The sequence below is a fragment of the Blastocatellia bacterium genome (assembly GCA_016713405.1).
Taxonomy (GTDB): domain Bacteria; phylum Acidobacteriota; class Blastocatellia; order Chloracidobacteriales; family JADJPF01; genus JADJPF01.
In genome coordinates this window covers 1-57,671 of record JADJPF010000023.1, presented here as the reverse complement: position 1 = coordinate 57,671, position 57,671 = coordinate 1, and the positions used below count along the sequence as shown (strand labels likewise).

At 35.5% G+C, this 57,671-nt stretch carries 53 protein-coding genes, 6 tRNA genes, 3 rRNA genes and 1 pseudogene (1 of these 63 running past the window's edge); 30 read left to right on the top strand and 33 right to left on the bottom strand.

Annotated elements, in window-relative coordinates; translation table 11 throughout:
• The 4 genes from IPK14_23920 to IPK14_23905 form a co-directional block, all read left to right on the top strand.
• A protein-coding gene (locus IPK14_23920) for a hypothetical protein (protein ID MBK7996303.1) crosses the window boundary here: on the top strand, positions 1 to 300 show its 3' portion. Its footprint begins 36 nt before the window's first position; the window shows 300 of its 336 coding nt (coding positions 37-336); its start codon lies beyond the left edge, outside the window; the stop codon is at positions 298 to 300.
• Between the two features lie 135 nt (positions 301 to 435).
• Positions 436 to 1,332, top strand: a complete 897-nt coding sequence (locus IPK14_23915; protein ID MBK7996302.1) for a CHAT domain-containing protein — start codon at positions 436 to 438, stop codon at positions 1,330 to 1,332.
• Positions 1,333 to 1,358: 26 nt separating this feature from the next.
• A complete protein-coding gene (locus tag IPK14_23910; GenBank protein ID MBK7996301.1) occupies positions 1,359 to 2,435 on the top strand; it encodes a hypothetical protein in 1,077 nt (358 codons plus the stop codon).
• Positions 2,436 to 2,512: 77 nt separating this feature from the next.
• Positions 2,513 to 2,791, top strand: a complete 279-nt coding sequence (locus IPK14_23905; GenBank protein MBK7996300.1) for a hypothetical protein — start codon at positions 2,513 to 2,515, stop codon at positions 2,789 to 2,791.
• Between the two features lie 51 nt (positions 2,792 to 2,842).
• Here IPK14_23905 and IPK14_23900 read toward each other — a convergent pair whose 3' ends face one another.
• Positions 2,843 to 3,046 carry a hypothetical protein gene (locus IPK14_23900; GenBank protein MBK7996299.1) on the bottom strand — a complete coding sequence of 68 codons (204 nt, stop codon included), beginning with the start codon at positions 3,044 to 3,046 and terminating at the stop codon, positions 2,843 to 2,845.
• 131 nt (positions 3,047 to 3,177) lie between these two features.
• On the opposite strand from IPK14_23900, the gene IPK14_23895 reads away from it, so the two are divergent.
• Positions 3,178 to 3,786 (top strand): hypothetical protein, encoded by a 609-nt coding sequence (locus tag IPK14_23895; protein ID MBK7996298.1) that lies wholly within the window; start codon positions 3,178 to 3,180, stop codon positions 3,784 to 3,786.
• A gap of 73 nt (positions 3,787 to 3,859) precedes the next feature.
• Here IPK14_23895 and IPK14_23890 read toward each other — a convergent pair whose 3' ends face one another.
• Positions 3,860 to 4,945, bottom strand: a complete 1,086-nt coding sequence (locus IPK14_23890) for a lipase (GenBank protein MBK7996297.1) — start codon at positions 4,943 to 4,945, stop codon at positions 3,860 to 3,862.
• A gap of 269 nt (positions 4,946 to 5,214) precedes the next feature.
• On the opposite strand from IPK14_23890, the gene IPK14_23885 reads away from it, so the two are divergent.
• From IPK14_23885 to IPK14_23875, 3 genes are all read left to right on the top strand, one after another.
• Positions 5,215 to 5,430 carry a hypothetical protein gene (locus IPK14_23885; GenBank protein ID MBK7996296.1) on the top strand — a complete coding sequence of 72 codons (216 nt, stop codon included), beginning with the start codon at positions 5,215 to 5,217 and terminating at the stop codon, positions 5,428 to 5,430.
• A 6-nt stretch (positions 5,431 to 5,436) separates the two neighbouring features.
• Positions 5,437 to 5,736 carry a type II toxin-antitoxin system RelE/ParE family toxin gene (locus IPK14_23880; GenBank protein MBK7996295.1) on the top strand — a complete coding sequence of 100 codons (300 nt, stop codon included), beginning with the start codon at positions 5,437 to 5,439 and terminating at the stop codon, positions 5,734 to 5,736.
• A 117-nt stretch (positions 5,737 to 5,853) separates the two neighbouring features.
• The gene (locus IPK14_23875; protein MBK7996294.1) at positions 5,854 to 6,030 is read left to right on the top strand and encodes a hypothetical protein; all 177 of its coding nucleotides are present in this window, start codon (positions 5,854 to 5,856) and stop codon (positions 6,028 to 6,030) included.
• A gap of 51 nt (positions 6,031 to 6,081) precedes the next feature.
• Here IPK14_23875 and IPK14_23870 read toward each other — a convergent pair whose 3' ends face one another.
• The 19 genes from IPK14_23870 to IPK14_23780 form a co-directional block, all read right to left on the bottom strand.
• A complete protein-coding gene (locus IPK14_23870; protein ID MBK7996293.1) occupies positions 6,082 to 7,359 on the bottom strand; it encodes an MFS transporter in 1,278 nt (425 codons plus the stop codon).
• Between the two features lie 11 nt (positions 7,360 to 7,370).
• Positions 7,371 to 8,633 (bottom strand): lipase, encoded by a 1,263-nt coding sequence (locus tag IPK14_23865; GenBank protein ID MBK7996292.1) that lies wholly within the window; start codon positions 8,631 to 8,633, stop codon positions 7,371 to 7,373.
• A 14-nt stretch (positions 8,634 to 8,647) separates the two neighbouring features.
• Complete coding sequence (locus IPK14_23860; GenBank protein ID MBK7996291.1) at positions 8,648 to 9,661, bottom strand: alpha/beta fold hydrolase; 1,014 nt, start codon at positions 9,659 to 9,661, stop codon at positions 8,648 to 8,650.
• 2 nt (positions 9,662 to 9,663) lie between these two features.
• The gene (locus tag IPK14_23855) at positions 9,664 to 10,617 is read right to left on the bottom strand and encodes an AMP-binding protein (GenBank protein MBK7996290.1); all 954 of its coding nucleotides are present in this window, start codon (positions 10,615 to 10,617) and stop codon (positions 9,664 to 9,666) included.
• Positions 10,548 to 11,444, bottom strand: coding sequence for an AMP-binding protein (locus IPK14_23850; protein ID MBK7996289.1), 897 nt, complete (start codon positions 11,442 to 11,444; stop codon positions 10,548 to 10,550). Before IPK14_23850 ends, IPK14_23855 begins: the two co-directional genes overlap by 70 nt.
• Positions 11,445 to 11,450: 6 nt before the next feature.
• Positions 11,451 to 11,837, bottom strand: coding sequence for a hypothetical protein (locus IPK14_23845; protein MBK7996288.1), 387 nt, complete (start codon positions 11,835 to 11,837; stop codon positions 11,451 to 11,453).
• A 14-nt stretch (positions 11,838 to 11,851) separates the two neighbouring features.
• Complete coding sequence (locus IPK14_23840; GenBank protein ID MBK7996287.1) at positions 11,852 to 12,247, bottom strand: MaoC family dehydratase; 396 nt, start codon at positions 12,245 to 12,247, stop codon at positions 11,852 to 11,854.
• A gap of 106 nt (positions 12,248 to 12,353) precedes the next feature.
• Complete coding sequence (locus IPK14_23835; GenBank protein ID MBK7996286.1) at positions 12,354 to 12,686, bottom strand: hypothetical protein; 333 nt, start codon at positions 12,684 to 12,686, stop codon at positions 12,354 to 12,356.
• Positions 12,687 to 12,741: 55 nt separating this feature from the next.
• Positions 12,742 to 13,737 carry a ketoacyl-ACP synthase III gene (locus tag IPK14_23830; protein ID MBK7996285.1) on the bottom strand — a complete coding sequence of 332 codons (996 nt, stop codon included), beginning with the start codon at positions 13,735 to 13,737 and terminating at the stop codon, positions 12,742 to 12,744.
• 1 nt (position 13,738) lies between these two features.
• Positions 13,739 to 14,548, bottom strand: coding sequence for an alpha/beta hydrolase (locus IPK14_23825; GenBank protein ID MBK7996284.1), 810 nt, complete (start codon positions 14,546 to 14,548; stop codon positions 13,739 to 13,741).
• 64 nt (positions 14,549 to 14,612) lie between these two features.
• Positions 14,613 to 17,927, bottom strand: a complete 3,315-nt coding sequence (locus IPK14_23820; GenBank protein ID MBK7996283.1) for a TonB-dependent receptor — start codon at positions 17,925 to 17,927, stop codon at positions 14,613 to 14,615.
• Between the two features lie 78 nt (positions 17,928 to 18,005).
• Positions 18,006 to 18,656 carry a TetR/AcrR family transcriptional regulator gene (locus IPK14_23815; protein ID MBK7996282.1) on the bottom strand — a complete coding sequence of 217 codons (651 nt, stop codon included), beginning with the start codon at positions 18,654 to 18,656 and terminating at the stop codon, positions 18,006 to 18,008.
• 67 nt (positions 18,657 to 18,723) lie between these two features.
• Complete coding sequence (locus IPK14_23810; GenBank protein ID MBK7996281.1) at positions 18,724 to 18,993, bottom strand: hypothetical protein; 270 nt, start codon at positions 18,991 to 18,993, stop codon at positions 18,724 to 18,726.
• 17 nt (positions 18,994 to 19,010) lie between these two features.
• A complete protein-coding gene (locus IPK14_23805) occupies positions 19,011 to 21,647 on the bottom strand; it encodes a patatin-like phospholipase family protein (protein ID MBK7996280.1) in 2,637 nt (878 codons plus the stop codon).
• 90 nt (positions 21,648 to 21,737) lie between these two features.
• The gene (locus IPK14_23800; protein MBK7996279.1) at positions 21,738 to 22,388 is read right to left on the bottom strand and encodes a TetR/AcrR family transcriptional regulator; all 651 of its coding nucleotides are present in this window, start codon (positions 22,386 to 22,388) and stop codon (positions 21,738 to 21,740) included.
• A 315-nt stretch (positions 22,389 to 22,703) separates the two neighbouring features.
• Positions 22,704 to 22,776 (bottom strand) — tRNA-Lys (locus IPK14_23795).
• Positions 22,777 to 22,787: 11 nt separating this feature from the next.
• Positions 22,788 to 22,861: transfer RNA gene (locus IPK14_23790), tRNA-Asn, on the bottom strand.
• A 32-nt stretch (positions 22,862 to 22,893) separates the two neighbouring features.
• A tRNA-Ser gene (locus tag IPK14_23785) sits at positions 22,894 to 22,976 on the bottom strand.
• Between the two features lie 8 nt (positions 22,977 to 22,984).
• A tRNA-Trp gene (locus IPK14_23780) sits at positions 22,985 to 23,056 on the bottom strand.
• A gap of 873 nt (positions 23,057 to 23,929) precedes the next feature.
• Between IPK14_23780 and IPK14_23775 the strand changes: the two genes are divergently transcribed.
• The 11 genes and pseudogenes from IPK14_23775 to IPK14_23725 all read left to right on the top strand — a co-directional run bounded on the left by IPK14_23775 (position 23,930) and on the right by IPK14_23725 (position 33,362).
• Complete coding sequence (locus tag IPK14_23775) at positions 23,930 to 24,400, top strand: PaaI family thioesterase (protein MBK7996278.1); 471 nt, start codon at positions 23,930 to 23,932, stop codon at positions 24,398 to 24,400.
• Positions 24,401 to 24,422: 22 nt separating this feature from the next.
• A complete protein-coding gene (locus IPK14_23770) occupies positions 24,423 to 24,632 on the top strand; it encodes a hypothetical protein (protein MBK7996277.1) in 210 nt (69 codons plus the stop codon).
• Between the two features lie 82 nt (positions 24,633 to 24,714).
• Positions 24,715 to 25,233: a hypothetical protein gene (locus tag IPK14_23765; GenBank protein MBK7996276.1), complete on the top strand. Its 519-nt coding sequence runs from the start codon at positions 24,715 to 24,717 to the stop codon at positions 25,231 to 25,233.
• Between the two features lie 57 nt (positions 25,234 to 25,290).
• Complete coding sequence (locus IPK14_23760; protein MBK7996275.1) at positions 25,291 to 26,544, top strand: DUF1800 domain-containing protein; 1,254 nt, start codon at positions 25,291 to 25,293, stop codon at positions 26,542 to 26,544.
• Positions 26,519 to 26,713: a hypothetical protein gene (locus IPK14_23755; protein MBK7996274.1), complete on the top strand. Its 195-nt coding sequence runs from the start codon at positions 26,519 to 26,521 to the stop codon at positions 26,711 to 26,713. Before IPK14_23760 ends, IPK14_23755 begins: the two co-directional genes overlap by 26 nt.
• Positions 26,714 to 26,734: 21 nt before the next feature.
• A complete protein-coding gene (locus tag IPK14_23750) occupies positions 26,735 to 27,880 on the top strand; it encodes a DUF1501 domain-containing protein (protein MBK7996273.1) in 1,146 nt (381 codons plus the stop codon).
• Between the two features lie 49 nt (positions 27,881 to 27,929).
• On the top strand, positions 27,930 to 28,514 hold the full coding sequence (locus IPK14_23745) for a sigma-70 family RNA polymerase sigma factor (GenBank protein MBK7996272.1): 585 nt from the start codon (positions 27,930 to 27,932) through the stop codon (positions 28,512 to 28,514).
• Positions 28,504 to 29,097: a zf-HC2 domain-containing protein gene (locus tag IPK14_23740; GenBank protein MBK7996271.1), complete on the top strand. Its 594-nt coding sequence runs from the start codon at positions 28,504 to 28,506 to the stop codon at positions 29,095 to 29,097. Before IPK14_23745 ends, IPK14_23740 begins: the two co-directional genes overlap by 11 nt.
• Complete coding sequence (locus IPK14_23735; protein MBK7996270.1) at positions 29,094 to 29,585, top strand: hypothetical protein; 492 nt, start codon at positions 29,094 to 29,096, stop codon at positions 29,583 to 29,585. Before IPK14_23740 ends, IPK14_23735 begins: the two co-directional genes overlap by 4 nt.
• A gap of 296 nt (positions 29,586 to 29,881) precedes the next feature.
• Positions 29,882 to 31,997, top strand: a pseudogene (locus IPK14_23730) (hypothetical protein).
• A 504-nt stretch (positions 31,998 to 32,501) separates the two neighbouring features.
• A complete protein-coding gene (locus IPK14_23725; protein MBK7996269.1) occupies positions 32,502 to 33,362 on the top strand; it encodes a BACON domain-containing protein in 861 nt (286 codons plus the stop codon).
• Between the two features lie 68 nt (positions 33,363 to 33,430).
• On the opposite strand, the gene IPK14_23720 is transcribed toward IPK14_23725, so the two are convergent.
• Positions 33,431 to 33,787 carry a nitrous oxide-stimulated promoter family protein gene (locus IPK14_23720; protein ID MBK7996268.1) on the bottom strand — a complete coding sequence of 119 codons (357 nt, stop codon included), beginning with the start codon at positions 33,785 to 33,787 and terminating at the stop codon, positions 33,431 to 33,433.
• A gap of 237 nt (positions 33,788 to 34,024) precedes the next feature.
• The gene (locus IPK14_23715) at positions 34,025 to 34,465 is read right to left on the bottom strand and encodes a hypothetical protein (protein ID MBK7996267.1); all 441 of its coding nucleotides are present in this window, start codon (positions 34,463 to 34,465) and stop codon (positions 34,025 to 34,027) included.
• A gap of 152 nt (positions 34,466 to 34,617) precedes the next feature.
• Between IPK14_23715 and IPK14_23710 the strand changes: the two genes are divergently transcribed.
• Complete coding sequence (locus tag IPK14_23710; protein MBK7996266.1) at positions 34,618 to 35,412, top strand: class I SAM-dependent methyltransferase; 795 nt, start codon at positions 34,618 to 34,620, stop codon at positions 35,410 to 35,412.
• A gap of 5 nt (positions 35,413 to 35,417) precedes the next feature.
• Here the strand turns inward: IPK14_23710 and IPK14_23705 are convergent, their stop codons facing one another.
• Positions 35,418 to 37,367, bottom strand: coding sequence for an NAD(+) synthase (locus IPK14_23705; protein MBK7996265.1), 1,950 nt, complete (start codon positions 37,365 to 37,367; stop codon positions 35,418 to 35,420).
• 335 nt (positions 37,368 to 37,702) lie between these two features.
• Here IPK14_23705 and IPK14_23700 point away from each other — a divergent pair, with 335 nt between their 5' ends.
• Positions 37,703 to 37,954: a DUF4345 family protein gene (locus IPK14_23700; protein MBK7996264.1), complete on the top strand. Its 252-nt coding sequence runs from the start codon at positions 37,703 to 37,705 to the stop codon at positions 37,952 to 37,954.
• A 324-nt stretch (positions 37,955 to 38,278) separates the two neighbouring features.
• On the opposite strand, the gene IPK14_23695 is transcribed toward IPK14_23700, so the two are convergent.
• The 4 genes from IPK14_23695 to IPK14_23680 all read right to left on the bottom strand — a co-directional run bounded on the left by IPK14_23695 (position 38,279) and on the right by IPK14_23680 (position 43,738).
• Entirely contained in the window at positions 38,279 to 38,536 is a 258-nt protein-coding gene (locus tag IPK14_23695) for a hypothetical protein (protein MBK7996263.1), read from the bottom strand.
• Between the two features lie 181 nt (positions 38,537 to 38,717).
• On the bottom strand, positions 38,718 to 40,700 hold the full coding sequence (locus IPK14_23690) for a hypothetical protein (GenBank protein ID MBK7996262.1): 1,983 nt from the start codon (positions 40,698 to 40,700) through the stop codon (positions 38,718 to 38,720).
• A 24-nt stretch (positions 40,701 to 40,724) separates the two neighbouring features.
• Positions 40,725 to 43,442 (bottom strand): IPT/TIG domain-containing protein, encoded by a 2,718-nt coding sequence (locus tag IPK14_23685; protein MBK7996261.1) that lies wholly within the window; start codon positions 43,440 to 43,442, stop codon positions 40,725 to 40,727.
• A gap of 14 nt (positions 43,443 to 43,456) precedes the next feature.
• Entirely contained in the window at positions 43,457 to 43,738 is a 282-nt protein-coding gene (locus IPK14_23680; GenBank protein ID MBK7996260.1) for a hypothetical protein, read from the bottom strand.
• Positions 43,739 to 44,106: 368 nt separating this feature from the next.
• Here IPK14_23680 and IPK14_23675 point away from each other — a divergent pair, with 368 nt between their 5' ends.
• From IPK14_23675 to IPK14_23635, 9 genes are all read left to right on the top strand, one after another.
• Positions 44,107 to 44,784, top strand: a complete 678-nt coding sequence (locus IPK14_23675) for an NfeD family protein (GenBank protein ID MBK7996259.1) — start codon at positions 44,107 to 44,109, stop codon at positions 44,782 to 44,784.
• 79 nt (positions 44,785 to 44,863) lie between these two features.
• Positions 44,864 to 46,213, top strand: coding sequence for a hypothetical protein (locus IPK14_23670; GenBank protein MBK7996258.1), 1,350 nt, complete (start codon positions 44,864 to 44,866; stop codon positions 46,211 to 46,213).
• Positions 46,214 to 46,292: 79 nt separating this feature from the next.
• On the top strand, positions 46,293 to 47,627 hold the full coding sequence (locus tag IPK14_23665) for a hypothetical protein (GenBank protein ID MBK7996257.1): 1,335 nt from the start codon (positions 46,293 to 46,295) through the stop codon (positions 47,625 to 47,627).
• A gap of 355 nt (positions 47,628 to 47,982) precedes the next feature.
• A complete protein-coding gene (locus tag IPK14_23660; protein MBK7996256.1) occupies positions 47,983 to 48,819 on the top strand; it encodes an acyl-ACP desaturase in 837 nt (278 codons plus the stop codon).
• Positions 48,820 to 48,834: 15 nt separating this feature from the next.
• Positions 48,835 to 49,077 (top strand): hypothetical protein, encoded by a 243-nt coding sequence (locus IPK14_23655; GenBank protein MBK7996255.1) that lies wholly within the window; start codon positions 48,835 to 48,837, stop codon positions 49,075 to 49,077.
• Positions 49,078 to 49,110: 33 nt separating this feature from the next.
• Positions 49,111 to 49,539 carry a hypothetical protein gene (locus tag IPK14_23650; GenBank protein MBK7996254.1) on the top strand — a complete coding sequence of 143 codons (429 nt, stop codon included), beginning with the start codon at positions 49,111 to 49,113 and terminating at the stop codon, positions 49,537 to 49,539.
• A 14-nt stretch (positions 49,540 to 49,553) separates the two neighbouring features.
• On the top strand, positions 49,554 to 50,444 hold the full coding sequence (locus IPK14_23645; GenBank protein ID MBK7996253.1) for a M20/M25/M40 family metallo-hydrolase: 891 nt from the start codon (positions 49,554 to 49,556) through the stop codon (positions 50,442 to 50,444).
• On the top strand, positions 50,437 to 50,661 hold the full coding sequence (locus IPK14_23640) for a hypothetical protein (protein MBK7996252.1): 225 nt from the start codon (positions 50,437 to 50,439) through the stop codon (positions 50,659 to 50,661). The genes IPK14_23645 and IPK14_23640 overlap by 8 nt, the downstream gene beginning before the upstream one ends.
• Positions 50,627 to 51,286 (top strand): uracil-DNA glycosylase, encoded by a 660-nt coding sequence (locus IPK14_23635; protein MBK7996251.1) that lies wholly within the window; start codon positions 50,627 to 50,629, stop codon positions 51,284 to 51,286. The genes IPK14_23640 and IPK14_23635 overlap by 35 nt, the downstream gene beginning before the upstream one ends.
• A gap of 101 nt (positions 51,287 to 51,387) precedes the next feature.
• Here the strand turns inward: IPK14_23635 and rrf are convergent.
• The 5 genes from rrf to IPK14_23610 all read right to left on the bottom strand — a co-directional run bounded on the left by rrf (position 51,388) and on the right by IPK14_23610 (position 56,848).
• Positions 51,388 to 51,504, bottom strand: a 5S ribosomal RNA gene (gene rrf, locus IPK14_23630).
• 291 nt (positions 51,505 to 51,795) lie between these two features.
• Positions 51,796 to 54,807: ribosomal RNA gene (locus IPK14_23625) — 23S ribosomal RNA — on the bottom strand.
• 245 nt (positions 54,808 to 55,052) lie between these two features.
• A tRNA-Thr gene (locus tag IPK14_23620) sits at positions 55,053 to 55,123 on the bottom strand.
• 4 nt (positions 55,124 to 55,127) lie between these two features.
• Positions 55,128 to 55,202, bottom strand: a tRNA-Ile gene (locus IPK14_23615).
• A gap of 123 nt (positions 55,203 to 55,325) precedes the next feature.
• Positions 55,326 to 56,848: ribosomal RNA gene (locus tag IPK14_23610) — 16S ribosomal RNA — on the bottom strand.
• The 16S, 23S and 5S rRNA genes sit together here with 2 tRNA genes alongside, the layout of an rRNA operon.
• Positions 56,849 to 57,671 lie beyond the last annotated feature (823 nt).

The following is a 57,671-nucleotide window of genomic DNA, read 5'->3' as shown; positions in this document are numbered from 1 at the left end:
GCAAGCATTCAAGAGTTTGAAATAGCTCGTAAAAATATTAAACAAGAAGTTTTTCGTACTAATTTTTTTGAAAAACCACAAGAAGTTTATGATGAAATGATTCAATTGCAGCTTAAGCTAAATCATCCTGATATTGCATTTAATTATTTAGAAAATAAACAAGCTCGTGTTTTATTAGATTTATTACATAACAAATCTAGGCAGATAGAGTTATTAAATGAGCCTCAACTTATTATAGATAGTATTGCAAAACCTTTTAACTTAGAAGAAATATTATCCTCATCCCTAGAAAATACCTAGTTATATTACTTTAATTAGTTATGCTTTTTATCAGGAGATCTTTATATTTGGTCTATTACAAAAGACAAAATAAATGTTATTAAATCGCCTTTAACAGAAGAAGAAATAAATTCTTTAATTGAAGAGTTTTATAAATTGATAGAACAAAACAAATCTAAAGAATTATTTAAACCTTTGTTAATAAAGCTTTATCAAGGAGTTTTGCAGCCTATTTTACCTTTTATTTCTCCACAACAAACTCTAGTTTTTATTCCTAGCAAATCTTTATATCAAATACCTTTTCCTGCGTTGTTTGATAATAAAAGCAATCAATATTTAATTGAAAAACAGAAAGTTATAGTCAGCCCTAGTGGAACAATTTTTATTAAATGTTCGGAGAGAAACCGACTTTTAGCTAAACAAAATCGCACTGACAATCTTTTGGCTGTAGGAAACCCTAGTTTCAATAAAAAATCATTTCCAAATCTTGCAAATTTACCTGCTTCAGAAATAGAGGCTAAACAAATTAGTCAATTTTATAAAAATTCTAGCTTGTTATTAGATAAAGAAGCTACTAAAGCTAAATTTTTATCCCTAGTAGAAAACTACAATATAATTCATTTTGCTGGTCATGCAATTATGGATGAGCAATCTCCATTATATTCACAACTAGTTTTTGCTGAAGATGAGGCTAAAAAACAAAATAGCAATTTATATGCTTATGAATTATATAAACAGAAATTTAACCAAACAAAATTAGTTGTTTTGGCAGCTTGTAAAACGGCTAATGGTCGTAATCTTAATAATGAAGGAATTGCTAACTTAGCACGACCATTTCTTGCCGCAGGCGTGCCAACAGTAGTTGCTAGTTTATGGAATGCTAATGATCGTGCCTCAGCCGAACTCTTTACCAGATTTCACCAAAACCTTATTAAAACAGGTGACAGCGTTGAAGCACTACAAAAAGCACAATTAGAGTTAATCAATCATTCTGATCCTAGCTTTCATTCTCCCCAATTTTGGGCAGCTTTTGTTTTGCTAGGAGGAAATTAAATCAAAAAATTACAAGGAGAAAAATCATGCCAAACTTAATTAAAAATATTAATGAAGAAAATCCTCCAAACGGTAAATTAAGAATCTTTTTTCGTGGCCTTTGTGTTTTCTACATAGACAAACCTAAGAATCAACAAAAAGAAACTACTAAACAAGCTACCAAACAAGCTAGTGTCCCAATAAAAGTCTTATTACCTGATGCCAGAATACCTGAAAATACTATTTCTTGTTATGAATATGATGTTAATGATCCTTTATTTCCTCATATTCCCTTACTTTCAATTCCAAAAGAACTGCTAAATCCATTACCTCAGCTAAAACCACATAAGTTTATCATTGAAGATGAATTTGTTTTCCCATTAACAAAACACATTATCGATGTAGGTCAAACAGATTCCCAATTAAAAAAAACTAAGGACTTTGAAAATTTTATTCCTAACTTGCGCGAATATGTCAAAGATGAAAAAGGGAACCCTATAAATATAAATCCTGATTTACTAGACCCAACTAAGATTAGAAATCATAATAAGCTAAGTGCTTTATTAGAAATAAAAACAGGTACAATTAGTATTCCTAGTTCACAAAACACTGATCCAAGACGTGCTGCTGATTTCATAAAAACTGTGTTTGATACAGATAACACTTCTGCTCCTGACGAAAAAGCTCAACTACTTGCTAATTGTGTTTGTTGGGATATAGATATTAAATACGCCTCAAAACCTAAATTATCAGAAAAACTATCAGAAAATAGCTTGATAAATTTAATTACTCCTCTAATTGAAAAAAATCGCTTTCAATCAAAAGTTACTTCAATAGCTGAAACATTAGCTAATAAATATTCAGCTAAACAGTCACTAGAAGAACCTGATAAATCTTTGTATAAACAACTAGATGAAAAATATCTCAAAGTAGATCCAACTGACTTTCAGCAGATTTTTCAACAAATTTTCAAACAAATAGCTAAAGAATTGCAAGATAAAAATGAGGTAAAATATCAAGATGAATATCAAGATATAGTTGAGTTAGTAGCCCAACACATAGCTGCAAAGTTAAATCCAGATCATAGATATTACCCTTTTACAATAAAATTAAAAAACCTTTAGATTTAAATGCAGAGTTAACCCTTGAGCTACAACTTAAAGTAAAAATTGATAAAGACACTAACACTATAGTTGGTGCAGTGCCAGGTAATATATTTATTACTAATATGCCATTAGAAGGAATTAGCATGCATCTCCCTTTCCAAAGAGAAAGAGATTTAGATTTTGCACTTACTTATTCTGTATTAGAACGTCCTGTATCAACACCATATTTGCTACCAAGAAGAATTCCTTCCCCTGATGAACTAAACAATCAGGAACAAACTATGCCCCCTTTAATGTGTGCTATTGTTCGTTATGAAAATGCTTTTGCTAACATAGAAGATCCTTCAAATGAGTTCGCAGATAAAGCCGACTAGCAAACACCCTACGTAAAATAACCCCTGATAATGGCGAATACAATGAGGTATTTATGAATCAAATTGATGATAAAGAAAAGTGTTGGTTAAGAACCAGTCAGAAAAACCAAAAACTGTATGTTTACTAGAAAGCGAAGTTTCCTTAACTAAAAAAGCTAGATCTGTAAGAACAAGTTTGCAGCATAATAGATTAAGAAATCGCTTAGATGTAGTCTTTTCATTACCTCCAAAAGATAAGTCTGAATCTAGTGACAAAGAGGTAATCGCAAAAAGAGATAAGATAAAAAAGCCAAAAGCCTCAAGATTCTAATTTTTCAAATTATGATCTAAGAAGTTGTTTTTCTATTTTATCTAGTGAGCGAGCCAAACCCTTTGCTTCAGGTATTTTGATTGCCAATAATGCTATTTTGACCGTTCATCATTTCCGTAAATCCAATTTATATAGAAGTAATTTTTGGAAAATTTGTAATGAAATTAATGCTAGTGCCAGAAAACTCTTTACTTGTAAACCTACTAACCTACCGTTAAGAATAAAGAATGAAGACTTAGAAATCCTTATTCTTGCCAAACCCATCATTAATATTGAACCTGCTATATTAGCTACTAAACAAGAAATAGATAGGGCAACTACAGGATTAATTGTTAGCTATGGTATTGATGAAAATGGGGTTAGTGGTGTTAAACGGGAACGTGTAGTAGATCTAGAACTTCCTGCTAACAATAGCAATTACATCCGTTATAACTGTAGTAGCAAAAGGCATTTGATAGTTAAAGCACCTCCACAACGTCAAGTAATTTCTAATCGCATAGAAACTGATGGAATCAACCCTAGAGATAGCGGATGCCCTCTTTACATAAATTGTAATGGAAAAATAAAACTTGCTGGTATTGCCACTAAATCATTAGAAAACGGTGAAGTAGGTTTATTTATTCGCGTTGATACATATGAGAAGGAAATCAAAAAAATTCTAGCAAGGTTTCCACCTGAAAATTGATAAAAATAAAAAGTGCAAGCAATTTATCTATAAACAAATTACTTGCACTTTTTGATTTTTCTTTTGGTTGTGCTTAGTTAGTTGCGTGGAATTTGACCATTCTAAGTTGATAGTAGCCTGTTAAATCTTTTACTCCAAAATGTCCATAAGGCACGGTGCTAAAGGTCTTTTGCCCGTTTTGACCAGGTATTTGACAGGTGTATTTTCCATAAACTACTGTCCCATAACCTACTACCTCATCAACGCTTGACCAAATGCTATAAATATATGAGCCTTCATAACGAGAGGTAGAATTTAGGTCAACTAAATAGCTGGAAACGCCATATGGCCCAACGAAGCCAATTAAATAACCTGGGTAAAGCCCTACTTCATCATCACAAGTAAGCGTTGTGCCTCCTGTCAAATAACAAGATGTTAGCCCTCGGTTTGCTCCAGCAATTCCAACAAAAGTGTCTACACTGCTGGTTAATGATGGGCCTAAATCATAATATCCGCCATTATAAGGATCATAGGCTGTACCGCCTTTTATGGCTTTGCGGGCTAAGGTGACACCTAAAGAATGTGCGACAATATCAACTTTTGCCGCGCCTGTGTATTGTTTGACGGCTTTAATAAAATTTCTAAGCTTAGTTAAATATTCTCTGGAATGGTATTGTTGAGAGGATGAAAAAACATTTGCTGGGCCGTATGTAGTCGCATAAAGCTCTGAAGTTTTGTAACCGTTGGATAGAAAATAATCTATTGAAGCATTCCAACCTGTTTGACCGGCTGTAGTGCCTACGGCTTTGTCAGAATTGCCATGAATAAAAATCACTGGTTGATTAACTACGCTATCCGTAGCACTTGACTTGCCGCCATAACTCCCGCCTGCTAAATCAAATCGACCAAAATCATAGCTTCCATAACCATTAGCAGCTAGCCAGTCTCTAAAATGAGGCGTAATTCCCGCCATACTTGCGGCCAAGTTGCCTTCGGCTTGCTGCTTGATGTTATAGGTTTGGCTAGGGGTTTGGGTTAAATCTTGTGTTGATTGTGATGGAAGGCTATTAGCACTTACATTTTTATTGATATGGTTTATAGCAGGATAAAAGGCTAAAAACAGAACTAAAACGGCTAAGGACAAGGAAATAAATCTAATAACATTTTTTGGTTGGCCCATTAAAATATCTCCTCTAATTATTTATAAATATTTAGTTTTTAATATGAGTTTTAGCGAAAGGAAGTAAAATGTACGTTCGTTCGTTATTATAACAGAAAGCAAATAAAAAAGAACGAACGTTTGTCTAAAAAGCGTAAAAAATTAAAATTTATTTGCGAAGGCATCCTGTTTTAGAAACTACTTGACTAGGTAAAGGAATATAATCCAAAGTAATAAAATCTAATTAGAGTAAAAGCAAAAAATTTTAGCCAAGAAATTTGGAGTAAAAAATGAGTGCAACAAATGTGTATAAAAAACAAGTTTTAGCAGAACTAGACGCATTGCCAGAAGAATATTTGCCTTACGTATTACAATTGATGAAAGCTTTTAAGGAAAGTGTAAGTCTAAAAAGCGCAAAAGCTAGTTTTGAACAAGGATGGAAAGAAGCAAAACAAGGAGAAACTTATCCAATAGAAGAATTATGGGAAGGAATTGATATAGAGTGATAAAATATGTCAAAGATATCAATCGAATACACTGGAGAATTTAAGCGTAATATAAGACAACTAGCTAAAAAATATCGTAGAATAAAAACAGATTTGCAAGAATTATTAGATGAACTTGTTAAAGGGCATAAACCAGGAGATCAAATAAAAGGAGTTAATGAGGAAGTATTTAAAGCAAGGGTAAGAAACACAGACAGCGCAAAAGGAAAAAGTGGTGGTTATCGTGTTATTTATCAGTATAAAAACGAGCAGATTATTTTAATTACAATTTATTCTAAATCAGAGCAACAGGTAGCTCCCCATTAAATCGGGGCCGTGATAAAAAGCATAAAATTGAGGATAATTTAAGGAAATTATTGGCTGTAAGTTATTGATTCTTCGTTGAAGCTTCATTATTAATTAACCAAAAATCTATGTTTTTTCTTGTTATTTCATCTGACCCCGATTAAGTGGAGAGCTACCGAGCAACAAGATATTGAATCTTCTGAAATTCAACAAATAATCTTAACTCATGATGCTCAAAGTCAAAGTGTAGAAAACGTAGTTACAGAAATTTCTATAGAATCAACAAACTCTACAGAATCAGGAGATAAATCTTAGTACATCGATTATCAATAAATACTGAATGTTTATCTAAAAAACGCTAAAAATTTAACTACTCTCTTTTTCCATTGCTCTACTGCCTAAATAAAGGAAAAAAGCACTCAAAACACAAGTTAGAGGACAGATTAAAAGTGAAAATTTAATTTGGTTAGGATTGGTGCTAACTCCCATTAAATCATTAAGTTTGCCAACAATTGGAGGGCCAAAGCCATAACCAATCATATTAACTGTAAAAAAGTAAACTCCTATTCCTAATCCTCTAAGTTGTGGCCCGGCAATATCATGAACGTCTGCGGCTGCGGGGCCAAGCCAAATTAATGCAGCAGCTAACAAAAATAAATTTGCGGTTACAAGCAAAATAACATTATTGCTATAAAGCAACATTAGCCAAAGTGGAATACAAGCAATTGCACCATAGCTAGTAAAAAGCATCCGTCCACCACGACCTTTTTTTCTAAACCAATCTGAAGCATAGCCACCTAAAATTGTACCTGGCATTCCACCTAAAATAGAAAGGATACCGGCTAGAAGCCCTATGGTTGCTATGCTTAAGCCGTGTACACGAGAGAAAAACGAAGGCCCCCAAATAGTTAAACTATTTGCAGCTAAAGCAAAAAGAGCATAACCAATATGATGAAATCTTAAAGCTTTAGACCTAAAAAGCCGTTTCCAATCCCCTGGTTGATAAAGAGTAATATTTTTTTCTGTTTGACCGCGTGAAGGTTCTTTTAAGAGAAAAACAAATAAAGCTACAAGAAGCCCTGGAAAACCTAACAAATAAAATGCCCAACGCCAACCCATTGAGCTACCTATCCAACCACCTAGAAAAAATGCTATCCCACCACCCAAAGGTATTCCAGAGGAATAAATAGCTTGAACAGTAGCACGCATCTTGACAGGAAAATAATCACTTAGCAGGGAAAGTGCTGCTGGGCCTAAAGTCGCTTCGCCTACCCCAACCATGACGCGGCAAAAAAAAATCCCCCAAAAGCTTTCTGCATAACCAGTTAAGCCAGAAAAGAGGCTCCAAATTGCTAGTCCAATTGCAATTAAATTTTTGCGAATTGTTCGGTCAGCTAGTCGGCCAAAAGGAATCCCTAAAAGTGTATAAAATATTACAAATGAAGTAGTTCCAAGCAGTGCTAATTGTAAATCTGATAGCAACAATTCTTTTTTAATTGGAGTAAATAAAATATAAATTAGCGAACGATCCAGAAAGTTTAAGGCATAAACTACTGTAAGCAAGCCTAGTACATACCAAGAATAATTATTTATATTTTCTGTTTTTTCAGCTTTTATATTTGCTTCTTTGACCAGGGTAGACATAAATTATTTTCCTATTTTTTTAACCATTCGCTAATTTGCGCTATAGATTTGCTATGCCAGGTAAGCAGTAAATGATTAGTTTCTATTGCCGCACTTCCTGACAAATTTGCTATAGCGGTTTTGTCCATCGCGCTATCAAGAAACACAAGTCCATCACTTGGGCCCGTGTGTTCATTATGAAAAAGCGGTATGTTGGCACTGCTACCAGCTAATAAATAAGTGTTGATAGATTTAGGGATTTCTTGAGATAAGACTTGTTTTACTAAAGATCCTTGCTCAATTGCTGAATCAATTCCTAGGCTTTCAGAAACAGAACCTTTTCCACCATAATAAGTTGTTTTCCAGTCAGTTTCATTTTCTGGCAATGAAAATTTTTGATCCCATTTTCTTAACATTTGCTTTTGACCGGGGAAAAAATTGCCTGCTTTAGTTGTATAAATTGATAGTTCGGGAAATGACTGCCATTTTTCCTGACAAAGTATTGATGTATGTACAGCCGGGCCATTTACCTTAAATCCACCACAGCTAGGAAAAACTAAGTTATTAAGCGTTGTGCCATGACGAAACGCATAATCTATCCCTGAGTTTGGACACCCAACTAAAATTAATTTGTTTATATCATTAGCATAATCTTTTCCCCATTTAGCTTTTATGCTGCTAGCATAAAGTCGGCTAGCAAATGCTCCTTTGCTCCAAGCAATTACATTAACTTGACTAGCGTTTGTTAAAACTTTAATTCTTGAAATTGCTTCTCCAATTTGTTGCGCCCAAAGCAAGTTATCGCCATGTTTATGAGGAAAATTAATTGCAAAAACTCTGTAACCTTCTGCAACTAAACTTTGCATTAAGCCAGTTTTTGCACAAATTGGAGAACCACAACCAAAGCCATATTCGCCAGGATTTGCCCAAGCACGATCAGCATTATCATTAGCACCATGTACTAATAATATTGGTGTTGATTTATTGTCTTTTTTATCCCATTCTGGCGCGTAATAAAGTAAAAAGCGGCTAGAATGTGGCTGTTTGCTAGCAAAAAACTCTGCTCGCTGTCCATCTTGATCACCTCTATTATCTAGCGGATAGTCTTCTGCTAAAAAATTTTCATTTTCTATTTTGTAACGCTCTACTTTTACCCAACCATGTAGAACTTTAGTAAAAGTGTCTTCTAAAACAACCCTGTTATTAGTTGCTTTTTTATCTTGACCATAGCTAATTAAATTTTCTGACATTGTGATTAAAAATAATAAAAAGATAATTAAAATTTTACGCTTCATAAAACCCCACAATATTATTTGCTATGAGAGAGCAACCAATCAACTGTTTTAGGCCAAACAATTTTTATTGCACTTAGCCCAATGGAAAGGCCGTGATGACCGCCTTTAACTTTTAATAATTCTTTATCTTTGCTGCCAACTAACTGCATTAAGATTTCCGAAGATTTAAGAGGGACAATTTCATCATGTTCAGCTAAGACATTTAGTAGAGGGCATTTAACATTTTTTAAGCTTATAATTTGATTTCCCAAAGGAAAGCGATTTTTTACAAGCAAATTTTGTTGATAAGCATATTTAATAAATTGTCGAAAAGTTTCACCAGCAATTGGTATTGTGTCTTTTATCCAATAATCAAAGGCAGCAAAAATTTTTATATATTCTTCATTTTCAATATTTTCTGCTAAATCAACATATTTAGTAATGTTTTTTAGCGGTTTAAGCATCATAAAAGTTGTATAAAGCACTTCTTTTGGAACATTTCCATAAACATTAATAAATTTATCAACATTAAAATTTTCTGGGCTACCCCATAAACTAAGCAGCGAATCATTATGAAAATCAACTGGAGTAGCCAGTAAAATCAGGCTTTGCACAAACTCTTGTTTAATAGCTGTATAGACTAAAGCCATTGTCCCGCCCATACAATAACCAATGATTGAAAGCTTTTTTGCTTGTGAGTGTTTTAAGACTTGTTTAACAATTTTGCTTAAAAAAAAGTTGATGTAATCCTCTAAACTTAAGCTAGAATCGCTGCTTTCAGGCACTCCCCAATCAATTAAATAAACATTAAATCCTTGATTAACTAAATATTCAACATAGCTTTTGCCTGGCATCAAATCCAGAATGTAATATTTATTTACCAGTGAATTGACTATTAGAATTGGCACATCAGACACAAGTTTATTTTTAGGCAAATAATGATAAACCTTAAAAGTATAATCAGAAAAAATTATTTCTGATGGAGTTTGTGCTACTTTAGGAGTTTGAAAAAGCTGCATCATCATTGCCGTTAACTTAAATAAATTCATGGTTAGCTATAAAGGCCTTCTAAAGCTTCTTTATAATTTTGTGCAACAACATTTCTTTTTACTTTTAGAGTTGGGGTAATTTCACCTGCTTCAATGCTTAAATCATGTTCTAAAATTACAAATTTTTTTATTGCTTCAGTTGATGAAACTTGGCTATTAACTTTGTTTACTAGATTTTGCACCAAAGAAATTATTTCTTGTTTTTTAGTTAAATCAGCAAAATCTAAATAATCAATTTTATTTCTTTGTGCATAATTTTCTGTTTCTAGTTGATTAAGTGTAATTAGTGCTGTTAAATAGCTTTTGCCATCGCCATAAGCCATTGCTTGACTAACAAGGGCGTGTTCCTTTAACAGATTTTCTAGCAATGCAGGAGCAACATTTTTTCCTGTTGAAGTAATAATTAGCTCTTTTTTACGACCAATAATTTTTAGAAATCCATCGCTTGTTAACTGGCCTAAATCGCCAGTTACTAGCCAGCCATCTTGAAACATTTCCGCAGTTTTGTCAGGCTCTTTATAATAACCGCTAAACATCATTTCGCTTTGCAACATAATTTCACCATCTGCGGCTATTTTTATTTTGCAACCTGGCATAGCTTGTCCAACTGTGCCAAAACGATGATTATCAGCACGATTAAAAGCAGCACAAAGATTTTCTGTTAACCCATAGGCTTGTAAAATTGGCAGCCCTAAAGCACTAAAAAATTCAGCAATTTCTTGTGGAAGTGGCGCACCACCAGAAGAAAGTATTCGGATTTCTCCACCAAAATAAGATTTAATTTTACTTTGTATTTCTGATGACAGAGTTTCATAGATTTCTAATAAATAAGTTGGTACAGGTAAGTTTTGCTGTTTTAAGTCGTCTATTTCTCGGCCAATTTTGACTACTTTATTAAATAAATGTTGTTCTTGAGTAGAAGCATTTTCAACATCAGAAATAATTTTGCTATGAATTTTTCAAAAAATCTTGGTAGACTGCCAAATATTGTTGGTTTTACTTCTAACATATAATGCCAAAGCTTATTTAAGTCTTGAACAAAATAGGCTGGTGAACCTGCATATAACCGGTTATAAAAACCTGTAATTCTTTCTGCTACATGACAATAGGGTAAATAGGAAAAAGATCTATCTGTGTCATAAACAGGAACAGTTTCTAAAAGCGATTCTACGCTATTGATAATATATTGATGGCTTAGACAAGCACCTTTTGGAAGTCCTGTTGTTCCTGAAGTATAAACCATAATAGCGATATCAGAAGCTTTGGTTTGTTTTCCAATCTCTGACAAATTGGCTTTTACATTGCTTAAATTTTCACTACCTAATTTTAAGAAATCTTTATAAGAAATTATTTCAGAACCTGCTAACTGTTCATCTAAAACAATTATTTTTTTAATTTTTGGAATTTCAGATTTTATTGCAAGAATTTTGTTTAGTTGCTGCTTACTGTCAACAACAATATATTCTGCATCTGAATGGTTAATAATATATTTACACTGTTCAGCCGAGCTTGTAGGATAAAGTCCAACACTTACACCACCAGCAAAAATAGTCCCAAGATCGCTAATGGGCCATTCTGGTAAAGTCCCCATTAAAATGCAAACCGAATGACCTTTTGTTAAACCTAATGAAAACAGTGCTGAACTAAAACATTTTACTTGGTAAGCAAAATTATTCCATGACATTGCTTGCCAAGAGTCTTGTTCACGAGTATATAAAAAATTCTTTTCACCATATTCTTTAACTCGTTCTTGAAAAAGCAGATATAGATTTTCATACTTCATATTATTTTAAGAAACTTTAGCTTTATTCATTACTAAAGCTTCTCCCTCACAAATAATTTTGTTTTTAGAATCCAAACAAGTTGTTTTACAAGTAATTAACCCTTTATCTTGACGAATATCTACAATTTCAACTTTAGCAGTCAGTTCATCGGCTGCATTTGCTTGAGATAAAAAATTTAATTTTTGTTTAAGATAAATAGTACCTTCACCAGGTAGTGTTGTACCAAGTATCATAGAAAAAAGCCCTGCTATCAAAGCCTCTGGAACAATGCTAGTTTTATCAACTGATGAAAAAGTTTTTTTTCCTATCAAAGAAGCATATTCTTCTAATTGAGAATCAGTAAAAATCTTTTTACTTACCGCTTGATCTCCAACATCAACTTTTACAAACATTTAACTTTTTCCTTCTAATTAGATAATTTTAATAAAGTTAGACTTTGACAAGCTAGAGTTCCATCTGTTTTAGTAACAGAAGTTTTTACTTCTACTATTTGTTCTTCGGTTTTTATAGTAGTTATTTGCTGCATTAAGAATAATTCTTCTTCAGTATAAACAGGACTAAGAAAAGCTAATTCCTGTGATAATTGTTTACCTTTAGGAAATTCTTTATTTAAGTATTCACTAATCACAGAATAAACCAGCATTCCATGAGCAATAGTTTTACCAAATCTGGATTTAGCAGCATATTCTAAATCTATATGAATAGGGTTTTTATCGCCGCTAATTTCAGCAAATTTATTAATATCAGCTTGAGTAAAGCTTATATTTGTACTAAATGTTTTGTTGATTTGAATATTATTCATACAGTTGTTTTAAGGTAATTTGATTATGAAAATTCTAAGCCCTAAATTTAGGGCTTAGATAAATAATTGACCCTATATTTAACAATCTTTCTAACAGCTAAGTTATTTATTTTTTAGCAGTTGTCACCACAGGCAAAGAAAATAATTCAAAAGCTTTTTTTGTATTTTCAGCAGTACGAGCATTAAATTCTGTTACTTCTTTCTTAAATGGATAATCAGTAACTAATTTTTCTGCTGTATCTGCCATTTTATCTAAAAATTGTTGACGTGTTTGGTAGCAACTATTGATATATTCTTTTACAACAGTAGTGTTAGCATCTTTTGAAGTCATAGTAGCTTCAATAAAGCTTTGAGCTACTTTATCAGCAGCCTTTTGTATATGCAATGTGCTGCGAATACCTACTTTTGCAGTTTCTTCATAAATTGACATTAAATTCATAGTTTCTCCTAAGTTTTTATAAGAATTTGTGTTGCTAAAAAATAGTGGTTTGATTTTAGATAAACCACCGAAAAACCGTACAAGCCATATTTAGGCCACCACCAGAAGCACACATTACAATTAGATCCCCATTTTTAAGCTTGCCTAAATCTACTAAGTCATCTAGTGCCATAGGAATACAAGCTGATCCTGTATAACCCCATTTGCCCATAATTGTATGAGCAAGCGACATAGGCACTTCTAAACGCTCTGTAACAGCCTTAATGGTGCTTAAATTAACTTGGGTAAAAAGAAATTGTTTAACATCTTTAATTTCAACATTGGCTTTTTTTAGTGTTTCTTTAACTAAATTAGGCCAACCTTCAATGTTAACTTCTGGAGGATATTTTTGTAAAAATCTTACTTTATTATATTTTCCTTCACGGAAAACTTGTTTATTGATGGGCATTGCTGTCCCGCCTGCAAATATCCCTAAATAATTATGATATTGTCCATCAGCAAGAAGTTTTGAAGCTAAATAACCTGGTTCTTCACTAGCTTGTAAAACAACAGCACCAGCACCATCAGCAAAGATTGTGCAAGTTTTTTTGTCTTCCCAGTCTAAATATTTACTCATAGCATAGGCACCAATAACCAAAATATTTTTATATTCAGGATCGCCCATAATATAAGTAGCTGCGGTTTTTAGTGCGGTAACAAAACCAGCACAAGCACAATTAACATCAAATGAACCAGCATTTTTAGCACCTAAACAATATTGAACAACGGCTGAAGTAGCTGGAGAAATATAAGCTGGTGTATCTGTTGCAACAATAATTAAATCAATTGCTTCTGCGGTTAAATTAGCTTTTGTTATAGCTCTACGTCCTGCTTCAACAGCTAAATCAATGGTGTTTTCTTTTTCAGAACAAATATGACGACGCTCTATTCCTACAACTTGGGAGACAAAAGTATTTATATCTTCGCCTAACATTTGGCTTAAGTCGTCATTGGTTAGCATTTTTTCTGGCACATAAGAACCTGTACCAACAATTCTGGCATAACGTGGCATTTTAATTATTCCTCTTTTGACCATTAAGAAAATCTATGACTAGTTGGTTAAAGACCTTTGGATATTCAATAAAAACTGAGTGTCCACCATCATTAATAACTTCTAGGCGAGAATCTTTTATTCTTTTTGCTAAGTTATAAGAATTTGCTACTGGCACCATTGGATCTTTATCTCCAGTTACTATTAAAGTTGGTGTAGTTAAATCTTTTAATTTAGCTTCAACATCAAATGTCATAGCTGCTTGTAATTGACTTAAATAAGCTTGATATAAAATTGGGTTTGCTAAACGTAGTCCAACTATTTTTTCAAATTCTTCTTCTTTTGTTGTTTGAAAATCTTGAGCTAAAGCAAATTTTAAGTTTTTTCTAATTCTTTGCTCTGAATTTGGATCTTCAAAAGAACTCATTGCCATTAAAGTTTCTGCTGATGGAGAAACATGATTTTTTCCACCAAAACTTGTACAACAAAGTATTAGGCTAGAAACTTTTTCTGGATATTTCAAAGCTAATTCCTGTGCAATAAACCCGCCCATTGAAGCACCTAAAATATGTGCTTTTCTAACTCTTAAAAAATCCATTAAATCAGCTACATCATCAGCCATTCTTTCCATTGAGAATGGATAAATAGGATTTTTTGAGCGACCTACACCACGATTATCAAAAACAATAGTTTTATAATTTTTAGAAAATTCTGGTATTTGGTGATACCAAATCCAAAGACCTGTAGCAAAGCCTGGTATTAAAATTAAAGGATACCCTTGACCATAAATTTCATGGTGAATTTCATAATTGCTAGTTTGAACTTTTGACATTTTTTAACCTAATTTAGAAAATTTGTAGGGCTACTAGAAAAGTAACCCTACTTCTATGAGGCACCTAGAAACTGAGTTTTAACGCAAATTGAATTACACGAGGCCCGCTTCTAGTTGAAGTAATTCGGCCAAATGTTGAAGGAATAGCAATATTGCTATTTGGGTTAGAGAAGTTAACTGTGTTAAAAGCATTAAAAAATTCTGTACGAAATTCAACATTAAAACTTTCTCTAACAGGGATAAATTTAACAATTGAAATGTCTAAGTTCTTTTGCCCTGGGCCAATCAAGGTATTACGCCCAACAGTACCAAAAGGAGCATTTCCATCAAAGAATGGATTTAGAGTTGTACCAACTAAAACTTGTCTGGATGGAACAAAAGCTGAGGTATTAAAGAAGCCATTAAGACGGTCTTTAACATCACCTGAAACTTCTGGATTTGCACCATTAACAACATTAGCTCTTTGCAAAATAAAGTTGCTAGGTGCGTCAACAATTGTAAATGGAAGTCCTGATTGTAGAGTTAAAATTCCGCTAACTTGCCAACCATTTACTAATTTACTAGCTAATTTAGATTGAACATTAAATTTTGGTAAGTCATAAACACCACTAAAAACAAAGCGGTTTCTTCGGTCAAAATCTGAAAGTCCACGATTGCTACCAGTGTTAAATTGGTCTCCAGGTACGCCAGCCAATTCATTAATTGCACCACCAGAATAATTATCTATTGACTTTCCTACAGTGTAAGAAGCTAAAAATTGTAGCCCTTTGCTAAACTGCTTAGTAACACTAAGTTGGAAAGAATCAAAATGAGAGGTAGAGCTAGACTGTACTTGTTGAATACCTCCAGCAGGATTCTTTTGTGTAGAAAGAAATGGGCCTAATGGCAAGGTAAATTGTCTAGTGACAGGGTTAAAAACAGGCTGATTTAAGCTAACTACTTGTAGTAATTTCGTTCCTTTTGAGCCAACATAGCCAAATTCTAAAAGTAAGTCATTTCTTACTGCATATTGAATATTAAGGTTATATTGTTGGACATAAGGAGTACGGAAATTAGGATCAAGGAAAATGCCGCTAATTGGTGTTCCAAGAAGTGATGGAACTGTTGGAATAACAGGAAAAGCTGTTGGTTGGGGAACAGGAGCAAAAGGAGATGCTAAAGGTCTACCAACAGCAGTAGCTAGAGAAAAGAAAGGAAAATTCAAGACTTGAGTATTAATTGAACGTGTAGAAACACGGTCAAAATAAATACCATAACCCCCACGAATAACAACTTTATCGCTATTAAAAGGTTTGTAGGCAAAACCAAACCGAGGTGCAATATTATTTAAGTCATTATCAATTAATGAATCTGAAACTAAAGGAACTCCTGCAATAGGATTTTGTGCATTTCCTGCTTGGACAAAACCATTTGGAGGTTGAGCAATTGCTGTAACTGAACCATTCTTAAATTGCTCAGGAAGAAAATTAATTAAGCGTCCTTGTTGTTCTGTTGGATTACCAAAAAATTCGTAACGAATACCAAGATTTAAGGTTAGTCGATTATTAACTTTAATATCATCTTGAGCAAAAGCACTAAATTCATTAACTCTTAATGCACGATCAAACACACCTGAACCAAGTAAAGAAATAGATTGACCTGCTAAAAAGCTAGCAAAGGTTGGGAAAACTAATTGACCACGAGTAAAAGCATTAAAGAAAAAGTTAACTTGTGAGCGACGATATTCAGCACCTAAACGCAGACGATGCCGTCCAGCAGTAATTGAAAGTGTATCGCTATAAGTAAAGGTATTAATTGCTGAAGATTGATCAGCAAAAGGAGAAGATCCTAATGTAAAAAGCCCTACTACTTGAATTGTAGGCAAACCAGAATATAAATTACTTGTTGGGCTATCAATACCAAATTGTTTAGCTGTAAAAGGCTCTTGAGGCTCAGAAGTAACTCGAATACGATTATAACCAAAACGAGCTTGATTAACTATATTTGGACTAAAAATATAAGTATCACTTAAAGAAACTACTCGATTAATTAAATCTAATTCTCCACCAAATCCAGGAAGTTGAGTTGGGCCGTTGCCTAAACCAGCAAAATTAAAATTACCTTGAGTGAATGGATTATTAGCTGAAAACACTTTGCCTGTAAAATTATGTTTTTCATTAATTTTAAGGTCAACATTGATATTAAACTGGTCTTCTTGAAAACGAGAAATTGCTGAAATAGGAGTTAGTCCGCTTGCTGTTGTTGGAGAAGGAATAATAAATTGACCATTAGGCAACCGTGCTTGTAAAAGCGAAACTGCAATAGGACTAATCAAAGTTGCAGGTAGTCCAAATGCAGCCGCCAAACCTGTAGCAGTGCGATTGCTATCTGTTAAGCCAACAGGAATAACAGGAAAAGTTAAACTATTGCTTAAAGATGCTCCATTACGTTCACGTGTACCTTGGTAAGATCCAAAAAAGAAAGCTCTATCACGAACAATTGGCCCACCTAAAGTAAAACCAAATTGATTTTTTGTTAAAATAGGTTTTCTTTGACCTGCACTATTTAGAAAGAAATCATTAGCATTTAATGAACGATTGCGCAAAAATTCATAAGCATTACCATGAAAACTATTTGTTCCTGATTTAGTTACCGCTTCAACGTTACCACCTGCATTGCGACCATTAGAGGAATCATACAAACTTGTTTGAACAATAAATTCTTGAATTGAATCTGTTGCAGGAACTGCAATATTAGGAGTGGAATTTGTTCCAATAGAATTAGCATCTACGCCATTAATTCGGACACTATTGCTAGTTGTACGTTGACCATTGACAGATATAATAGCATCGCCTCGGCCTAGATCTGTATTATTAGAAAGGTTTGCTGATGTGCCTGCTGATAAAGTAAGTAGTTGTTGAAAATTTCGTGTAGGTAGAGGTAATTGGCGCAAAGTTCGTTCGTCTACGTTGCGGCCTAGTTGGGTAGATTCTGATTGTACTAATGGAGGTGTTGCTGTTATGGTGACAACTTCTGAAACTGTTGCTGGTTCTAATGCAACTTTTAATGAAGTAACTTGAGTAATATTTACTGGAACATCTTGTAAAACTACACCCTTAAAACCTTCTACGCTTACTGTAACTGTGTATTTACCTGTAGGAAGCAATCTAACAGTAAATATTCCTGATTCATTTGCAATAACTTCTCTCTCTACGCCTGTATCTTGATTTTTAATTGATACACTAACACCAGCTACAGCAGCACCTGTTTGATCAGAAATTAATCCGCTTATGTCGCCTGTTGTGCCTTGCGCATAAGCACTAGAACTAAATATAGTTGTTTGCATTGGTACAAACAAAGATACTAAAAAAAATATTGCTATAACTCTATATTTATACATTTTCCTCTCCCAGATCTATTTTATTATTCAAAGTATAAAAACGAACGAACGTTTTTTATTAAAGTAAAAAAATAAGAATTAATTATTAGACAGATTTTTTTCTAAAGCTGAAGCGGACAAAAGGCCGCGACAAAATAATTTACTTAATTTTAGTATTGCTTCATCATCAGTTATGCCTAGATGACGATTACCACCAAAAAGTTTTTCAATAAGAAAATAGTTAAGAAATTGCAAATAAGCAACCGTAAAACCCAAAGCTGGGTCAACTTCATCATTAAGCAATTTTTGTTTTTTTAATCTATAAAAATGTTGGTCAAAGCGTTGACCAAATCTTTTTGAAAGTCCCGCAAAAAACTTGCGGCAATGTTGGTTTTCAAATTCTAACACATCAATATACATCAATAACCAAAACTCATAGTGATCTTCTACTACCTTTTGCAAGAGTTTACCAAGTTTAACAAAATTTTCTGGTAGCAGTGGTTCTTCTATTTGAGAAAACATGTTATCAAATCTTTCAGTAATTACTTCTTCATAACTGCTAATTAAGGATTCTAAAATATCTTCTTTAGTTTTGTAGTAGTTATAAAGATTACCTAAAGATATGCCAGCCTTTTCTGCTATTTGACGGATAGATGTTCCGTGAAAACCATGTTTAATAAATAGTAACTTTGCTGCTTGTTCTATATTAGCTTTTTTTTCTGCTATTATTTCTCGGCTAAGTTTTGGCATAATTAAAAACGAACGAACGTATTTTATAAATATATAAATATCTTGTCAACAAAAAAAAGTTAAAAACTTACTGTTTATTAACAAAATTTTTTTCTTCTGTTGACTCGGTTATTTCTGTTGTTAGGCTGGTTATTTTACAAGAGTTTGTTAACTTGGTTAAATTAGACAAATTTATCAAAGTTTCTTGAAAGTAAACAGAAGCATCTAAATAGTTGTTAAATATGGCTTTAGTTGGCTCGGAATAAGTTTTTGTAGCTAAAAGTTCAATAGTTATTTTTGCACAAGCTTCTAGGCTTGAATCTTTAATTATTTGAAAAATATTAAAAGGTTGGCTCATAAAATTTCCTATTTTTATTAAATTCCAAAAGGATTAGCATATTTTTGATAATCAACTAAAACATCTTTTAATCGATAAACTAAATCATCAAAAGAAGCATCATCAGCTAACCAATTTTCTAGCCTATCTTTACCTAAAGTTATGTTATGTTCTTGACCATTATTAGATCTGAAAGCCACTTTATCACTATCTGCTAAACGCTCAATTGTCCAATCCACGCCGTTTAAGCTAAATTCACGAGAAAAGCTTGTTTCTTTAGGAAAAGGCTTAAGATTAGAAGCACTTTTTGTAGGGTCATTTAGATTACCAAAAATTTGTTGGAAAAATTGATCTGTTAATTGATAGGTTTGCTTGTCAAGTTCTGGGTCAATTTTATTGTCATATTGGTAATCAACTACATTATCTTGCTCAACAAAATTTTTTAGATTCCAAGTAGGCACATTTAAGACAAAAACCCCTGTTGGCGGATTATTCCGTTGCTTAAAATTACGGGCTTCTTGTGCGCTATCTAAATAAAGTTTTACTCCTATTTGAGTATTTCCTAAAGTTGTAAATGAAGTTAAATTGCCTGCTGTAAAAGGCTTTGGTGTAGCATTGTTAAGTTTAGCATTAGGATTATTAGTATTTGGCATTTGAAGTTTTAGAGCAATTTCTGGAAGATCATTTTTTTGATAACCTATTGGAAGATTATTTATCATTCCACCATCAACTAAGCGAATTGTGCGACCTGTAGCAACATCAACAAAATCAACAGGTTCAAAAGATCCTGGCACAGCAGCCGAAGCCGTCATAGCCATTGCAACTGGAGTGTTAGGAGTAGTTTCTTTGCTAAAAACAAAAATTCTGTCTTCTAAATTTGTCATATCATTTGGAGCTTGGCTATCTGAGAGTTTAGTAGCCCCAATATAAAGAGGAATTTTTAAGTCAGCAAAAGTAACCGGACGATCTGTTATACCTGTAACTTCTCGTAATTTTTGATCCATATAGCGGTAAAACTCGCGTCCTGTAGTTAAACCTGAACTAGGAAGCAGATTAACTTCAAGAAATTTTTTGATCTGTGGATCTTTTGATATTTCATCAGCTTTACTTGGGCTAAGCCCAGCAGCAATAAAGGCAGCATTAATTGAGCCAGCAGAAACTCCGCTTACACTTGCTGGAACAATTCCAAGGTTATACATTTCTGACACTGCGGCAGCATGTCTTTTTCCAAAACCTCCACCACCCTCAAAGCTAACATGTACTGGCACAGGTTCACCATTATTTGCTGGAATGCCTGCTTTAGAGCGATTTTCCGAGACAATCGATTTATATTCATCTAATGAGCGAGCAATAACTTTTTGCCCTGTTTTACTCTTAAATTCAACTTGTCCATTTAGGTCTTCACCAAAAAGCAGCTTTTTTACTTCAGGTGGATTAATATCTATTGGTTTATTGAGGCTAGAGCCAGGAAAATTTTTAGCTGTAACTTGTCCTTTATCTAAATCTCCTGCAACAAAATTTGTTGCTAGCAGCATCTCCCCTGCTCTAGGAGCATTATCTAAATCATAGCCATAGGTTTGCTGCAATTTTATTTTAGCTGTTTCATCCCCTCCTTGAGCAAGCTTAATGGTTTGACGTAAATCATTTGTATTTTGCACCAGCAAGCTTTTAGGGATGGATTTACCTTTTGGATTAAAATCAGGAAATAGAATTGATTTGGTTAAGTTTTGTAAACTTTGGTAATAAGCTTTTACTATTGGTTCTGTATATTCATTAGGATAATTAAATTTATAAATAGCTTCTAAAATATCATCACTTTTTGCTAAGTCTAAAAAAGATGTTTTTAAGCTATCAACTTGAGCATCAGAAAATACAGATAAATTATCAGCAATAGTTTTAGATTTGCTATTTAGTTCATTAACTTGTTGGCTTAAACTACTTTGATATTCGCTGCTTGATTGTGAAATTTTATTTGGCGTATTTTGGATTTTATCAAAAGAATTTAATACACCAAAAATTGCAAAAGCATTACCATTGCTTAAGTCTTTGGCAGATTTATAAAGATTTGTCGCACCAATCTTTATTTCTTGAAGATTTTTATGGGTGCTATAAAGAAAATCGTTTGTTAAATTGCCAATTTTAGAAATAGTTTCTTTTGTTTGTTGGTTAAACTGGTTTATTTCTAAGGTTTTTGTAATAAGTAACTCAGGGTTATTATTTTTTATTTCTAAGGTTTTTGTTGATATTTTAACTGCTTGATTTTTAATATTATCAATAAATTTTGCAACATTATTTCTTAATAAATTACAATTATCTACTACTTTATTAGAGTACTTGTTAGTGCCTTTTTCTAGCCTTTCAGAAATCTGTAATAAATTTTTAATTACTACTTGTACTTTATAATCTGTTGTGGATGGCGAAGTCTCTTTTAAGAAATTGTTGTTTTGTTTAACTAAATTAATATCATTAGCTACATTTGTTAGTTTATAGGTTAATTCTGATTTAATTTTTTGACTATTAAAATCATTTTTTGTTTGAGAAACTGGAATAATTTTATTATTAAATACTGCTTCTGAAGAATTAATATTTTCTTCTAATTCTATATTGTTAGTAGCTAATTTTGAGGCATTATCTAATTGGTTTATTGAATAGTCACTTACTTTGTTGATTTTCATTAAAACCCCTCAACAGTCAAACAAAATGAACGTCCGTTCTTTGTACCAAAAAAGGTTTAGAGAGTCAACAAAAAATCTTGGTTTTATTTCTTATTTTTTAATTGAAAATTTTTCTAAAGCTTTAGGTCGGAAAATAGCCCGGCTAAAAATTTCACTTAGTTTAACAATAGCCTCATCATCTGATATTCCTAAGTGATTATTTCCGCCAAAAAGTTTTTCAATCAAAAAATAATTAAAAAACTGTAAATAAGCTACTGTAAAACCTACTGCAGGGTCTATATCACCATTTACATCTTCATCACTTTTAAGTTTAGAAAAATGTTTAGAAAAGCGTTTAGAAAGGCGTTCAGACAGATTTTCAAACATTTTGCGACAATGGCGGTTTTCAAATTCTAGTACATCAATATACATCAATAACCAAAATTCATAATGTTCAGCTACTAGAGCTTGGACTTTTTTACCAAAATTTATCAAATTATCTGGTAGTAATGGTTCTTCAACATCATCAAAGATTTCTTTCAATTTAGTATTAATAATTAGTTCATATTTATTAATTATTGATTCAAGAATATCTTCTTTTGTTTTATAGTAATTATAAAGATTACCTAAAGATACATCTGCTTGAGCAGCAATAAGCCGCATAGACGTTCCATGAAAGCCATGTTTAATAAAAAGTTGTTTTGCTGCTTCTTCAATATGTTCTTTATTTCCCTCAATAGTTTCTTGTGTTAATTTTGGCATAGTTTTAATTCTAGGTTTTGTAATTATTTTGTATAATCAAAATCAAGTTATACAAAATTTAATTTATAGTTTTTAGTATATTATTATTTTTTACTTTTATTATTTTTAATGGTAGTAGCTGTGCTATCTTTACTTAAAATAACATATAAGAGCATTTATTTTAAGTTAGTTAAGCATATTAGATTTTATAAAACAGAGTAAAGAAACTTGCAAGTTTTTGTTACTTGTTTATTTATCAAGGTTTAGACAAAGTATTTTAGATTTTGGCTAAATTCTGTGGTTAATAAGCAAGAAAAGTCACTAGGTATAAATTTATGGATCAGACGGGACTCGAACCCGCAACATTCTGCTTAAACGGCAGATACTCTACCAATTGAGCTACTGACCCAAACAAAGAGACGGAACCGACGGGACTTGAACCCGCAACGGCTTGATTAACATTTCAAGGCTCTGGCCGGTTGAGCTACGGCTCCAAAAACTCTTTTTGTATCCTTACAAAACTTAACGGAGAGTGAGAGACTCGAACTCTCATGTGCGCTAACACCACAATTTTCAAGACTGTTGCCCTACCAATTAGGCGAACTCTCCAACTAAAACAGAAGCACTAGGATTTGAACCCAGACCAACGGTTTTGGAGACCGTAATGCTAACCATTACACCATGCTCCTAAATTAAAAATATTATTTTTAATATATTTTCTGCTAATATTTATAATATATTTTCAAATATTATTGCAAGTCTTTTTTTATAATTTTTAAGAAGTTTTTCCGGATAATTTATTGATAATAAAGAACTTAGTTAATACAAACACTAATAGTTTACAGAAGCGTTTTTTAGGTCAAACACTTCCATTAAACTTGTTTTAATTTTAGTTATAGTTAAGTAATCTAATAACCATAAGGAAATTACTTAACTATAATTTCAACCACAACAAAAAATTTTGTGGTTAAAAAGTAAAGGAGCAAGTAAAACTTGTTTACCCGCTCCTACTTTCCCTAAAATTTGAGTCTTGAATTTATTTTTGAGAGTTGGGAGCGGGAATCCGCTCCCGCGATGTTATCTTTGTCGTTCAGTCCATCCAAAATCTAAATATCTATTTGCTATTATCGCGCTAAGGCCATTCGGACGACTTGAGGACATATTCAGTGAACTTGGGTTGGCACAGATACCCAATAAAGCACCAATGGCTAGGCCGCGACCGCTCTTTGTGGCCGTAGTAGCTATAGGTTTGGGTTGTTGGTGCTGTTTGAGTAACATAGTTAAATTTATTAATCCATTATTGATAATTTAAGAAATCTGTCTTTTGGTTGACAGACACTACAGTTTAGTAGAAAGCTCTATTTACTGTCAACTAGAAATTTTTTATTTTTTAATTTTAATACCTAAAATTTATCTAAACCTTGATTTGTTATTAGCTGCTTTCTAAGGAGAATCAACTTGATGTTAATACTATTTTAGGTATATAAAAACGCTCATCCATTAGAAATCAACAAATATCTATTTAATAAACAAATTAGTAAGTTTTTTGAGGCACAAAAAAGATGGAAAATCAGGAAAAAAGTTTACAAGAACAGTATGCACCATTAAGTGCTTGTTTTCGCTGTGGGCCAGCAAACGATAAAGGACTGCGCATTCGTAGTTTTGTAGAAGGTGATGAAGTTATAGCAGAATGGACGGCATCAAGCCATCATGAAGCTTTTCCCGGTATGCTCAACGGTGGAATTATAGGTTCTTTGCTAGATTGTCATGCTAATTGGGCCGCCGCCTGGCATTTGATGAAACAGGCTAATGCAGAAAAACCACCTTGTACAGTAACGGCTGACTATGCAGTTAAATTGCTTCGCCCAACACCTACAGATGCAATAATAAAATTAACAGCTAAGGTAGTTGAATCAACAGAAGATCGGGCAGTTGTAGAAGCAAAATTAATTGCAAAAGAAAAAGTTTGTGCAACTTGCCGAGGCACTTTTGTTGCTGTAAAACCTGGACACCCTGCTTATCATCGTTGGTAGTATAATTTCTTAGGAGTATTTTATGAGTATAACTGATGAATATAAAGAAGCTATTAGAGCAATTCATGGCAATAAAGTAGCAGATAATTTAGATATTCAAATTAAAGATGGTTGGTATTATGTAACTTTTAATGAACTGCCTGAAAATGGCGGTGATGCGTCGGTTCGATATCGTAAAACACAACTTCAAGCTACAATTGCAAACTTAAAAACTAAAGCACAAGCCCAATAAATTTTTTATTTTTGCTGAATCCTTTTGTTAGAAAAGTTGTACTAGCTAACAACAATAAAACTTCTAACAGGAGGATAAAACAATGTCTATGGCTGATATGCTTGCAATTATTAGCGGACTTGTAATTTTAGGGTTTGCTTTCCCTTCACTACTTTTAATTATTAATTTATTCTTTCCATACCTAGTAAATATTAGTAAGCAACAAATTGTAGCAAAACCAATAGCTAACACTTTTCAAGGATTAGCTATATTTCTTGTATGTTTTTTTGCTCTAGCCATTTTTATTAATATTCCTGGCCCAGGTAAATTACTAGCTTTAGTAATTTTCTTAATTATGTTAAGTATTGCAATGATAGGGTTTGCTGGTTTAGTTAGTCATTTAGCAGCAAAATATCAAGATTTTTCTAAGTCTAACAAATCAGTAACGAATCTTTTTTATAGTGCTTTTTTCCTAGAACTCACTTTTGTTTTACCTTTTATTGGTTGGTTTGTAATGCTGCCTATCACATTTTTAATGTCTTTGACTGCTGGAACTAAAGCTTTAATACAAAACAGCAAAAGCCTACCTGTAGCAACTTCATCAAGCCCAGAACTTATTTAATTTACAACCATTTAAACAAATAACTTTTATAAATTTAAGCTTTGGAGCTATAACTTTATGAAGCGAAGAAATTTTTTACAAGCTATTGGTTTGGCTAGTTTAGCCCTTATGTCTACGGCCTGTGAACAAGCCCCTTGGTTAGTTGGGCAAGCTAATATGCCAACAACTAAAATTATTAATTGGAATAATAGTAGCCAAGAAAAATTAGCAATGCACTTGCTAAAACGTTTAACTTATGGAGCAAATAGTCAAGACTTAGAAATAGTTCTAGACAAAGGAATTAAAATCTTTATTGATGAACAACTTAGCCCTGAAACAATCATTGATAAGCGTACTGACTGGTTAATTAGACGTATTGACACCATTAATCTTAAAGCACCAGATATTTTTGCCCTAACAGCTAAACAAGCTATCAGCGATTTACGCCAAGCTACGATTTTAAGAGCAGTTTATAGCAATCGGCAGTTGCAAGAAGTAATGGTAGAGTTTTGGAGCGATCACTTTAATATTTATAGTGAAAAAGCTGATTGTGCTTGGCTAAAGGTTATTGATGACCGTGAAATTATTAGAAAACATGCTTTAGGCAAATTTAGCGATCTGCTTAAAGCTAGTGCGACTAGTCCAGCAATGCTTTCTTACTTAGATGGAAGTAACAATACAGTAAACAAAATTAATGAAAATTATGCTCGTGAACTATTGGAACTTCACACTTTAGGTGTTAATGGTGGTTACTCACAAACTGATGTAATAGAAGCAGCTAAAGCACTTACAGGATGGAAAAATAAAAAGACGTTTTGGCGTGGTAAAGTTGAATTAGAAACCTCTCAGCATGATTTTTCAGCAAAAACTATTTTAGAAAAAACTTTTAATGCTAATTCTAGCAGTGATTTAGAAGAGCTAATTGATTTAGTTAGCCATCATCCATCAACAGCCTGCTTTATTAGCAAAAAGCTTTGTCAACGTTTTGTTGGTGAAAAATTTAGCCAAGAGTTAGTTTTAGAAGTAGCAAAAAGATTTCAGGAAAGCAACAGTGATATTAAAGAAACGCTTCGAGTGCTTTTTAATTCTCAAGAATTTCTTAATGCTCCACCAAAATTTAAGCGTCCTTTTACTTATGCTATTTCTGTGCTAAGAGCAATAAATGCTGATTGCGATGGCAGTCAAATTTTACAGGATCATTTAGAAAATATGGGTCAACTTCCATTTAATTGGCCTACTCCAGATGGCTACTCTGACAAAGAACAACATTGGCAATCATATCTTTTGCCACGTTGGAATTTTGCTATTGCTGCGGCCAATAACCAAAATTAAAGGCACAACGGTTGATTTAGATTCTTTTGCTGTTAACCCTGCTGCTTTGGCTACCAACCTTGTCCAACGACAACTTACAGACATGGAAATGTCGGCTCTTCATCAAGCAAATAATGTTAATGATATGGTAGGGCTATTGCTTTGCTTACCAGAGTTTCAATATCAATAAACCATTGTAGGACAAAGACTTATGGATAATCAGACCTTAATATTAATTAATTTGCGTGGTGGGGCCGATGGGTTAAATATGATTGCCCCCTACAAAGAAGAAAATTACTATAACTTAAGACCTACCATAGCTTTAGCAAGACCTGATGAAAAGGACGGAGTGCTTGATTTAGATGGCTTTTTTGGCCTTCATCCAGCTTTAGCCCCGCTTTTACCACTTTATCAAAAGCAGCAACTAGCAATACTTCATGCTACAGGTTGGAAAGGACAAACTCATTCACATTTTGAAGCTTGGGAAGAAATCGAGCTAGGAATTACAGGACAAGAAAAACCTATAACAGGCTGGTTAGCCCGATATTTACAGTTACTTAACCAAAATGAGAAAAAGCAAAACGCGCTACAAACAATAAATTTTAGCTCCTGGCCTACAAAACTTTTTATTGGTTATCCTAGTACAAGTAAAATCTCTGAGTTATCAGACTTTTGTTTAAAAAGTAAAAATACTTCTAGTTTAATTTCAGCGTTAAAATTACTTTATCAATCTGATGATGTAAAAAGCTTTACTGCTTTAATAACAAACATAGGTCAACAAACCATCAACACATTAGAGGAAGTAAATAAAATACTTCAAAATCAAGAAACTAGCAGTTCAGAATATCCTAAAACCCGCTTTGGCAGTCAATTACAAAGCGTTGAACAGCTTATTCAAGCAAATATTGAGTTATCAGCCGTAAGTATAGACTTAAATGGATGGGACACCCATATTCTACAAGGAGGAGCAAAAGGACATATGGCAAATTTGCTTTTAGAATTGGCTAGCGGGATTGCAAGTTTTGCTAAAAACCTAAAAGACAAGTGGGAAAAAGTAGTTTTAGTTGTGATGACCGAGTTTGGGCGACGAGTAGCAGAAAATGGTAGCGGAGGCACAGAACATGGACAAGGCGGAGTAATGTTTTTTGCTGGTGGAAAAGTTAATGGCGGGCGTGTTTTTGGTGATTGGCCTGGGCTGTCAACAACTAGTTTATCTGGGCCGGGGGATTTAACTATCACAACTGACTTTCGCACAGCTTTAAGCGAAATTATAATGCCTCAAATTGGCAGTGTAGAAAAAATCTTCCCTAATTATCAAGTCACCCAAAATTTAGGAATTTTGTCAAACCAAGCTTAGGTAATATTTAAGTTATTTTAAGGGGGTTGGGGCTAAAACTCGCGCTTTTATGAATGAACTAGAACCGACTCCAAAAGCACAGCTAGAAGCAGAGTTACTAGCACAAATTCTTAAAGATGATCCTCAGGCTTTTGCACAGTTAGTAAAACAATTTCATAAGCGTGTTTATAGTATTACTTATAGGATGCTTGGTAATGTAGCAGAGGCAGAAGATTTATGCCAGGAAATTTTCTTACGAGTTTATCAAAATTTATCTAGTTATGACCCCAATTTACCGCTTGCACCTTGGATTTGTCGTATTGCAAGCAACACAACAATCAATTACTTAAAAAGGCGGACGCTTAAAACTGTGCCATTAGAAATAAATTTTAACAATGAGGAAAAAGAACGTCCCCTTGTTGACGAGCGTGCAACGCCAGAACAAGCACTGCTTGAAAGCAACCGTAACAAAAAATTGCAAGCAGCAATTTTAAGTTTGCCAGAAAACTATAGACTAGCATTTACACTCAAATATGTAGAAAACTTAACATCTGAAGAAATCGGGGAAATAATGAATATCCCTCGTAACACTATTAAAACTTGGTTGGTGCGGGCCCGTGAAGCCTTGAGAGGAAAGCTAATTGATGAACTGTGATCAAGTGCTACCTCTAATTTATGATTTAGTAGATGCTGATATATCAGCAAGTGATAAGCTATTGCTTGAAAAGCACTTAGCTAGCTGTGAAGCTTGCCAGGAGACATTAAAATCTATTGAATCAGCAGAAAAGTTTTATAAAGAAGAAGTTTTGCTCACTCCTGCATCAGACCTTTCTGACAGAATAAGCAACCAAGTTTGGTTACAAAAAAATGTAGTTTCACTAGAAGATAAACTTTCTCCTCGTCCAACTAAAAGTATTATTTATTACTTAAGTGCAATAGCAGCTAGTTTTGCAATTACTTTTTACTTACTAGGATCTTTACTAGTATCTCAAGCCATTAGCAAAATAGATTTTCTTGCTTTTTTTACTGATAAAAACTTAACTCCTAATTTTTCTACTTTAGGTGAATTAAATGAAACCAACTTAGGAATATTAAATTTACTAGCAAAAACTAATAGTCTATTTAGCAACTCAAGCACTGTAAAAGCTTTAGTTACAATCTTTATATTAGCTAGCTTACAGTTTACGTTAAATTACTTATTAACTCAAAATAAACCTAAACAGGATAAAAGTTTATGAATCCAGGTGCAGTACTTGCATTAATGTTTTTTTCTGTAATGTTTGGCTTAGGTTTAACAGCCGGTGCCTTAGCAGCTAGAGCTTGTTGGACAAATATTTCTGAAGAATTAGATATAGTTTTACTTAGTAGCTCAGGTCTAAAGAGATTTTTCTTAGGTATTATTAATACATTTATTTCCTTAGTTATAGTGATACTTACATCAAAATTGGGCCCATTAGGAATATTAGGTTTATTAGTTTTATTTTTAATAATGATTTTTGCTTTTATCGGCTTTGTTGCAGAGATTTCCCTTTGGGGTCGGCGTGTTTTAGCCCTACGTCAAGCAACTAGCTCGCTTTTTGCCCAAACCTTAGCAGGAGGTTTAACATTAAGTACAATTCTACTTTTGCCTTTTGTAGGGCAAACAATATTTTTTATTATTTTATTCCAAGGACTTGGAACAAGCATTTATTGGCTATTTCAACGTAAAAACTTAGCTAAAACTTAAGCTTGGCAAATTACTTCAAATTATGAAATCTGTGATAGTTTAAGTTAAAAAATTAAGGTCTATTTTGATCTATCGTTAAGATTTTGTTAAAAAAGCTGCCTAAAACCTAAACTAAAATCTAATTTTTAAGAAATTAGTAACCCCATTTTTTACAAATAATTAGAAAAATTTCTTAAAAAATTTTTAACTAAATGGTTTGCATCTATAAGCTATTTAGTTATTATTAAGTATTTTGAAATCAAACTAATCAAACTAATCAAGTTTTTTTAATATGTTTTTATGTTAGGAGAAGTTTTATGGCGAATAAAAAACTAACTAAAGGGGAAATTAAAAAACCCTTTAAGTTTTTAGTTACACTCTTTAGTGTTTTATTTCTTGTAAGCGGATTTACATTTTTTATAGATGGAATATCTGCTGCAAAACTAGGTAAAACACCTGGCAAATTCCAAGGTAATTTAACTACCCTTGACCAGGAAAAAGTCATTTCTGATGATGGTTTATGGCAAAAGATTGATAGAACCAACTTAAATAACATCCAAAGTCCTGCAATAAATATACAACCTGATAAATTTCATTTAGTTGAATTAAATAAAAATGTTCTTAAACAAATATTAGCAAGCGCACCTTTAGAAAATAGTGAGCTAGCAGCCAGTACCCGTCAAGTAATGTCACTTCCAATGCCTGATGGCAGTTTTGGGCATTTTACTATAGTTGAATCTCCTATGATGGAAAGCGGTTTAGCGGCTGAATTTCCAGAAATTAAAACCTATTCTGGTTATGGAATTGATGATCCTACAGCTTATGTAAGATTTGATGTTACATCGGCAGGCTTTCATGGCAATGATTCGCTCAGCAAATGGCCTTGTTCTAATAGACCCTCAAACAACTAACAACACAGATGCTTATATTAGCTATTCAAGAAGTGATGTTAACAGTATCCGTCAAGCTAAGTGTTTAGTTAAAGGTGATGGTTTAGATATTAGTAAAGTTGCGGAAAATGATGGCTCTACTAATTTTGAGAATAAATCTTTAAGCAATCAAGATAGAGACAATTTTAATTTAAGCGTTGGGCCAACACTGCGAACTTATCGTTTAGCAGTTGGAGCAACAGCCGAATTTACTATATTTCATGGTGGTACTGTAACGGCTGGTATGAATGCTATTGTTACTATTATGAATCGTGTTAATGGAGTATATGAACAAGACCTAGGAATAAGAATGGTACTTGTTAATAATAACTCTCAACTTGTTTTTACTAATAGTGCTACAGATGGTTATTCAAACAATGATGGTTTCGCGCTTTTATCCCAGAATCAAACTAAAGTTGACAGTGTTATTGGCCCAGCCAATTATGATATTGGTCATGTGTTTAGCACAGGTGGAGGTGGTGTAGCTGGTTTAGGGGTAGTTTGTTTTGGTGGACAAAAAGCTAGAGGTGTAACAGGTTTACCAGATCCAATTGGAGATCCATTTGCAATTGACTTTGTTGCCCACGAAATGGGACATCAATTTGGTGCTAATCATACATTTAATGGTACTACTTCAAGCTGTGGTGGTGGAAATCGTAACTCATCAACAGCTTATGAACCTGGTAGCGGAACAACAATTATGGCTTATGCTGGTATTTGTGGTTCAGAAAATCTACAAAATAATAGCGACCCATATTTTCATGGTGCAAGTTTTGATGAAATTGTAAATTTTGTTACAAATTCTGGTACTTGCGGGGTGCAAAGTGCAACAAACAATGGCGCACCAGTAGTAGATGCAGGGCCTAATTTTACAATTCCTCAAGGCACCCCATTTACTTTAACTCCAACATCAGCTAGTGATCCAAATGGTGATGCCTTAACTTACTGTTGGGAACAATTTAACTTAGGTTCAGCATCTCCACCAAATACAGATAATGGTAATCGGCCAATATTTCGTTCTTTTAACCCAACTACAAGTTCATCAAGAACATTCCCAAGACTTACAAATATCTTAAATAATACTACTACTTTGGGTGAAGATCTCCCAACCACCAATAGAACATTAAATTTCCGTGTAACTGTGCGTGATAACCGTGCTAATGGTGGTGGTGTAAATAACGATAGTATGCAAGTAACTGTTAATGCGTCAGCCGGGCCATTTACAGTTACCCAACCTACTAGCAACACTGCTACAGGTGGTGGAACTCTAAATGTAACTTGGAATGTGGCTAATACCAATGCTGCTCCAGTAAATACTTCTAATGTAAGAATTTCTCTTTCAACAGATGGTGGAAATACATTTCCAACCATTCTAGCAGATAACACTCCAAATGATGGTTCACAAACTGTTACTTTGCCAAATGTCCAAACATCTAATGCTAGAATTAAAGTTGAAGCTGTAGGGAATATCTTTTTTGATATCTCTAACCCAAGCTTTACTATAAATGCTGGTGGTGGCCCTGTTTGTACATTTACTATCGACCCAACTAACGCTTCATTTACTTCAACAGGTGGAACAGGAAATATTACAGTAACAGCATCTGACCCATCTTGTGCTAGAACTGCTACTAGCAATGCTGCATTTATTACTGTTACTTCTGGTGCTAGCGGTACTGGCAGCGGTACAGTTAGTTACACTGTTGCAACCAACAGTTCTACTTCATCCAGAACTGGAACCATTACTGTTGCTGGTCAAACCTTTACTGTTAATCAAGCTGGTGCGGCGGCTCCTAATTGTACATTTACAATAAATCCAACAAATGCTTCATTTACTTCAACAGGTGGAACAGGAAATATTGCAGTAACGGCATCTGACCCATCTTGTGCTAGAACTGCTACTAGCAATGCTGCATTTATTACTGTTACTTCTGGTGCTAGCGGTACTGGCAGCGGTACAGTTAGTTACACTGTTGCAACCAACAGTTCTACTTCATCCAGAACTGGAACCATTACTGTTGCTGGTCAAACCTTTACTGTTAATCAAGCTGGTGCGCCTGGTTGTACATTTACCTTAAATCCAACAAGTGCTTCATTTGCAACAAGAGGCGGTTCTGGAAGTATAACAGTAACAGCATCTAGTTCAACTTGTGCTAGAACTGCTACTAGCAATGCTGCATTTATTACAATCACTTCTGGTGCTAGTGGTACTGGCAATGGTATTGTAGCTTACAGAGTTGCTGTTAATAATGGTGCGGCAAGAACAGGAACAATTACTGTTGGAGACCAAACCTTTACGATTAACCAAGCTGGTACTGGTGGCGGTGGTACTCCTAATTGTACATTTACAATAAATCCAACAAATGCTTCATTTACTTCAACAGGTGGAACAGGAAATATTACAGTAACAGCATCTGACCCATCTTGTGCTAGAACTGCTACTAGCAATGCTGCATTTATTACTGTTACTTCTGGTGCTAGTGGTACTGGCAGCGGTACAGTTAGTTACACTGTTGCAACCAACAGTTCTACTTCATCCAGAACTGGAACCATTACTGTTGCTGGTCAAACCTTTACTGTCACCCAAGCTGGAACTGGTGGCGGTGGTGCTTGTACATTTACAATAAATCCAACAAGTGCTTCACTTACATCAAGAGGTGGTTCTGGAAGCATAACAGTAACAGCATCTAGCTCAACTTGTGCTAGAACTGCTGTAAGTAATGCTGCATTTATTACTATTACTTCTGGTGCTAATGGTACTGGTAGCGGTATAGTAACTTACTCAGTTTCTCCTAATATTGCATCCCAAAGAACAGGGACTATAACTGTTGGTGGACAAACCTTTACTATTACTCAAGCTGGCAGATTTTAGATAAAGTCAAAATCTATCAGTAAGAGAATCTCTAAAAAAGAAGCTAGCAAATGCTAGCTTCTTTTTATTTAATCCCAAAAAATCCCCAAACTATTTTTTTTAAGTGAACCTGATCTTAAACTATCAAAATAGTGAAATAATGAAAGTAATGGATGATAGATTAGCATTCTTGGCCCGGAAAACTTCATTACCTGCTTAATTTTTTCTTTCATAACATTACTAAAACAATGAATCTCACATTTAGCACAAGAAGGTTTTTTATCTTTATGTGGGCAACGTATAATGCGATAAGACGCATAATCATAAATTTGTTTACATTCAGAACAGGAAGCAATATTACTTTGATGTTTTTCTTTGCAATATATTTCAATCATTGCTTTAACGGTTTTATTTTCCCTTTCTAGCCGTCCTTCTAGTAAAAACATTTTTTGTTCTCCTACCAATAGAATTTTTATTAGCATCAAACAAATTTCGTACCAAAGGCTATTTTCAAGTAATTAAAAGAGTTAACGCTAGTAGATAGTTTGTAAGATGTGCAGAACTACTCATTATTTTTAAGCTTTTGTGTAATTTTGCTTAAAACATTTTTACTTATTAAACAATAAAAAATGGGGATAAATAGATTTATCCCCAAAACAATTTCTAAACGAAATGAAAAATTTTTATTGTCCAAGCATTTGGCTAAATACTTGTATTACATTAAATAAACTACTAATAGAAAAGCTTTCATTTTCAGAAAAACGAATTGCATTAAGTAAAAAGACCATCGGCACAAACACATGCGCAATCATAATGTAAAACCAAGCTTTTTTAGAGTATTTTGGATTGCCTACTAAACAACCAAGTGTTCCCCAGTAAAAAATACAAAATATTGTTGGTATTAATATTGGCAGGCCCATTACCCTACCAAAAAGGCTACCCATCATCCAAGGTAGATAAACCATAAATAAATAAAAGATTAAAAAATAAAAATTGCCTAATAACCAAAGTAATATTTTCCCAATTACTGGCATTTGCAACATTGCTGGCATAGAACCAATTGCTAGACCACATAAGACAGCCAATGGATTAGTTGGCTTTTTATTATCGCTATCAAGTGCCATAATTTGCTCCTTGTTGTTTAATATATTAAAAGTTTGGCCGATTGGATTTCATAGCAAGTTAGCAGCTTTTTTCCTTTTTGCCAATAGCCTTAACGATACAAAATTTATTTTTAACTTAACTTTTTAATTTATTTTCTGTGGTGATAAGTAAAATGCACAAAGCAAAACAAGAAGCAGTAAAACAATGGACAAATGACCCTTGTGGAATGTTAGCCGCTAAAGGCTTAAGTGTTGGAACTAGCGAATTTTATAAGCAAATAGATTATAACCGCTATCAAGAATATGCTCCATGGATGAAACAAGCTATTGAGTTTGAAAAATTTAGCGGCAAAAGTGTTTTAGAAATAGGTTTTGGTATGGGAACAGACCTTTTTAGCTTTGCCTCTGCTGGAGCAAAAGTTTATGGGGTTGACCTTTCTCCTCAACATTTAGAAATTGCTCGTAGCCGCTTTGCTCTCTATAATTTACCAGCAAATTTACAGCTTGCCGATACTGAATCTTTACCCTTTGAGGATAATACTTTTGATGTAGTTTATTCATTTGGCGTTATTCACCATACACCAGATACAGAAAAAGCCGTAGGTGAAATTTACCGCGTACTTAAACCTGGTGGACAAGCTATTTTAGCTGTTTATCATAAAACTTCTGTTTTTCATCTTTGTGTAATTGCTGGCTATTTGCTTCATAGAAGATTTTTAAAAGAATCTTACCAAGATACGCTTTCTCGTATTGAATACCGAGAAAATAGCGATGCTCGACCTTTAGTAAAACTTTATTCGCGCAAAGATTTTCAAAATTTGCTAAAACAATTTTCCCAAACACAAATAGAGTGTTTTCATTTAGATAAAACTCATTTTAGCTTTTTACAAACCCTTGTTCCTGATAGCTTGATCAAAAAATGGGAAAATAAATACGGTTGGTATTTATTAGCTAAAAGCTGGAAATAAGTAGCTTATTCTTTTTGTATTACCTTCAATGCTTCTAGCCAAACGCTTGGCACCGCGTCGCTTGGCATTCGCCAATCTCCACGCGGTGAAAGGCTAACCGAACCAACTTTGGGCCCGTCAGGTAAGCAACTACGCTTAAATTGTTGTCCAAAAAAGCGTTGGTAAAAGCTTTCTAGCCATTTTAATAAATCTTCTGATTTATATTTTTCTCCAAAAGCAATTTTAGCTAAAAATTGTATTTTGCTGGCTGGATAGCCATTTCTTAAAGTGTGAAAAATAAAAAAGTCTATTAATTCATAAGGGCCTATGATTTCTTCTGTTTTTTGCACAATTTTATCACTAGCATCTGGTGGCAGTAGTTCAGGGCTAATTGGTGTGTCTAAAATATCATGTAAAATTGCTTGTGTCGGCTTATCCATTTTGCTATCAGCTACCCATTTTACTAAGTGGCGAACTAGAGTTTTAGGAATACCTCCATTAACTCCATACATACTCATATGATCCCCATTATAAGTACACCAACCTAATGCAAGCTCTGATAAATCACCTGTACCAATTACAAATCCTAAATCCATTAAAATTAAAGTTCGCATTCGTGCTTGAGCATTTTCATAGGTAAGATTATGAATGCTTGGATCATGTCCAATATCCTTAAAATGTTGTGTTACACTATCAACAATAGAAATTTCTCTTAGACTAACTTCTAGCGATTCACAAAGTCGAATAGCATTTGACTTTGTGCGGCCAGTAGTTCCAAAGCCAGGCATTGTCACCGCTAAAATTTGTTTTCGTGAAATACCAAGTAAGTCAAAAGCACCTATCATTACAAGTAAAGCTAAAGTAGAGTCTAAGCCGCCGCTAATGCCAATTACAGCTTGCTTTAAGCCAAAATTATGTTGTAAATGTTCCAGGCGTTTGGCTAAACCTGCTACTTGAATATTAAAAATTACCTGACAGCGATGATCTCTTTGTGCATCATCGCCTGGCACAAAAGGATGTGAGTCAACGTGTCGCTTAAGTTCAGTTTTTGTAAAATCTAGCGGCTCACTATCAAAATAAATTGCTCGAAAAGCTTCTAATTCATCAGGAATAGTTTCCCCAAAGCTATTAGTCATTTCTCTTTCTCTAACCAGTCGTTCCAAATCTATATCAGCAATTGTTAAATAGCTATCGCGCCGGAAAAGCTGCGACTCGGCAAGCATTGAACCATTTTCTGCAATCATACAATGCCCTCCAAAAACCACATCTGTTGTTGACTCATGCGCTCCGCAACTAGTGTAAATATAAGCACAAATTCCACGTCCAGATTGTTGTACAACTAAAGGCTTGCGATATTCGGCTTTTCCTACAATTTCATTACTAGCCGAAAGATTCCCAATTACTGTAGCACCGTTTAAGACCATATGCGACGAAGGCGGGATAGGCATCCAAAGGTCTTCACAAATTTCAATACCAACTACAAAACTAGGGTTATTGCTAGCCTTAAATAATAAATCTGCGCCAAAAGGAATTTTTTCCCCTGCCAGGTAAAGTTCTGGATTAATTACACGTCTAGCAGATGCAAACCAGCGTGGCTCATAAAATTCTTTGTAGCCAGGAATACGTACTTTAGGGACTACACCTAAGACTTTTCCTTTGTGTAACACAGCAGCACAATTAAAAAGCTGGTTATCGGTTGAAATTGGCAAGCCTACTGCAATTAACATTGATAGCTCTTTAGTAGCCAAAGCCATTTCTAACAAAGCTTCTCTAGCTGCTTTTAAGAGTTCTCGCTGGAAAAATAAATCCCCGCAAGTATAACCTGTAATTGCTAGTTCTGGAAAAACCAACATTTGCACTTTTTCTTCTGCTGCTTTTTCGCACATCCTTAACATTTCCGCTAAATTGTACTTTACATCTGCAACCTTCATTTTTGGCGTAGCACATCCAACACGAACAAAACCATAACTAGACATAGAAAATCTCTCCTTAATTGGCAAAGCTAAATAACCAGGCTAATATGCAAACAGAGTTTACCTATTTTTAATTATTTTTGGAGATTTATTTATGGATAGCAGCAGTTTTAATCAAACTTGTAGTTATTTAAGACCTCAAGAAATGCTTCGAGTCCGTCTTATTACAGGCCGTGAGCTTACAGGCTTTTTTACTACGTTATAGTAAAGCTACTAGTTTGGATGGAAGCTTAGAACTAGAAACCCGTCAAGGAATTGTTCAATTGCTTTCTAGTTCTATTGAAAGCATTGATCTAGCAAACAACCAGCAAGCCTAAATTTTACTTTATTATAACTATATGATTAAAAATAACTTAGCTCGACAAATTGTTTTAGTTTTGGCTGCGCTTGTTTTTATTCTTGTTGCAATAGCAGCACTTGTTATACCTCATAAAATGGCAAGCCAAATGGGTTACACTCTAGTCAATATCAATGGATTAAATGAATTTCGTGCTATTTATGTTGGAGTTTGGTTTGCTACAGCAATTTTACTAATTGTAGCAGCTAAAAATATTAAAATCCCTCTTTTATCAGACCTTGGAGCAATCTGAATTTTAGGTCAAACCTTTGGAAGGTTAGTAAGTATAATTTTGGATGGGATACCAGGTAATGAAGTATTTCCAGTATTTTTTTTAGAGTTTATTGGAGGTTTATTACTTTTAATTATTCGTCCAAAGAATTAGCAAAATGGGATTTGTTAGTCCCAGAAACGCACAATAAAAGGTGTTTTTTATTTTTAGTCAAAAAACAAAATTTCTCTAACATCAATATTTTTAATTAGATTTGAGCAACCATTATTTATGATTAGTTATGGCACAGTGTTTGATAAAGTAAATAGCATAACTAGTTGCTCAATATTAAGTAACCGCGCCTGTTTAAGACGGCGCATTTTTTTTGTCTACTAGTCTTTGTTTATTGGTTTGTTTAGGGCTAGAAGTAACTTCATACATTTGGGCTGTAGGATGAGCCGCTTTAGCTGCTTCAATGCTTTCATACTGACCAATAATGTTAGCTGTTGGTACATTGCCCCCTTTTAGCATTAAACCATCAGCCCCACAAGGATAAGAATAAACCCACCATTGCCGCCCTGATGGGGAGTTAGGCATCCACTCAATTCTTAACATATGTTGCATAAAAATCTCCTTTCTCCATTTAGAAAGAATCTCTTTAATAATGAAGTTTGAAAGGGTTATTGATAATGACATAAGTTTATTTAACAGACTAGTAAAATTTTATATTAAGTTGTAAAAATATTAAGCCCAGCATATGTTACTGGGCTTAATAGAAAACTTTTTGTTTTTAATTTATTTGACTCTAAAAGTTAAAAGTCACACTGTTAGAAACTACTCCATTAATAACAACTACTACGGTATTTTGGCCTTTTTTAAGGCTTAACTTCTTTTTATTTCCTTTTAGCTCAATCTTAGTGTCTGTTTGACTTCTAATATTTCTACTTACATCAACATCATTTACCCTAACTATTGCACCTGAAGTTTGGAAACCCATTCCTGAAATAGTCAAAATAGGTTTAGCAAATGTTGCATTAGTGATATTTACACCTCCTGCAACTATTACTTGGAAGCTAATTTGGTCAGTTAAGCCGCCTGCATTGATAGCACGTAATGTTACTGTACCACTTTGAGCATTCATAGGTGGAGCAATACGAATCATTCCATTACCATTGCCATTATCCGTTAGAGCAACATACCCAGGAGCAGAAACTATTGAAAGTGCTAAACCTGTTGGGTCTGCGTCCATGGTTGTAACCGCTAAATTTATAACATCTCCAGATTTAACCATTTGGTCAGCAATAGGAGTAATTTTTGGTGGTCTAAGCATTTGTACCACACTTAGCTTAACAACTTGACTACGTACTATTTGACCTGAGGTGCCGTTAATTGTGACATTAAAATCACCTAAAGCAGCACTAGAACTAGCATTAACTGTTAGAGTCGAATTATTACCAGGTGCTATGCTATTGTTTGAAAACATTAAACTTAATCCACTGTTAGCAGGCTCTACACTAGCATTAAGAGAAATAGCATCTGTAAAACCATTAATTGCTTGAGTATTGAGAGTAAAGCTAGTAGCAGCACCTAAAGGTACAGATTGAACAGTAGGTCTAACGGCTAAAGCAAAATCTCCTGGTGGTTTTGGAGTCACAACAAGTCTAATCATTTCTTGACGAGTTATTGTTCCTGATTGACCAGTAACAGCAATATTAAAAGTTCCTGTAGTAGCGTTGCTAGCAACATTAACCATTAGAGTAGCTGTTTGACTTCCACTAATATTGCTTGAAGATAAATTAAGGCTAATACCACTATTAACAGGCGTTACAGAAGTATTTAAAGCAACAGAGCCATTAAAATTATTTAGAGCATTAAACCCAACTCTAAAAGTAGCAGAATCCCCAACTTGAATATTTTGTGATGCAGGGCTAACAGTTAAAGAAAAATCTGCTGCATTTGCTCCACTACGAGACACTTTCATTGCTCTAATTGCATTATTAAAAGTGTCTAAAACAAATAAATTTCCATCATCATCTAAAGCTAATCCATGTGGACTACTTAGTTTTGCCTGTGTAGCATTACCACCATCACCACTAAAACCAGTAACACCAGTTCCAGCTATTGTAGTAATTATGCCTGTCTGCACATCAACTCGACGAATTCGGTCATTTTCTGTATCAGCAATAAATAAATTGCCACTGCCATCAACTACAATACTTTTAGGTAAATTCAAGCTTGCCATAGCAGCTTGTCCACCATCGCCACTAAAGCCAGCTTGACCATTTCCTGCTACTGTAGTAATTACACCATTTCTATCTATCTTACGCACCTTATTTGCGTCATTGTCTACTAGAAATAAATTTCCAGCACTATCCATTGCTAAAGCTCTAGGGAAGGTTAGTTGAGCCATCTTAGCTTGTCCACCATCCCCAGCCGATCCTGGCATGCCTGTCCCAGCAATTGTTGTGATAATTCCTGTTGAAAAGTCTAGTTTACGTATTCGTCGGTTATCTGAATCAGCAATTATTAAATTGCCATCATTATCTATAACTAACCCATAAGGAGAATTTAACCGCGCTTTAGTAGCATCAGCACCATCACCACTAAAACCAGCCATACCAGTCCCAGCTATAATTGTACTATTACCTGTTGCTAAATCTACTTGACGGATTACGTTGTTACTAGTATCAGCAACATATAGAGTATTTTCATCTAATGCAATGCCTCGAGGAAATTTTAAATTTACATCTAATGCAGCATCAACTAAAGCTCTAATTTCATCATCCATTGAGCCATCATCATCGTCATCCCGTCATCTCACGCCACCATCATCGCCATCATCATCGCCATCATCATCGCCATCATCATCGCCATCATCGTCGCCATCATCACCATCATCATCGCCATCGTCATCCCCTGAATCATCATCATCATTATCACCATCATCTTCATCAAATTCATTGCCAAAATCATCATCTTCCTCATTAGGATCTATATCATCATCTCCAGCAAGCGTATCAGCAACACCTCGGTTTATATCTAGCAAAACAATTCGGTTATTAAAGGTATCAGCAACATAAATAACTCCATTGCTGTCTATTGTCATTGCTTCAGGATAATCAAAACGTGTATCAGAAATAGCACCTCTTGGTGTAAAACTACTAGTACCATTACCAGCAATTGTTGAAATTATTCCTCCATTAGAAACTTGACGGACTCGGTTATTTCCTGTGTCTGCAATAAATAAAGCACCTAAACCATTAACAGCAATAGCTTTAGGAATATTTAAGGTAGCATTAGTGGCTGAACCTCCATCACCACCAAAAGCAAATAGTCCACTACCAGCAACCGTAGTTATTACACCTGTTCTGGCATCTACTCGGCGAATCCGACTATTACCACTATCAGCAATAAAGATATTTCCAAAAATATCTACAGTAAAATCTTCCGCAGAACTTATTTGAGCATTGGTAGCAGGCCCACCATCACCACTAAAACCTTTTATTCCAGTACCTACAACTGTATTAATATTTCTACTAGTGGCATCAATTCGACGAATCCGGTTAATAGCTGATCCAAGAATAAAAATGTTATTAGCGGCATCTACTGCTATAACTTCTACTGCTCCAATCGCAGCACTGCTAGCCAATCCTCCATCCCCTGTAACAGTTGTGCTTCCAGTGCCAGCAATTGTTGAAATCATCCCTGTTTGTGCATCAACCCTTCGGACTCTGTTATTGCCTGTGTCAGCAATTAATATGTTGCCTAAACTATCAATTGCTATACCTTGAGGAAACCTAAGAGATGCTGCTGTAGCTAAACCATTATCTCCACTAAAACCATTTGTTCCATTACCAGCAACCGTAGTAATTACCCCAGTAATAGCATCTACTCTCCGAATTCGACTATTACCAAAATCAGCAACAAAAATATTTCCTGATGAATCAACAGCAATACTCTTAGGTAAATTTAAGCTAGCAGCTAAAGCTGAACCTCCATCACCGCTAAAACCTCTAACACCATTACCAGCAATTGTAGTTATTACCCCAGCACTATCTATAGAGCGAATCCGATGATTAGACGAATCAATAACTAAAGTATTGCCCATTCCATCAATTACTATGCCTTCAGGACGATTTAAGCTAGCTTCTAAAGCATTGCCTCCATCACCTAAAAATGGAATACCACCAGCAAAAGTAGTAATATTGCCATTTGGCAAGCCATCAAATGGATCAGAAAAAACTCTAAATGGTCTTTGAATTACTCCCCCGCGAGTACGAATTGAAAGCGTCCTAATACCAGGAGCATCTTGATTAGGAACTGTAAAACGTAGCCTAGTTGAACTTTCTATTATTGCGTTAACAACTTTGTCACCTAAAATCACATCGCTTTCTGGAGCAAAATTTTTACCTGTAACTATGATTTCCGTTCCACCTCCTAAACGGTCACTATCTTGTGTCATATTAATAATTTGAGGTGCGCCAATAGTAATAACTTTTACTGCTTCTGAATCATTTCTAGCATTTGAGTCTAATACAAAAGTTTGCGTTCCTTGAACCACTACACTAGCAGCTTGACCAAAACTTACTCCAGGTTGAGCAAGTGAAATCATTTGCCGTTGATTTGGATTATCAGTAATTAATTTTGCTCCAGATTTATCAACTACATAAATATTCCCAACTCCATCAACACTTATTGAAGTAGGCTCATTAAATTCAAATTCATTGTCTACTAATGGTTCAATGTCTTGTGTAGCCGTTTGTGCAATTGGCCCAACAGTTCTTACTTTACCATCTAAAGAAACCGACCTAATTCGTCCATTACCTGTATCTGCAACTAATAAAACAGGTTGCTGAGAACCAAAAAAACTAGTATTGCTGGCTTGAACGCTAATAGCTGTTGGACGGCTAAAAAGGGCTGCTCTGCCCTGACCATCAGCCTTTCCTGCCATTCCTGGCTGACCAGCCAAAAGTCGCACTTCTTTTTTATCAAAATTTGCTACATAAATTGCATTATTTCCTGTATCAACTATATAAACATTCCCACCAGCATCTATTGCAATACCTTGAGGTGCATTAAAAGCAGCTTGTTCAAATGGAGTTACATCATTGTTATTAATTCCTTGGCTGCCATTTCCTAATATTGTTGCTACTTGATCATTAAAACCAATTTTACGAATACTATGATTTAATGTGTCAGCAACATAGGTTCCACCCTCTGAACGATTATCTACAGCAATTGCTGTTGGGCCAGCAAAAAGGGCTTGTGTCCGTTCTCCATCTGTTCTTCCACGACTTCCCATACGACCAGCAAAAACTTGTGCTGGTGCATTAGCATTATTTTTTTTATAAACAACATTAGATATAGGATCGCTTAAGTAAATTGAACCTTGGGCATCTACTTTGGTATCACCTGGTACTTTTATAGCATTACTATTATCTACTCTAGTGACTATCACAAAAGTTGATACACTTTGACTACCCATTCTTGCTGTAATTGTTGCATAACCTCGTTGCAACCCTGATACCATGCCTGTTTGAGCATCTACATTAGCAATGTCTGGACTATCAGAAGTAAAGTTGCTCCCGTTACACTCTGTCCATTACTTGTCAATAATCTTAGTTGTATTTGCCTGCCCTCATTTAATACTGGATTAGGATCTTGATCAGAGCCAACTAATACTAAAGAACTACTTTGAAATGGCATAACAGGAAAAAATAAAAAGTGTTTCTTGTGACCAGACATTAAAGCTTCATAAGAAAACACTATTGGAATCAATAACAAAACTGTAAATATGACTGAAATTCGTAAAAATTTTTTTCTCATAGCACCACCCTTTTTTATTCTTATGCAATTGATTAGCTTTTTATGGTTTGTTAGCAATTTCTAAGCAATAAAAACAAAGTATCTGTTAGGAAAAGTTAAACTGCAAGTTTTAATTATTCATCTACAAAAATTTCTTATTGCTAAATTAATAATTAAGTTATTAAAATCTATTATCCTACCTTTTTCTTTTATTTGAATACCTTTTATAACTACATTTTTTTGTAAAGTAAAAATTTTTTAAGTGATTTTACAAAATAAAAAATAGGCTTTTATGCTAGACTTTAGACAAATTAACAAACTTTCTAACTTTGTTTTATTTGGTTAACTCGTAATTTTAATATATTAACAATAATATATCAGGTAATATTATGGCAGCATATCTTCATCTAGCTTATCTTTTTGCTACAGTATTTGGCGTAGGAGTAATGGCTTTAGATCTATTAGGAGTATTTGTTCACACTACAGATGGAGCAACTGATTCAGCCAATGATGGCTCACACGTTGATGATGTTTCTCAAGCTGATGCCAATCATACAAATACTGACCACTCATCTGACCATGGTTCTGCTAATACTAATCACCTGCCTATTTTATCTATTTTAAGATACTTACGGATGTTTGTTTATTTTTGTGCTGGTTTTGGGCCTCTAGGTTTAATAGCTGAATTTAATGGCTCGTCCTTGATAGCAACTCTAGCTTGGTCACTTTTAGGAGGTATTACTAGCACCACCCTTGGATTACTTATGTTTAGACTTCAAAGAAAAGACCTAGATTCTACTGTTAAAACAGAAGATCTTTTCCTAGGTCAAGCTCAAGTAATAGTCCCTATTACTAACGGAAATATGGGTAAAGTACGCATTCATATTGGTCAATCTGTTGCTGAAAGATATGCCTTAGCAGAAAATTCCTTAGAATCATTTCATAAAGATGCTATGGTAGAAGTTATAAGAGTAACAGACGAATGCGTTTATGTTCGTCCTGCCACAACTGATCATCTCGTAAGTAAAATAACCAAACCAAAGCCAACTCAACAATTGCAAAAATAAAGTTGGTTTTCTTTAGCCAAGTTAACTAAAGTTAACTTATTAATTAAAAATAGTCTTGCTAAATAACTTAGGAGGAACAATGGATTTAGTCTTGATGCTAAAATCAGACTTAGGAAACGCCTTACCCTTTTTAATGCTATTTCAATTAGACCTTTTCTTTGTTTTTGGTGCAGGTTTTGCAGTAGTACTATTCTTTACTGCGGTAAGTCTCCTACAGTCTATTATCAGAGTTTGCCCACCTAATCAAGTACTAGTAGTTACTGGTGCTAAAACCCTTATTAATGGTAAAGAATATGGATTTCGTATCCAAAAGGGAGGCTGGACTTATGTCATCCCTTATTTACAAAGTGCGCAAACTTTAGACCTAAGTATTCTACCTATAAATGTAAAAATTGAAGGAGTTAATTCTGCTAATGGTATTACGGTAGGTGCAGACGCTACAGCCTGTGTTTGTGTTGATGACAAGGATGAAGTTTTGCTTTATTCAGCAGTAGAAAGATTAATGGGGAAATCTCGTAGAGAAATTCAAGAGCAAATACAACAAACAATGGTAGGTAATTTTCGAGGTGCGCTTAACAAAACCACACCTTTACAAGCAATTGGTATGGAAGAAGACCGCACAGATGAAAGTAGTGCTAGTAGTATGTTAGTTCGCTCATCCCCAGGTGCTTTAGTAGTCCAGGATGGTGAACGCGCACATTTTCGCCACGAATTACTAAAAGATAGTAGCCAAGATTTAAGCACCTTTGGAATGAGAGTAGTTTCTGTTTCACTACAAAAAATTTGGGACACATCTAATTACATAGCTAATCTTGCTAGTAAAACTTTATCTCAAAAACGGCAAGAAGTTGAAATTCAAGAAGCCCGCTTACATGCTAGAGCCGAGCAAGCCGAATCAGATTCCTCTCGCCGACAAATGATTGCAATCAATCAAGCAAATGAAAAAATTCTTGCTGCTCAACAACAACTAGAAGTTTTTCGCCGTGAATGTGATGCTTCAATAGAAAGAACCCGACTAGAAGCTGATAGTGCTATTGCTTTAGCTATGAGCGAAGGCGAAAAAAAGGTTCAAGAAGCAATGATTGAACTACAACAACTAAAAAATATCTCTCAAGTTACTTTAGAAGCAGAAGCTAAAAAACGTGTTGCTGAAATTCGTGCTGAAGGCGAAAGCGAAGCTATTCGTATTTTCCAAGAATTGCAAAACAACTTACTAAAACAAAAAGTAAATTTAATTGCTCAAAATGGCGATTCTGCTAAAACAGCTATCTTTGTCCAACAGCATTTAGCCCAACTTTTTGAAGCTTATCAAGAACATGTTCAAGGTTTAGGTGTAGATAACTTAGTTATAATGGATCCAGAAAAAGGATTTAATGGCGTAGTTAATCAGTGGGCCAGAAGCACTAGTAGATTTTCTAAAGCACTTTGAACAGGGCTTTGGAATTAGTGTCCGTGATCTATTAGCTCTTACCAATAAAACAACTACAGATTCAAAATAAGGAGGCTTTATGGGTGGATTTTTTATTGCTTTAATAGCTTTAGTTGGTATCTCTCTACTTGCACAAGTAATTACTAAAATGAAAATTGTAGGAGCTAATGAACTAGCTGTTATCGCTGGCAAAGGTCAAGATGGCCTTTCAACTATTCGTGGTGGCCGCGTTTTTGTCTTACCTCTAATTAATAGCTTTTACAAAATGGACTTAAGACCCCAAACTACTACTGTAACAGTAGAATCAGCAATTGCTGAAGGTGTTGTTCCTCTAACAGTTGTAGCAACTGTTAGTTTTACTGTCGCTTCTTCGCCTACAGGTATTCAAAATGCTATCCGTAGGATCTTAAATATGACCTACCAATGGGAGGAACTCCGCTATATTGCTAACTCAATTATTGAAGGGCATTTGCGAGACTCTATTGCTACAATGACTCCAGAACAAGTAATGACAGATAAAGATATTCTAGTCCAAAATATGATTCGTGTTTGTAAAACAGACCTTGAAGGCATTGGACTAGAAATTACTGCTATGAACATTGCCGATGTTGAAGACCATCGTTTAGATGGTGTTAGTGAACCAGAACTCTACATTGCGTTACTTAAAAGAATCCAAGCAGCTAACGCTGAAACTCAAGCCCGTGAAGCTCAAGCCCTTAGCACCGCAGCATCTAAAGAAGCTAGTGAAGGTCAACGTGCTGAAACTACAGTTCGTAAATTAAATAATGAAAAAGAAGCCTTAGCTACACAAGTTAGAGTAAGTATTGCAGCAGAAAAACAACGTTCTGCAATCGGGGTTGAACAAGCTAGCCGTAATGCAGAAGCAAAAGTTGCTGGTATTAAAGCCCAAATTGAAGCCGAAAAACGCAAAGTTGAAATGTTACAAGCTAAATTCCGTGCAGAAATGATTGTCCCCATTCAAGCCGAAAAAGAAAAAACCATTCTTTCTGCTAAAACTAGAGCAGCAACCTTCCAAGGTCGCGCTCAAGCTGAACTAGATCAACTTAAAAACACTATAGAAATCCTAGAACAAGGCGGTCAATCAGCTAAACAAACCTATATAATTGAAAACTTTGAAAAGTTTATGAAACCCTTTGCACAAACTTTGTCGCTCTTTCCAGTTAAACAAAGTACCGTTATTTCTGGTGCTAACCAGTCTCATTCCCCTATATCAGCAATTCATCCTCACCCAATTGAACAAGAAAAAGCTCGTTTACTCCAACAAGCTTTTTATCAAGAAACTCCTAAACTACCAAATCCTCCTAAAGTAAACCTATCTACCTCAATAGCTAAGTCAAACCCCAATAATGCTAATTTGCCTGTTGCTGAGGATTTAGAATTAGATATAACTTAATTTGTAATTAATATTACTTAGGCTCACAATATCGTTATGGGTTTAATTATTAGCAACCTATAACGATATTTCTATTTTTAGCTAAAACGTCTTGAGCTAAAAAGACATTCTCCTATAAGTATATAGTAACTCTACCGCCAATAATTTACCTTATCCTAAAATTTAAATCACAAGTAAGTGCTAGACTTGACATAGTCTAGATCTATGGCTATCTTGTTTGTACTAATAGAAATCTATGTCAAATTCTATTATCAATTCTAAAATCAAAATTTCCTATAAATCTAAATTAATAACAAACCTCGTAGTTATTAATGATAGTCTTATTTTTAAAAGTAAAGTATTTTGGGAGGAATAAATGAACCCCATTTTTGATATTAATAAATTTGTTGAAAAATCTGGCCCGCTAAATTTAAGCGGTGTTGAGTGGTCAAAAGCTAAAGATTATCCACTTACCGAATCAGAAATAAGATGTATTACCTATATGTTAGATGTAGAAAGTTATACTGTAGCTTATTTAAGAGATTTAGTTAATAGTAGTGCAATTAAACAAGATAAAGATATGGCAGAATTTATCCCTTGTTGGGCATATGAAGAAGGTTTTCATAGTCGAGCATTACAAAAGTTTATCGATGCAGCAGGTGTTAAACTTGATCCAAACTACACACCAAGCTATCAACGCCCAGAACGCCTATTTGAAACCTTAAAAGATATTGGAGCAGCTATTATTTCTCGTATCCTCCCTGATTTTACTACTGTTTACTTAACTTGGGGAGCAATTCAAGAATTAACCACCCTTAGTGGCTATAGAAATGTTGCCCGTAAAAGCCAAAATAAAGTATTAATAGATGTCCTAGAACGTATTATGCGCGATGAAGCAAGACATTTTGGTTTTTACTACAATAAAGCAATGCTCCGCTTAAAAGATTCTCCTAAAGCTCAAAAATTAACATCCTTGATGGTAAAAAACTTTTGGCTACCTGTTGGAGCAGGTATCAAAAGCGATGATGATGTTGCTTTTATTATTGCTTATGCTTTTGGAGATGAACCAGGCCAAAAAACAGTCCGTCATATTGATACAACCATTGCTCGATTGCCTGGACTAGATTGGTTTAATCGAATGGAACTTTATGCAAAACAAAGTTGTCAACGATATCTAGATCAAGCTCCCTGGCAAATACAACCTGCCACTTAATATTTATATTTTCTTATGAAAAATGAACCTTTATTGCCCCACAAAATAGGTATCTATGTTTCTAATGATCAGACTGCTGTTGATATTGGAGATGTACTAAAAATTTCTCATACAAATGGCTTATATTTTGCTGAAATAATTGCAATTGAAACAGGTGACGCAGGAGAAGCTTTGATCTTTCAATATATTAAAGCCTCTCCTGAATTTGAATCTGCTCCCACTTTTACCTTAAAACAACCTTTTTCTGAAAAAGAATAATTATTTAGTAACTCTAATTAGGCTAATACTTTTATGGTTCTGCGCTTATCTATCTTTTTGATCTTTTTAAGTCTTTTAGTTAACTCTTTTGTCTTTGCTCAAGGAGAAATTATTCATAGTGACGCAGAAAAATACTTAGAGGTTTTAAGAGAAGAACAAGCAGAACTAGATTTTCAGCTAAAACATAAAGAAATCTCTCATCAAATCTATAAACGGGCTTCCACACGTATTAGCATACTTAAAGAGTTAATAACCAAGTATGGTCAAGATAGCGAACAATACAAAATGCCTGAATATCATGTTGCTATAGAAAAAGACCTAGAACTTTTTATCCTTGATGGTCAAAAAAAACTAAAAAATGCTAAACCTAATCAAATTATTGATAAAAATTGGCGTTTTGTTAAAACTATTACTAGAGGCGAAACTTTTTATATACTAGAAAGACTTAATAATAACCCTTAAATTTGAGATAAAACATGAAAATATTTCTTTCTTTTTTCTTATTGTTTTTTTCACTGTTTTCTATCAAAATTTCAATTGCTCAAAATCCTGTTCAAAATCCTACTGTAACAGCTAATTCTTCCACATCAAATAACTTAAAACCTTATAAATTAGCTTCTGCTCAAGAATTAATGGAAGAACTTTGTAGCGTCCCTCTTGATAATAACGAGCGAGAGAACTTTATGGTTAAACTCTTTATACAAGCAGGGGCAAAAGAAACCGACATCCAACGCCAAGCCATAGATATTTCCGAAAACCCAATTCATAATATTTACTTAGTCAAACCAGGACAAACTAAAGATGTTATTGTTATTGGCGCACATCTAGATCATGTTGCTGTTGGTCAAGGTGTCATAGATGATTGGTCAGGAGTTTGTGCTGTTACTAATATTTATCAAGCTATAAAAGATATTCCAACCCAACATACTATTATATTTATTGGGTTTACAAGCGAGGAAAAAGGTCTTCTTGGCTCAAAAGCTTATGTTCGATCTCTTTCAGAAAAAACCAAAGCACTACATAAATATATGATAAATTTAGAATGTCTGGGCCTTTCAGAATCTTTAATTTGGGTAAATGGCTCAGATAAAGAATTAGTAGACATAGCCCATAGCGTAGCTCAAAAAGAAAACCTACCTTTAGAAAATCATACCCTTCAAGGTGTTGGGGCTGATTCGAATTCATTTCGTGCTGCTAATATCCCTGCTATTACAATAGATGGCTTACCTGTTAACAAATTTTCTTATATACATTCAGCAGATGATAAATGTGAAAATGTAAACCAAAGTTTTTACTATAATTCTTATCGCTTAGCTGTAAATTATTTATTAGAATTAGACAAAATAACTACTAAAAACAATGAATAATCAAAAAATTATTATTGAAGATTTACTAGCTTTAACCTTAGCAATAAAAAACCAATTAGAGTTTTATCAAGAAATTGGTGTAACTGACATTACTCCTAGTAACTATTTGCTACCAAATCATTCTAGTGTAATTAACCATTCCAAAGATTTTTTAGAGTTAACCGATATGGCTAAAAAAAAACATGTCTTCATCAACCGACCAGCTATCACTATTTGAAACGGATTCTCCAAAACCTAACCCAATAGGCACATCATCCATAAAAACATCTGTAAATCGTTCTTTAGGTAAAACTACATTAGCTGCAATTCGTGCAGAAGTGGGCCATTGCTGTGGGCTATGTCCTCAAGCAACCCAAATAGTATTTGGCGAAGGTAATCCACAAGCAGAACTAATGTTTATTGGTGAAGCACCAGGAGCCGAAGAAGACGCAACTGGTCGGCCATTTGTTGGAGCAGCAGGAAAATTACTAGATAAAATTATTTCTGCTATAGGCTTTAAGCGCGAAGATGTCTATATAACCAATGTTGTTAAATGTCGTCCACCTAACAACCGTAAACCTACAAATGATGAAATGTCAGCTTGTGAGCCTTTTTTATTTAATGAAATAGAACTTGTTAAACCTAAACTTATTGTCACTCTAGGAGCAACTCCTCTTACTTGTTTGTTAGATATAAAAGAAGGTATTACCAAAATACGAGGCCAATTTTATGATTTCCAAGGCATTCCCGTAATGCCAACCTTTCATCCTGCTTTTCTTTTAGGTGTCCCTGAAAAAAAACGCGAAGTTTGGGAAGATATGAAACAAGTTATGAATAAATTAAAGGAAATAAGAAAACTCTAAAGCATAGGTTTAGAAATAATTTATATAGAGAGAAAAATGAAGAAAGATGAAGAAAAGAAAAAGAAGATTAAGGAAGAAAAAATATGATTTAAAAAGATAAAATCCGGCGACTACCTACTTTCCCACCTCCCTGCGAAGGCAGTATGATCGGCTCCAGAGGGCTTAACTTCCGTGTTCGGGATGGGAACGGGTGTGGCCCCTCCGATAGGGTCACCGGAAACTCTTTTACAATAACTAAGCCGTTAGTCATTGTAGCTAACTTCTATAAGCTTTTTTTTCTTTATTTAACAAAAAGCTTACCATTAGCAATATCCTTTTTATTTAATTGTAAATATCTTTTTTAACTCTTTTGTTTCTTTGATTTTGAATAAGCAAAAATTTCTTTAAGTATTTCTTAGCGTCTTTTTTAATTGACTTTTCCAAAAGCAACTTCATTGCTCTACAACACTTAACTTACTTACTTTTTTATTTTCTTTTGATTAATCAAAAGACAACCAATAGCAAAAGTAGTGGTCAAGCCGATGGGTCATTAGTACTGGTCAGCTTAGTATGTCACCACACTTACACTCCCAGCCTATCTACGTGGTAGTCTTCCACGAGCCTCTTGGGGAAACCTCATCTCCGGACGAGCTTCACACTTAGATGCATTCAGCGTTTATCTCTACCTAGCTTAGCTACCCTGCGACTACCGTTGGCACGATAACAGGTACACCAGTGGCTAGTCCAACCCGGTCCTCTCGTACTAAGGTCAGCATCCGTCAAGTTTCCTACGCCCACACCAGATAGGGACCGAACTGTCTCGCGACGTTCTAAACCCAGCTCACGTACCGCTTTAATTGGCGAACAGCCAAACCCTTGGGGACCTTCTTCAGCCCCAGGATGCGATGAGCCGACATCGAGTGCCAAACCTGAGCGTCGATGTGAACTCTTGGCTCAGATCAGCCTGTTATCCCCGGAGTACCTTTTATCCTTTGAGCGACGGCTCTTCCATACGACACCGCCGGATCACTAAGCCCTGCTTTCGCACCTGCTCGACTTGTTTGTCTCACAGTTAAGCTAGTTTTTGCCTTTGCACTCTATGGGTGATTTCCAAACACCGTGAACTAACCTTCGGAAGCCTCCGTTACATTTTGGGAGGCGACCGCCCCAGATCAAACTACCCGCCTGATAGTGTCCCTCTCCCTGTGAGGGAGTAGGTTAGAACCCGAACAATGCAAGGGTGGTATCTCACCGTTGACTCCGCCAAGCCCTAAAGCCTGACTTCTCAGTCTCCCACCTATCCTGCGCATCCACTGCCCAGATTCACTACCAAGTTATAGTAAAGGTTCACGGGGTCTTTCCGTCTTGTTGCGGGTAACCGGCATCTTCACCGGTACTACAAATTCGCTGTGCTACTCGTTAAGACAGTTGCCAGATCGTTACGCCATTCGTGCAGGTCGGAACTTACCCGACAAGGAATTTCGCTACCTTAGGACCGTTATAGTTACGGCCGCCATTCACTGGGGCTTCAATTCAAAGCTTCGCCTTTCGACTAACCTCTCCTTTTAACCTTCCAGCATTGGGCAGGCGTCAGCCCCCATACCTCCTCTTACAGAGTTTGCGGAGACCTGTGTTTTTAGTAAACAGTCGCCTGGCACTCTTCACTGCGACTTACTCTTTCAAGTAAGCACCCCTTCTCCCTAAGTTACGGGGTTAATTTGCCGAGTTCCTGAACGAGTATTCTCACATCCGCCTTAGGATTCTCTCCCCACCTACCTGTGTCGGTTTGCGGTACGGTTAGACTTCAAGCTCGCTAACGAGGTTTTTCTTGGCAGCCCCTCAGATCCACTTTATTGGCTTCCGAAGAAGCCTTCGCTTACAGGCTTGATGTATTGTAGAGTGGATTTACCTGCCCTACCATCTTGCCTGCTCAAACCACACTTCCATCCGTGGTCTGTTCCTTGGCACTGCGTCCCCCAAGCTCAAACGCTTGTTTCTAGTACAGGAATATTCACCTGTCTTCCATCGACTACGCCTTTCGGCCTCGCCTTGAGTGCCGACTAACCCTGAGCAGACGAACTTTACTCAGGAAACCTTAGGTTTTCGGCGGCCGGGATTCCCACCCGGCTTTGCGCTACTTATGCCGACAAAGTCTTTTCTCAACGCTCCACTTTAGCACTAGCCTCTCGACTAGCACCGCCTTTTCAGTACGGCTTCTACGCTGTTGAGAATGCTCTCCTACCACTACAGAACTTTTTCTCTCTTATCAAATACTAATCTAATTTATTAGATAAAATTAATACTTAATAAGTGAGAAATTCTATAATCCAAAGCTTCGGTGTGTACTTTTAGCCCCGTTATATTGTCGGTGCAGAGTTGCTTGACCAGTGAGCTATTACGCTTTCTTTAAAGGGTAGCTGCTTCTAAGCGAACCTCCTGGCTGTCAGTGCGACTCCACTTCCTTTTCCACTTAAGTACTACTTTGGGACCTTAGCTGTTGATCTGGGCTGTTTCCCTTTCGACGACGAAGCTTAGCCCCCGCCGTCTCACTCCTTTGAAACATTTAGCTGGCATTCAGAGTTTGGTTGGGTTTGGTAAGTTTTTTGACCCCTAGCCCATCCAGTGCTTTACCACCAGTAAATTTATACAAAGGCTGTCCCTAAAGACATTTCGGAGAGAACGAGCTATCACGAGATTTGATTAGCCTTTCACCCCTATCCTCAGTTCATCCAAGTTGTTTTCAACCAACACTGGTTCGGACCTCCACTAAGTGTTACCTTAGCTTCATCCTGACCAAGGATAGATCATCTCGCTTCACGTCAGAATACCACGTACTATTCGCCCTATTCAGGCTCGCTTTCGCTTCGGCTCCATTCCTTAAGAATTTAACCTCGCACATGACATTCACTAGCCGGCTCATTATGCAAAAGGCACGCCGTCAGGGTTTCCCCCTCCGACTGCTTGTAAGCACACGGTTTCAGGTACTTTTAACTCCCCTCACCGGGGTTCTTTTCACCTTTCCCTCACGGTACTACTTCACTATCGGTCGCATAGTAGTATTTAGCCTTAGGAGATGGTTCTCCCAGATTCAGACAAGATCTCACGTGTCCCGTCTTACTCGGGTACGACTTCAATGTTAGATATTTGCTTTCGGATACGAGACTGTCACTCTCTTTGGCCGAACTTTCCAGAACGTTCTCCTAACAAACATCTATCCACCGGAAATTTTCCTTCATTCGCCCCACAACCCCACTAGATAAATCTAATGGTTTAGGCTCTTACCCGTTCGCTCGCCGCTACTTAGGTAATCGTTATTTACTTTCTTTTCCTGTAGGTACTGAGATGGTTCACTTCCTAGTTCGCTTTATCCTGCCTATGTATTCAGCAGGAAATAACTAGTCTTCAACTAGTTGGGTTCCCCATTCGGAAATCTACGGGTTGAGCGGTTGCTTGCACCTAACCGTAGCATATCGCAGCTTTGCCACGTCCTTCATCGCCTCTATGCGCCTAGGCATCCACCGTATGCTCTTAGTAGCTTGACCATTACTTTTGCTTTTGTCTGTCTCATCGACTGTCAAAAACAATACTTTAATACTTTCGTTCAGTTAATTGCTGTTACAACGAATTTGCTTTCTTAACTTAAAACTAAGAAAGACTCTCTAATAAAATACTTTACAGACGTTTTTTGCCTATTCAATTTTCAAAGACCGCTTCAAAACTAGTGTTTTGAGAGTTTAACTTTTGAAACAATCAATTAATCAAATTAATTGACAATTAGATGAGTTAATGGAGGTGAACGGAGTCGAACCGATGACCCCTGCTTACAAAACAGGTGCTCTGCCAACTGAGCTACACCCCGTGATGGTGGGCCGGGAGATTTGAACTACCGACCTCACGCTTATCAGGCGTGCGCTCTAACCAACTGAGCTACAGGCCCTATGTTAGAGCCTTTTGGCTCATCTTATTGATGTTTCAAAACTGAACAGGTAAGAATTAAGTTAGTCACTTGTGAGTGTAAACTGATGTTATGGTCGTGACTCCAATAACATTTTTCCTTTAGAAAGGAGGTGATCCAGCCACAGGTTCTCCTACAGCTACCTTGTTACGACTTCACCCCAATCATGAACCATACCGTGGACACTTGCTTCCCTTGCGGGTTGGCTCGGCATCTTCTAGTACAGCCCACTTTCGTGATGTGACGGGCGGTGTGTACAAGACCCGGGAACGTATTCACCGCAGCATGTGATCTGCGATTACTAGCGATTCCAACTTCATGAGGTCGAGTTGCAGACTACAATCCGAACTGAGGATGCTTTTATGAGATTGGCTCCACCTCGCGGTCTCGCTTCTCTTTGTACCATCCATTGTAGCACGTGTGTAGCCCTGGGCATAAAGGCCATGATGACTTGACGTCGTCCCCACCTTCCTCCAATTTATCATCAGCGGTTCTACTAGAGTTCTCAGCTTTCCTGTTAGCAACTAGCAGTAAGGGTTGCGCTCGTTGCGGGACTTAACCCAACATCTCACGACACGAGCTGACGACAGCCGTGCAGCACCTTGTTTCGAGTCTCCGGTTTCCCTTCGACGACTCCGTTTTGCAGAGTCTTCTCTCACATTCTAGCCCAGGTAAGGTTCTTCGCGTTGCGTCGAATTAAACCATATGCTCCACCGCTTGTGCGGGTCCCCGTCAATTCCTTGAGTTTCAGTCTTGCGACCGTACTCCCCGGCGGATGACTTATCGCGTTAGCTCCGGCACGCCGGGACTTAAAACCCGACACACCAAGTCATCATCGTTTAAGGCTAGGACTACCAGGGTATCTAATCCTGTTTGCTCCCTAGCTTTCGCGCCTCAGCGTCAGTGTTGGCCAGTTGCCCGCCTTCGCCTCCGGTGTTCCTCCTGATATCCACGCATTTCACCGCTACACCGAGAATTCCGGCAACCCCCTTCCACACTCTAGTCGACTAGTATCGAACGACCTGCCTAGGTTAAGCCTTGGTATTTTACATTCGACTTAGTCTGACCGCCTACGCGCCCTTTACGCCCAATAATTCCGAACAACGCTTGCCCCCGGTATTACCGCGGCTGCTGGCACGGAGTTAGCCGGGGCTTACATTAGTACCGTCATCGCTTGCAGTATTAGTACAAACTTATTCTTTCCTAATTTACGAAGTTTACATTCCGAAAAAATTTTCATCCTTCACGCGGCGTTGCTGGGTCAGCCTTTCGGCCATTGCCCAAAATTCCCCACTGCTGCCTCCCGTAGGAGTCTGGCCCGTATTTCAGTGCCAGTGTGGCCGACCGCCCTCTCAGGCCGGCTACTGATCGTCGCCTTGGTGGGCCTTTACCCCGCCAACTAGCTAATCAGCCGCGAACTCCTCTACAGGCGAGAGGTCTTACGATCCCCCTAGATTTTATGCGGTATTAGCCTTCCTTTCGGAAAGTTATTCCCCACCCGCAGGTAGATTATTCACGTGTTACTCGCCTGGCGCCACTCTACTCAGGATTGCTCCCTTGCGTTCGACTTGCATGTATTAGGCACGCCGCCAGCGTTGATTCTGAGCCAAGATCGAACTCTCAGTCAAAAAATCTTTTTGCTTTTATTAGTCTTATCTCAAGACTAAACAGTTTTGCATATCTTGGCTATTGTTTACTTCTCAAAAAATGACGTGTGATTACTTCTTACCTATTCAGTTTTCAAACATCAATATTTAATATTTATTCTTAAATATTTTTTATAAAGAACTTGTGCTTTAGAATAATTAATTCCGTATTCAGATTTAATTTTTTTCTACCGCCGGAAAGTTTTGATTATACTTTTTTATTTCTTTTCGTCAACTTTTTTTTTTCCGGCTTTTTTTTAACTTCTTCCGAAAACTTTTCATTGACTTCTAGCTTCTAAAACCATCTTAAACAATTAAAGCAAAAATACCTTTAAGCTTAGTTTTCACTAAGTTTTAAGTTAGTTTTGTTGTTAGGACCTTCTTGCAAATAGCTTTTGAGGTTACTACCTTTTTACTTGCAGCGTTTGTTAGATCTCCTACTGCTTTTTCTTTGCAACTCCTTTTTTCCTCAAAATTTTTATTTCGTTAGAAAACGTAAGCTTTAAGAATTTGTTTTGTAATAGCTCAAAGCGAAGGTGTGACTATATAGATCATAGTTTTTGTTGTCCAACACTCGAAGATTTCCGGGTTTTGCCGGAAAGTATAAGTTAATTAAAACAATAAAGGGTTTAAGCTTAGCTAAGTGTTTGAACTCATTATCTTCATTATATTCAAGTAAATTGAAGATGTTTAATTAAAGTTTTCTTTCATAGCCTGTTTGCTAGCTCTAAGCAATTAAACTAAAAGCATTTGGAGTATTTTTCATCAGATCTTGGGCAGATAGTTCAACTATTAAGAATATTTT

Excerpts from the sequence above, each read along its gene's own strand:
- IPK14_23910 (MBK7996301.1), top strand. The coding sequence starts at position 1,359 with ATGCCAAACTTAATTAAAAATATTAATGAAGAAAATCCTCCAAACGGT.
- IPK14_23890 (MBK7996297.1), bottom strand. The coding sequence starts at position 4,945 with ATGGGCCAACCAAAAAATGTTATTAGATTTATTTCCTTGTCCTTAGCC.
- IPK14_23885 (MBK7996296.1), top strand. The coding sequence starts at position 5,215 with ATGAGTGCAACAAATGTGTATAAAAAACAAGTTTTAGCAGAACTAGAC.
- IPK14_23880 (MBK7996295.1), top strand. The coding sequence starts at position 5,437 with ATGTCAAAGATATCAATCGAATACACTGGAGAATTTAAGCGTAATATA.
- IPK14_23870 (MBK7996293.1), bottom strand. The coding sequence starts at position 7,359 with ATGTCTACCCTGGTCAAAGAAGCAAATATAAAAGCTGAAAAAACAGAA.
- IPK14_23865 (MBK7996292.1), bottom strand. The coding sequence starts at position 8,633 with ATGAAGCGTAAAATTTTAATTATCTTTTTATTATTTTTAATCACAATG.
- IPK14_23860 (MBK7996291.1), bottom strand. The coding sequence starts at position 9,661 with ATGAATTTATTTAAGTTAACGGCAATGATGATGCAGCTTTTTCAAACT.
- IPK14_23850 (MBK7996289.1), bottom strand. The coding sequence starts at position 11,444 with ATGAAGTATGAAAATCTATATCTGCTTTTTCAAGAACGAGTTAAAGAA.
- IPK14_23845 (MBK7996288.1), bottom strand. The coding sequence starts at position 11,837 with ATGTTTGTAAAAGTTGATGTTGGAGATCAAGCGGTAAGTAAAAAGATT.
- IPK14_23840 (MBK7996287.1), bottom strand. The coding sequence starts at position 12,247 with ATGAATAATATTCAAATCAACAAAACATTTAGTACAAATATAAGCTTT.
- IPK14_23835 (MBK7996286.1), bottom strand. The coding sequence starts at position 12,686 with ATGAATTTAATGTCAATTTATGAAGAAACTGCAAAAGTAGGTATTCGC.
- IPK14_23830 (MBK7996285.1), bottom strand. The coding sequence starts at position 13,737 with ATGCCACGTTATGCCAGAATTGTTGGTACAGGTTCTTATGTGCCAGAA.
- IPK14_23825 (MBK7996284.1), bottom strand. The coding sequence starts at position 14,548 with ATGTCAAAAGTTCAAACTAGCAATTATGAAATTCACCATGAAATTTAT.
- IPK14_23820 (MBK7996283.1), bottom strand. The coding sequence starts at position 17,927 with ATGTATAAATATAGAGTTATAGCAATATTTTTTTTAGTATCTTTGTTT.
- IPK14_23815 (MBK7996282.1), bottom strand. The coding sequence starts at position 18,656 with ATGCCAAAACTTAGCCGAGAAATAATAGCAGAAAAAAAAGCTAATATA.
- IPK14_23810 (MBK7996281.1), bottom strand. The coding sequence starts at position 18,993 with ATGAGCCAACCTTTTAATATTTTTCAAATAATTAAAGATTCAAGCCTA.
- IPK14_23805 (MBK7996280.1), bottom strand. The coding sequence starts at position 21,647 with ATGAAAATCAACAAAGTAAGTGACTATTCAATAAACCAATTAGATAAT.
- IPK14_23800 (MBK7996279.1), bottom strand. The coding sequence starts at position 22,388 with ATGCCAAAATTAACACAAGAAACTATTGAGGGAAATAAAGAACATATT.
- IPK14_23775 (MBK7996278.1), top strand. The coding sequence starts at position 23,930 with ATGGAAAATCAGGAAAAAAGTTTACAAGAACAGTATGCACCATTAAGT.
- IPK14_23770 (MBK7996277.1), top strand. The coding sequence starts at position 24,423 with ATGAGTATAACTGATGAATATAAAGAAGCTATTAGAGCAATTCATGGC.
- IPK14_23765 (MBK7996276.1), top strand. The coding sequence starts at position 24,715 with ATGTCTATGGCTGATATGCTTGCAATTATTAGCGGACTTGTAATTTTA.
- IPK14_23760 (MBK7996275.1), top strand. The coding sequence starts at position 25,291 with ATGAAGCGAAGAAATTTTTTACAAGCTATTGGTTTGGCTAGTTTAGCC.
- IPK14_23750 (MBK7996273.1), top strand. The coding sequence starts at position 26,735 with ATGGATAATCAGACCTTAATATTAATTAATTTGCGTGGTGGGGCCGAT.
- IPK14_23745 (MBK7996272.1), top strand. The coding sequence starts at position 27,930 with ATGAATGAACTAGAACCGACTCCAAAAGCACAGCTAGAAGCAGAGTTA.
- IPK14_23740 (MBK7996271.1), top strand. The coding sequence starts at position 28,504 with ATGAACTGTGATCAAGTGCTACCTCTAATTTATGATTTAGTAGATGCT.
- IPK14_23735 (MBK7996270.1), top strand. The coding sequence starts at position 29,094 with ATGAATCCAGGTGCAGTACTTGCATTAATGTTTTTTTCTGTAATGTTT.
- IPK14_23720 (MBK7996268.1), bottom strand. The coding sequence starts at position 33,787 with ATGTTTTTACTAGAAGGACGGCTAGAAAGGGAAAATAAAACCGTTAAA.
- IPK14_23715 (MBK7996267.1), bottom strand. The coding sequence starts at position 34,465 with ATGGCACTTGATAGCGATAATAAAAAGCCAACTAATCCATTGGCTGTC.
- IPK14_23710 (MBK7996266.1), top strand. The coding sequence starts at position 34,618 with ATGCACAAAGCAAAACAAGAAGCAGTAAAACAATGGACAAATGACCCT.
- IPK14_23705 (MBK7996265.1), bottom strand. The coding sequence starts at position 37,367 with ATGTCTAGTTATGGTTTTGTTCGTGTTGGATGTGCTACGCCAAAAATG.
- IPK14_23700 (MBK7996264.1), top strand. The coding sequence starts at position 37,703 with ATGATTAAAAATAACTTAGCTCGACAAATTGTTTTAGTTTTGGCTGCG.
- IPK14_23695 (MBK7996263.1), bottom strand. The coding sequence starts at position 38,536 with ATGCAACATATGTTAAGAATTGAGTGGATGCCTAACTCCCCATCAGGG.
- IPK14_23690 (MBK7996262.1), bottom strand. The coding sequence starts at position 40,700 with ATGGATGATGAAATTAGAGCTTTAGTTGATGCTGCATTAGATGTAAAT.
- IPK14_23685 (MBK7996261.1), bottom strand. The coding sequence starts at position 43,442 with ATGGTATCAGGGTTGCAACGAGGTTATGCAACAATTACAGCAAGAATG.
- IPK14_23680 (MBK7996260.1), bottom strand. The coding sequence starts at position 43,738 with ATGAGAAAAAAATTTTTACGAATTTCAGTCATATTTACAGTTTTGTTA.
- IPK14_23675 (MBK7996259.1), top strand. The coding sequence starts at position 44,107 with ATGGCAGCATATCTTCATCTAGCTTATCTTTTTGCTACAGTATTTGGC.
- IPK14_23670 (MBK7996258.1), top strand. The coding sequence starts at position 44,864 with ATGGATTTAGTCTTGATGCTAAAATCAGACTTAGGAAACGCCTTACCC.
- IPK14_23665 (MBK7996257.1), top strand. The coding sequence starts at position 46,293 with ATGGGTGGATTTTTTATTGCTTTAATAGCTTTAGTTGGTATCTCTCTA.
- IPK14_23660 (MBK7996256.1), top strand. The coding sequence starts at position 47,983 with ATGAACCCCATTTTTGATATTAATAAATTTGTTGAAAAATCTGGCCCG.
- IPK14_23655 (MBK7996255.1), top strand. The coding sequence starts at position 48,835 with ATGAAAAATGAACCTTTATTGCCCCACAAAATAGGTATCTATGTTTCT.
- IPK14_23650 (MBK7996254.1), top strand. The coding sequence starts at position 49,111 with ATGGTTCTGCGCTTATCTATCTTTTTGATCTTTTTAAGTCTTTTAGTT.
- IPK14_23645 (MBK7996253.1), top strand. The coding sequence starts at position 49,554 with ATGAAAATATTTCTTTCTTTTTTCTTATTGTTTTTTTCACTGTTTTCT.
- IPK14_23640 (MBK7996252.1), top strand. The coding sequence starts at position 50,437 with ATGAATAATCAAAAAATTATTATTGAAGATTTACTAGCTTTAACCTTA.
- IPK14_23635 (MBK7996251.1), top strand. The coding sequence starts at position 50,627 with ATGTCTTCATCAACCGACCAGCTATCACTATTTGAAACGGATTCTCCA.